This window comes from Natronoflexus pectinivorans, from assembly GCF_004345615.1.
In the GTDB taxonomy this organism is placed as follows: Bacteria; Bacteroidota; Bacteroidia; order Bacteroidales; family Marinilabiliaceae; genus Natronoflexus; species Natronoflexus pectinivorans.
In genome coordinates this window covers 1-57,671 of sequence record NZ_SLWK01000017.1, presented here as the reverse complement: position 1 = coordinate 57,671, position 57,671 = coordinate 1, and the positions used below count along the sequence as shown (strand labels likewise).

Here is a 57,671-nt window from a genome sequence, read left to right as displayed (position 1 = left end):
TCTGTTGCTGCAGCCCTTGCGCATCTTAAAACATTCTTCCAAAGTAGTTCATCGCTACCTATATGACCTATGCAACCATTGAGTTCGTTATTTAAATATACCGACACAAAAGCACCTGCATATATTTTCACCCCATCGGGTATTTCATTTTCAGGTAAGTTAGTTGATCGTGAATTAATGGCATCTTCAATGCCATTAAGAGCACACCGAATCAACCACTCCTGCTCGCTCTTCAATAATGCGAACTCATTTTGGCTTTCGGTTATAACAATGGAATGATAACCAACTACCCCAGCCTTGTCCCCGATTGGTGAATCCCCGGAGTTTTTGTATTGAACATGGGCATACTTAAGGTTGGTGTTGTGTTCTGTCATATTCATTAAAGTCAAAACAGAAGACCAACCACATAGAGATGTTGATAAACCAGGTGTATTCTCTTTATCATGTTTTTCCAAAGTTTTTAAAAGCAGTTCAGGATTGTTTTTTATGATGGCATTAGCTGTTTCTGTATCTAATTCAACGGCGTCATTATAATTGGGGTAATGGGAGAAATCAGTACTAATAATGAATAGATTATTTTGATTAAAATAGGGCTCTAAAACCGCAGCAATTTCTCCGCAAATCTCGAGGCTCCTTGTCCCAATCAGGATTGGGACAATATTAAAATTATATTGAAGATGGTATTGAAGCAAAGGCAACTGAACTTCAAGCGAGTGTTCTTTTATATGGGCATCAGAATTAAAGTTAAAACAGGGTGATTCTGAGGAAATAGTTTGAACCAGTTCATGATTCACAGGAATTGCTCCAAGTGGGGTGATAAAATAATCTCCTTGATATAAAGAGGCTCCATTAAAACTCATTCTGTGACTGGTTCCAATCAGGAAAATATTATCATATCTCGAATCGGGGTTTATTCGATTAATTCCGGTTGCAGCCACTTCTCCTGAGAATATGTAACCTGCATGAGGTAAAATCAGTGCTTTGACATGGTCTTTTCCAACTGGCACTTCTGTACCTGCAAATAAAGATTTGATCTGCTCAAGCAATAGAGCAGGGTTATCTTCATAGAACAACCCCGCAACAGCAGGTACTCGTTTAACTTCCATTGTTCTTATTTAGGTGCACAATATTTCTAAATTTAAGAAATATTGAATTGAAAGCAAAGTTTTTTTGAACTACAAAGGCTTATATTTATGAGTTTTATGATTGCGTTGAGGTTTTAGTAACGAAAAATAGCATTTTTTTTAGGTGGTTTTGTTGCGAGATTAAAATTAACACCCTATTTTTGCAACGCGTTTGAGAAAAATACACAGCGCACAAGGATGACTCAGTAGCTCAGTTGGTAGAGCACATCCCTTTTAAGGATGGGGTCCTGAGTTCGAGCCTCAGCTGAGTCACCAAATAGAAAAGAGAGATTATCGTTAAGATATTCTCTCTTTTTTTTTGTTCCAATTTTGGATTGATCCCTTATTACTACCATCTGGCATGATGGAATATTTTGAGGTTAATAGAGCTGAAAAAGAACCTGACTCATATAATATTCATTTATCAGACCTCACCCCACAAAAGACCAATACCATCAAAATTTTCGAGAGAGAAAATTGTCGCCAAAGGGCTTGATTATGCATTCAAGTAAAATATTGTTTTGTTCACCACATTTTCCTTTGTGATGAAAGGTTTTGATTTTCAGAGTAAGACAACGTTTTGATGCTTATCATACACCTGTTTTTGAACTTTTTTACAACGTTAAATGTTGTTTTTGAATGTAAATGATTATTTTTGTTGCTCGGTTCGAGTAAACAACTGGTGATCAGTGCTGTGCAAAGGGTGGTTGTGTAGAACAAATTGTTCGAAAAGGAAAATTAATCTCGTTTATGAGTAAAAGAATTATAGCAGAGAATCTTGCATTGTTTTATCGGGAAGCCGCCAGATTTTATGGTGATTTACCTGCTTTTGCAACCCGAAAAAGGGCTCTGGAGTGGCAACCTGTTTCATACAGCGAATTGTATGAGCAAGGAATGGATCTGGCAACAGGTTTGATTGAACTGGGTGTAAATGCAAGAGAACATATCGGATTATTTGGAGATAATCGATATGAATGGATGTTGGCCGACTACGCCGTTCAATTTTGCGGAGCTGCTGACGTTCCAAGGGGTACCGATGTTACAGATTCAGAACTAGTATACATCATCAATCACGCTGGTATCCGTTTTGCTTTTGTTGAAACTGTTGACCTTCAGAGGAGAGTATTGGAGTTACGTGATCAATTGCCATCGCTAAAAGAGATCATTCTTCTGGATCCCAATGGACATGCAGAAAGTGGCGTTAGGAAATTAATTGATGTGCTTAATCTGGGATCAAGGTTGAGAATCGATGGAGACAGACAGGCGGAAATTCGAATGGCGGACATCAAACCTGAAGATCTTTTTACATTGATTTATACTTCAGGAACAACAGGTACGCCTAAAGGCGTGATGTTGACGCATTCGAATATAATATCCCAGATTAAAACTTTACCTGGTATTCATAACTGTAACGATCGTGTTCTTTCTATCTTACCAATTTGGCATGTTTTTGAACGGGTAATTGAAATGTACACCATTAGTTTTGGCGGTTGCACTTACTACTCAAGTGTCAAGACCCTTGGAGAGGACTTGCGAAATGTGGAACCTACATTTATGGCATCAGCACCACGGGTTTGGGAAAAGCTGCATGAACGGATAATAAAAGGAGTAAAATCCTCCCATCCTGTCCGGCAAATTCTATTTCATATTGCATACTATTTATCAAAGCAGTTTAAGGCTTCTGAATATTTTATTACCAACAGATATTTAAAGTTGCAGCATCAACCTAGTTGGAAACATTGGTTTTTGCTGCCACTACACCTTTTGCGTTGGGTAATGGTATTACCTTGGTACGGATTTTTTAATGTGGCAGTTCTGGAAAGAATCAGACTTGGAGCGGGAGGAGCACTAAAAACGACGATTTCAGGTGGAGGTGCTTTGCCAGCTGAGATAGATCAATTCTTTAATAATGTGGGGATTCCGGTTCTCGAAGGATATGGAATGACAGAGACTTCTCCTGTAATTTCCGTAAGACCTTCAAATAATTTAGTTGTAGGAACTGTTGGTCCTCCTTTGCCAGAAACGAAGATCAAAATTGTTGATCCTATTTCTGGAGATACCTTATATCCAAATGAAGGTCTTCCATATACCGGACGAGGAATAAAAGGTGAAATTTGGATAAAAGGGCCTCAGGTTATGAAAGGATATTATAAAGAGCCTGAGTTGTCTGCTCAGACCATTAAAGATGGATGGCTGAAAACTGGTGATTTGGGCATGATAACCCATAACAATTGTCTGAAAATTTTGGGACGATGCAAGGCCACCATAGTTCTTTCAAATGGTGAAAATGTGGAGCCGGAACCAATTGAGATGAGGTTGCAACAAAGCCAATACATTGATCATTGTATGCTGGTTGGTCAGGATAAGAAATTCATTAGTGCTCTAATTGTGCCGGTTTTATCAGAGTTTCACCAAATTGGTATTCCTGTGAACTCAGGGAAAGAGCTTATAGTTAATCCTGAGGTTCAGAAAATTATCAGGGAGGAAATTAGGCGTATGACGTCGAATGGATCTGTAAGATATCAGCAAATTAAAGATTTCCGATTGTTACCGGACGGGTTTCAGGTTGGAGAGGAATTAACCAATCTGCACAAGCTTAAACGCCATGTTATACAAGAGAAGTATAACCATGTTATTGAGGAATTATTCGCATCGGACACAATAAAAGGATTTTAAAAAATGGAGTTCAATACACAGTTACTATACGCTCACGATCAGATTTTACTGGCATTAATGATTTTTGTTATAATGCTGGGGATGGGAGCCAGTCTTACCATCGATGATTTTAAAGCAGTAGCGAGAAGTCCGAGAGGCGTTTTTATCGGGTTCTTATCTCAATTTGGGTTAATGCCTTTAATAGCCTTTTCAATTGCTACAATTTTTAATTTCCATCCTGCATTTGCCATATCATTAATTTTAATTGGATGTTTACCTGGTGGAACAACCTCAAATATGTTCACTTATTTTGCCAGGGGCTCAGTAGCTCTGAGCATTTCCATGACCATTGCCTCTACGCTGTTGGCATTAATCATGATGCCAATTCTTCTTGGCTTCTATACTTCAGGATTTACTGCTCAAATCAATGCAGAGATGCAGGCCAGTGGAACCGGCACGTTTGTTATCCCTACCGGAAACATCGTCAGTTCTCTGGTTTTGGTTCTCATTCCGGTTCTTTTAGGAATGATCATTCGACGAAAATGGCCGGATTGGGCCAAAACGGCTGAAGATACTGCCGGTTTTGTTGGTATTATTGTCATCCTTTACCTGGTTTTTACCGCATTTACCCGGCATGGAAGTCTGTTTATGAAAACGCCTGTGGAAGTTTATATCGGCGCATTAGGCCTGGGTTTAATTGGCTTTTTCTTTGGCTATTGGTTTTCACGTGCTGTTGGCATGTACCCCTTATTTCAAAGAGCCATCTCTTTGGAAACAGGAATCCAGAACGGGCCTGTGGCATTTGCAGTGATTCTATTGAGTTTCCATGAGCCTGTTCAGAGTCAGATGCTCTGGCTTGCCATTCTCTATTCAACTTTTATTGTAATCACTTCTTCGGTCATTACGTTAGTATTCAGATCGAGAGGACAATTCGATTGGGATGTTTATAAAAACGTAACCATACACAACCGATTGTTTGGAAAAGACTATGTTACTTCATATCCTCAGGGTTTTCTAACCAAACGACTAATTAATGATCCAAGTCAGGGCACTTCACCGGCACAAAAAAGAGATGTAAAAGAATAGTCCTTTTTGTTTTGATATGGGGTGAATGATTTAAAAGAAAGCTACGTAAAGTGTACACTTTACGTAGCTTTTAAATATTTAACCATTTGTTAAAAAGAATCGTTGTCGCAATAACAGAGATTTTGTATCTTACCTTCACAATCAAAGAATCGTTTTACTTATCTCAAAAAACATTAAGCTTATGTCTGACGATAACATCGTAAAAATATTCACCGCAAGCGAGGTCACAGTCCTCCTTCTGAAAGGTCGTCTTGAGGAATTAGGTATTACTTCCATGATAAAGGATAATTTCAAATCCGGAGTAGCCGCAGGTTTCTATGGAGGACCACCTGAAACGGTTGATTTATTCATTCAGGAGAAAGATATGGATGCTGCAACTCCTGTAATAAATGAGTTTAAGGATAACCAGGTTAAGTAATCGAATTGGCTAGGTGCAAATGACAAAACATGAATTGGTTCGTGCACTTACGTTGAAAGATGCCGTGGGTGTAGGGTTAGGTGCAATTATTGGAGCAGGGATTTTTGTTGTAACAGGCGTGGCTGCCGGAGTTTCAGGAGCTGCATTTCTTGTAGGGTTGGTTGTAGCCGGGATTATTGCCACATTTAATGGTTTAAGTTCGGCTCAATTGGCAGCTGTCTATCCTCAATCGGGGGGAACTTATGAATATGGCTATCGTTTACTTTCACCAGCCATGGGGTTTTCAGCCGGATGGATGTTCCTGTTGAGTAAACTATCGGCTGCCGGAGTTGTTGCCATTGGCTTTGGGAGCTATTTTTACCAATTGGTGCCGGTGTTGTCACCAATGTTTTATTCTGTCTCAGCTGTTGTTCTTCTCACTCTTGCCAACTATTTTGGAATTCAGAAGGCCGGTAAATTAAATCTGATTATTGTGTCAGTAACGCTCCTGTCGTTAATATACCTTTTTGCGGGAGGTATTACATTTGTGCAAAAAGACAATTTTGTTCCTTTTGCGCCTTTTGGCTTGCCGGGAGTGGCCGAATCTGCTGCTTTGCTGTTTTTTGCATTTACCGGGTATGCACGCATCGCCACTTTGGCTGAGGAGGTTAAAGAGCCTGAAAAAACAATTCCACGTGCTGTTATCATCACCATTATCTCCGCCATCATTTTATACGCCGGCATTTCAGTTGTCGCAGTGGGTGTTATAGGTTATGAAAACATGGCCGGGAGTTCTTCTCCATTACAGGTTGTAGCTTCAAACTTATCGGCTCCGGGCATAAACATGGTGGTTACCATTGGAGCATCTACCGCCATGTTGGGAGTTTTGTTGAGTCAGATTTTGGGCATCAGCCGGATGTTATTAGCCATGGGGCGGAGGAATGATCTTCCTACCTTTTTTGAACAGATTCACAGCCGATACAAAGTACCCCATATTGGAATCATCTTTACCGGTTTTGTTATTTTGTTGTTAACATGGTTTGGCACTTTTGAATTCATTGTTCGTTCTGCTACTTTTACCATATTGCTTTACTACAGTATAGCAAATTTATCTGCCATTAAACAACCCAAACATGAACAACTATACGGAAAAGCAATTCCGATTCTAGGTCTCATTGGATGCCTGGCCATGTCGGTAGCTTTGCCATTGCAAGTAATCATTTCGGGAATAGCTTTGCTATTGGTCGGGTTTGGTGTCAGGTGGATAATAAGAAGAAGTTTATGATAATGGCCTGGAGGTGGTTTTAATTTAATAGCCGGACCTGACTGCTGCCATGCCTATTTTTATTTCCTCCATGGTGTATTTTCTGTTGAGGCCTTTAAATACACTGGTAACAGAATAAGTTTGATGTTTTTCAACCCATTGAGAGATGATGTCAATTTTATCTTTACTCAATACTGATTCGGCATCTATCTCTTTCATTCCTACGGCTTTTGCCAGATGGCCGTAAATGGTTGAAACAGCAAGGCCTTGTTTTTGTGCTATTTTAGCAGGCTGTACTCCTGTTTTAAACATTTCCAGAGTGGTTTCCCATGTGGGTTTTTTCTTCGTTTTTCCCGGAAGAGGAGTGAAATCCAATTCTGCCTCTCCGATGTTATGGTCTTTACGATATGTTTGAATCAGTTCCAGTATTTGCTTCCCAAATTGCTCGGTTTTTCGTTTCCCAAATCCTTTTATCTGATGTAGTTCTTTAATTGAAGAAGGCAACCTGTTGGCCAAATCTACCATGGTTTTAGTTTGTAAAATCATGTAATGGGGCAGGTTTAATTCTTCGGCCTGCTGGTTCCTCCAATCACGAAGCTGGTTGTATAAATCAGGCCGTTCAGATACCGACGAAGCTTGCGTCTGTTTAGAAGTCTGCTTCGCTTTTTTCAACTTCTTCTCAATGTTGCTAACGGACTTAGCTGCAAGGTAGGATGCAATGGAAAATCCCTCCCGGCATGCGTCCAGGCAGTGATGATGGGTGGTATAACTTTTCAGGATGTTCTCTATCTGGTCGTTTATGATCTTTCGAATCTCTTTATTGTCTGTTTCAAAATCGGGCTCATTCAAAATCGGACTAAACAGTACTTCCAATTGAGGCAGAAAATACTCTGCTGCTTTTTTAATGCGCTCCTGCAATTGTTGGTTTTCGTTTGCCGGAAGTTGAAGAGACAGCAGGTAATTGAGTTGTTGATTGAATTTCTCTGATATGGATTGAATTTTCTCTCTGAATTGCAGCAAAAGTTCATTCATTGCATCGGGAAAGTTCCCAAAAATCACCTTGTGATTTTGGGAAATCTCTTTATGAAGGCGGCTTAACCGACGGTTAAGCTGTGAAAAATCAAATAGTTCAAATATCAGCTCTCGTTCATATTCCAGCTGAAAACTTTTTATTGTTTCAGATGTGGGCGGATTGGAGGTGGATTTATGAATAAAATGGTTCACTGAACTACTGGAGATGATGCTCTTCTGGTCGATGGGGGAAGTAAGAACCATTCCTTCCAGTGTGCGGCAGCGACTCAGTGCCACGTAGGTTTGCCCATGCGCAAATGCCGCATTGGCATCAATAATGGCATGGTCGAAAGTAAGCCCTTGACTTTTATGAATGGTGATGGCCCATGCCAGACGCAAAGGATATTGAATGAATTTTCCAACCACTTCTTCTTCAATTTCATTGGTGGACTGGTTCAGCGTGTATTTGTAGTTTTGCCACTCCACGGGCTCAACCTCAAGAAGCATGTCAGGGTCAGAACATCTTACGTAAACTGTTTCCTCAACTATTCGTTCTATGGTTCCGATTTTCCCGTTAAAATAGAGTTTTTCGAAAGATGTGTCGTTTTTTGTAAACATTACTTGTGCCCCTGGTTTCAACTTCAGTTCATAGTCGTTGGGATAGCTGGTTTCCGGGAATTCGCCCTCTAACCGGGCTTTAAAAACCAATGGCGACCCTTTTATGGCATCAAGATTCTTTCGATTAATTTCATCGGCTTGCCTGTTGTGGGAGGTGAGCGTAATATATCCTTTTGGAGCTTTAAATTCGGGAATGTATCTTTTTTGAAGAATCTGCAGTCCTTTGGTAGATAGTTTATTTTCTCGAATTTCATTGAGTAAATCAATAAAGACTTCATCGTTTTGTCGGAAAATATGTGTCAGCTCGATGGTTTCAACAGGGTGGTGCTGCAAAACTTTGCTTTGGAAAAAGAATGGCCCGGGGTAATACTGTTCCAGCATGGCCCAATCTTCACGTTTTACAACGGGTGCCAGCTGTTGTAAATCACCTATCATTAAAAGTTGAACTCCGCCAAAGGGTTTGTTTCTATATCTGTATCGACGCAAAACGCCATCTATGGCATCCAGTAAATCGGCACGAACCATACTAATTTCATCAATTACCAATAGGTCAATGCTTCTTAAAATGTTGAGTTTTTCCCTGCTAAAACGAAATTTCGATTCAGGAGTTGGTTGCGTTTGCGGGAGGTAATGGTAGGGAATTTGTGGGCCAAACGGAAGTTGAAAAAGGGAATGGATGGTAACCCCTCCGGCATTAATGGCTGCTACTCCTGTGGGAGCTACAATGGCCATCCTTTTCGGGGAGTTTGCTTTTATTTGTCGTAGAAAGGTTGTTTTTCCCGTGCCGGCTTTGCCTGTTAAAAAGAGGTTTTTTCCTGTATTTTCTATGAATTGACGAGCCAGTTCAATATTGGGCGATGAGGTTATGGTGGTTGCTGTCATTTCTGGATTTTTTCTACATAAAGATAGATAATTTGTCTAAGTTTTCAAAAATGGTTGCAAACTACCTCTTTTTACCAAAAAACTCTTTTACCAACAAGCTACACTCTTCTGCCATTATTCCTGATACAACTTCCGTTTTTGGATGCAAAGGAGATGGCGTTAATCTGGAGAAGCCTCTTTTCTCATCCGGAGCTGCAAATACAATTCGGCCTATTTGTGACCAGCTTAAAGCTCCGGCACACATGGCACATGGCTCAAGGGTTACATAAAGCGTACAGTTATTTAGATATTTTCCGCCTAATGTTTCTGCAGCTGATGTAATGGCCAGCATTTCGGCGTGGGCTGTCACATCGTTTAGCGTTTCGGTGAGATTATGTGCACGGGCAATGATTTGTCCCTTGCTCACGATTACTGCTCCAACAGGGACTTCATCTTTACTAAAAGCTTCACGAGCTTCTTTGTATGCCTGTTGCATAAAATATCTGTCGGTAAAATCAATCTTATCCATAATCAATCTCTTTAATGTCGGGAATATTCGTTTATGAGATAAATCTCATAAACGATTGTGTGCGTTTCTTTTTTTTTCTTTCTATTTTCGCAAAGATATTTGAAAATGTAAAAAACGAAAGAAGTCGGAAGGGTTTTTCTCTTTCAACAGAATTATAAAATAACAGAAATCATGTATAGAACTCATACTTGCGGTGAACTCAGAATTGCAGATGTAAACAAAAACGTAACCCTGAGCGGATGGGTGCAGCGTGTTCGTAATCTTGGAGGCATGACCTTTATCGATTTGCGCGACCGTTATGGCATCACCCAGTTGGTTATTAATTCTGAATCAAAAAGCGGACTCTCTGCAAAAGCTGATGAGTTGGGTCGCGAGTTTGTGATTCAGATTACCGGGACAGTTGCCGAGCGAAGCAGCAAAAACAACAAAATACCTACCGGAGAAATCGAAATTATTCTTGATGAAATTGAGATTCTGAACCCATCGGAGTTGCCTCCTTTTACCATTGAAGATGATTCCGATGGCGGCGACGAACTCAGAATGAAATATCGTTATCTTGATTTGCGTCGCACTCCCGTGCGCCGCAACCTGGAGCTGCGCCATCAAATGGGCATTGAAATCCGAAATTACCTCAGCGAAAAAGGTTTTTTGGATGTTGAAACACCATTTCTAATCAAGTCCACTCCCGAAGGCGCACGCGATTTTGTTGTGCCATCCAGGGTTCATCCCGGACAGTTCTACGCGCTTCCGCAATCGCCACAGGTATTTAAGCAGTTATTGATGGTGGCCGGTTACGACCGCTATTTTCAAATTGTAAAGTGTTTCAGGGACGAGGATTTACGTGCCGACCGACAGCCTGAGTTTACACAGATTGACTGTGAAATGGCTTTTGTTGGCCGCGAGGAAGTCTTGTCCGCTTTCGAAGGACTTACGAAACATTTGTTTCGTAAAGTAAAAAACATTGATATTGAAGACGATTTTCCAAGAATGAGTTATGCCGACGCCATAGAGTTCTATGGTTCGGATAAACCTGATATTCGTTTCGGGATGACTTTCAAAAATCTGACAACTCAGGTTCAGGGCAAAGGGTTTAAGGTGTTTGACGATGCAGAATACATTGGTGGTATTTGCGCCGGTGGATGCGGCGATTACAGCAGAAAGGATCTGGATAAACTGACCGATTTTGTGAGAAAACCGCAAATAGGAGCGCAGGGATTGGTTTATGTGAAATATAATGAAGATGGTTCTTTGAAGTCTTCTGTCGATAAGTTTTTTGATGCTGAGCAGCTAAAGTCATGGGCTGATATCTTTGAGGCCAAACCCGGAGATTTGCTTTTGATTTTGGCTGGGCCAAAATCAAAAACACTCAATGCATTGAGTGAACTGCGTCTTGAAATGGGTAACAGGTTAGGCTTGCGCGACAAAAACGTTTTTGCCCCACTTTGGGTAGTCGATTTCCCATTGCTTGAATGGGATGAAGACTCCCAGCGTTTTTATGCCATGCATCACCCCTTCACATCGCCGGTTAAGACCGATTTGGAATTGCTCAACAGTGACCCCGGGAAGGTTCGTGCGGATGCTTATGACCTTGTTATCAACGGCGTGGAATTAGGCGGAGGTTCCATCCGGATTCACAATAGCGAATTGCAAAAGAGAATGTTCGAAGTTCTTGGATTCACCGATGAGGAAGCACGAAACCAGTTCGGATTCTTAATGAACGCATTTAAATATGGTGCACCACCTCACGGAGGAATTGCATTTGGTTTCGACCGCTGGGTTTCGCTTTTTGCAGGGCTGGATTCCATTCGCGATGTCATTGCATTCCCCAAAAACAACGCTGCCAGGGACGTAATGATCGACTCGCCTTCACCTATTCACCAAAATCAACTAGAGGAGCTATATATTCAATTAAAGTCTACAGAGTAGCATGGGATAATTATTTCAAATTTGTTTAAATTTGAAATATTCATGAGAAAGAAAACCACGTTTTTTTTGTGTGAAACTCATGGAGCTTACATAACAAAATAAGTTAAACAAAATCTGATTGATTTAAAAATGAGTTATGAACGCAATCCTGGACAATAAAAAATCTGACATAATTCGTTTATGTCAGCAGCTTAAAATCAAACGACTTTATGCGTTTGGGTCAGTCGTATCAGGTGATTCCCGAGAAGATAGTGACATCGACTTCCTTATCTCTTTTTTGGATAATATTTCTCATGAAGAATATGCCGATAATTATTTTACCCTTCATTATAAGCTTCGAGAGATTTTTAACCGGGAAATAGACATTGTTACAGAACGCTCACTTTCAAATCCATATTTTATTGAGAGTGTAAATGAAACAAAATCCCTGATTTATGAAGCGTGAAGTTAGAAAATACTTATACGATATAAAAACCTCAATTGATGAATACTTAGGCGGGCGAAGGGACTTCTTCGAGTACCAGAATAACAAACTGCTGCGCAGGGGGATTGAAAGAGAATTAGAGATTATTGGTGAGGCAATGAACCGTGCATTGAATTTATGTCCCGATTTGAACATAACAAATGCCAGGCAGATTGTAGATACCCGAAACTGGGTAATTCATGCTTACGACAAAGTAGATGATGTTGTTATCTGGGCAATTATTTCAAAACATCTACCTATTTTGAAAAAGGAAATTGGTAATTGTCTTGATTTATAATTGGTTAGTGTTTGGGTTAAAAAGTTTGTTATCAACGCTTGCAACTCTAAAATTAGACCACTCTAATAAAGCTTTTTTAGCAGTTCTCCAAAAAAAATCAAAAATGGAGTTTCGTTGAAGCAAATTGAATCTTCTGATAACTTTGACTTTTTATGATTGCTCCCAATTAAAATTGAACGAATTCTCTTATTGCATAATGCAAATAATCCCTTAGTTCATGACTGAAAAACAGTACGATGTCATAATAATTGGTGCCGGGGCTGCCGGGCTTATAGCAGCCGGACGTGCTGCGCATTTGGGTGCACGGGTACTGCTGGTTGAAAAAATGCGTCAGGCTGGGCGTAAACTTCTTATTACCGGTAAGGGGCGATGCAATATTACTCACGATGGAACAGAAGTGGAATATTTCAAAAATATATTTCCCAATGGCCGTTTTTTGAAGCATGCATTCAAGACTTTTTTTAAAGATGACATTCTGAAAATCCTGCACGATTTTGGTGTAGAAACTACCACCGAACGGGGTAATAGAGTGTTTCCGGTCAGCAACAAAGCCATAGATGTTCTAAAAGCCATTAAAGCATGGATGGGAGAGGAGAATATTGACATCGTTTATCGCACCCGTGTTGAATCCCTGATAATTGTTGATGGCCAATTAAAGGGAATCCGAACTGTTTCAGAAAGTGGGAATATGGATTATTTCGGGAGAAATGTCATCATTTGTACCGGTGGGAAATCTTATCCGGCCACAGGTTCTACCGGCGATGGCTATGAATTAGCCCGTCAGGCAGGACACTCCATAACCAATGTGAGACCGGCCTTGGTGCCACTGGTTACAGAGGGCGACGTGGCAGCGAAACTTCAAGGTCTTGGGCTTAAAAACGTGAAAGCCGTGGTATGGGTTAACGGGAAAAAAAGTACCGAGGAGTTTGGTGAGTTAATGTTTGCCCACTATGGATTAACAGGTCCCATCATTCTTACTTTGAGCCGGCATGTGGTGGATTCAATTACCGACGGTGGCAACGTTGAAATAGGAATTGATCTGAAGCCTGCATTGGATGATAAAAAGCTGGATGCACGTTTGTTACGTGATTTGAACGAACATGGCAAAAAACAGTTGGAAAACATCTTCAAACTTTGGTTACCCTCCAAGTTGATCCCTGTATTTTTGAGTTTATTGAAAATGGATGGTGAGAAACTCTGCAACCAGGTAAATGCAAAAGAGCGAAAGCGCATATTGATATTGATGAAGGATTTCAGGTTTACGGTAACAGGTCATCCCGGTTATAAAGAAGCCATTATTACTGCCGGCGGAGTGCCTGTTTTGGAGATAAACTCCAAAACCATGGAATCTAAACTTTTGAAAAATCTTTGGTTTGCCGGCGAAGTAATCGATCTTGACGCCAATACAGGGGGATTCAATCTCCAAATTGCATTCTCTACCGGCTATTTGGCAGGTGAAATGGCTGTCTCAAACTAAAATGTGTGAAATTCTGTTTGTTATAAGTTGGCTTCGACGTTGTATGAGCGCTGGTTAACTACAGGGTTGGCATACATTTCCAATAAGGAGTTGTATATGAAACCACGATCGGCACCTTTAGTTCTGCTGATATGATCTTCCAGATATTCTAAGAATTCCAGTTTTTCCTTGCCAGTATAGTTCTTGGCGTTTTCGTCACTTTTGTTTAGAATGTCAAGAGCAACATAATTTCCCGGCCATAATTTGTAATTCAAATGAACATGGCGATCAATCAAATCAGCAAGAGCAGAAAACTGGTCGTTTTTAACAGTCAATGTGTCAATCGAGTCCAACTCTTTGGTCAAAGGCTGACCAAAAGCAAAATGGACTCTTCCTTTCCTGCCTCGCAGCCCTGTTGCCATATGCATTAAATCATCTTCCTTTGTTTTCTGATAATCGGCATTGTCTCTTTTATTCAGAAACTCCATGGCCTTAAGATAGTCACATGGGTCAAATTCATAGGAGATGGAAACAGGGACAATCTTTAGTTCCTTGAAATTCTCTACCAAAGAGTTTTTGCCTGCTATATTAAGCATCTTTAAAAGGCTTATTTGTGTTCTGTCGTTGCCGTCTTTAGAGCGGCCTTCTCTTTGAGCAATCCAGATGCTGTGTTTTTTTTCTGAGAGGGTATAACGAATGTAGGATGATAAAACCCTTGAGCTTTCCATCATTTGCTTGATGGGCAGGTTTCTTTTAACTATAAAAGTACGGTTGAGTTTTACCAGGTCAGTAATCCAGGGATAGATCAATAAATTATCGCCTATGGCAATTTCAGTTGTATTGAATCCGTGTTCAAAAAGCAGTACATTTAAAATGGCGGGATCAAGAACTATATCCCTGTGATTTGATATGAACAGATAAGAATCTTTTTTATTGAGTTTCTTCAAACCGTCAACAGTAACACCTTTGGTGGTTTTTTTTATAACGTCCTTTACATAAGCTGAAATCACCTGCTCCTGAAATTGCCGAATGGATTTCAGATGCATCAGTTTATCCATAAATTGCTCCGGGGGCAATTGCGGATAAAGAAAACCCAGCAACCTGAGAAATGATTTTTCACTTTTTAGACGATTGAAAACTGATTGAATCTCCTGATCCTCGTATGGTCTTATCGATTCAAAGTCCAACAGATGTTCGTGCACCATTATTCTTTTTAGATGGTTTTGTGCAAAATTACACTAAACATTCAATATATGAAATTTATTGCAATAATAAAAGCCGGTATAAGGATGTTCCCGGGTAGATGCCTAAATCTCCTGATTTTCTGAGTTGTTGAGAAGATCCCAGTACTCCAAGGCTCTTCTGGTGTGTGGAATAACAATGGTTCCACCCACAATATTGGCTACAGAAAATATCTCCATAATCTCTTCTGTTGTCACTTTTTGTTCATAGCATTTTTCCAAATGGTACTTAATGCAGTCGTCGCATCTGAGAACCATTGAACTAACCAATCCAAGCATTTCCTTAATTCCGGTGCTTAATGCTCCCTCTGCGTAGGTGTTGGTGTCAAGGTTAAACAATCTTTTTAATACCAGATTATCGGAGGTTAATATGCGTTCATTCATCTTTGAACGGTATTCTCTGAATTCTTTTATCTGCTTATTCATAAGTCTATAATTTGTTTTTAAGTAACTACAATTTGTCTCGAGGCCTCGGGACAAGTTCCATGATCCCTTTTTGTAGAAAATAAAAATATAAAAAAGGTTTGCAAAAAAATATACTATTTGTCAGTGTTCGGATATATTTTCCGCATTGCGGAAAATATGATTGTTGAATAATTTTCAATATTAGATATAACCTTTCATTCTGAGTGTCGTAAAAATGAAAAATGCTTAGAAATTGTTAAATTGGGTTTTCGTTTATATATTCGTTTTTAAGTATTCTATGAAATACATCTTAGCCAATAATTTTTTAACCATAATTCGAGATTAAGTCAGTTAAATACCGATTGATTATTCGGTTTTGGCAGCTGTTATCCTTGAATTACTAATTTTTTATCCATGAAGCGCATTTTAGTTCCGGTTGATTTCTCTGAAGACTCCATTTTTGCTGTGGATATGGGTTTGGATATTGCAAACCTGATAAAGGCAAAACTACGAATGATGCACGTTAGAACCGGTTTGAAGTATCATCCGCAATTTGCCAAAAACAATCCGGATCTAGCTTTAAAAGATATGGATGTGGATTTTATGAGTTATTTGATGAAACGTGTGCGTGACAATTATGTGGTAGAGAATGGACAAATAGACTTTAAAATTCGCGAGGGAAATGTAGTTCGTGAAATTACCAATCAGGCTCATTATGATGATTCTGACCTTATCGTAATTGGTACCCACGGTGTTTCAGGTTTCGAAGATCGTTGGCTTGGTAGCAATGCATACAGGTTGGTAGCTAATGCTCCGTGTCCGGTTTTGGCAGTTCGAAAAGAGATGGTTTTTAAAGAGAACCAGAAGATTCTACTTCCAATTGATACAGAGAAAGTGAGCCGTAGAATAGTTCCTCAGGTTGCCCAGTTTGCAAGACTTTCCAATGCTTCTGTATTGGTCGCAGGAATCAATAAAAAATCCAGGTGGTTTATGTCCGGTAGGGTTAACACTTACATGCACCAGGTTGAAAAATATCTCAAAAAAGATCCTTTCCTGAATGTGGAAGCCATTCAGGTAGATGGTTCCGAAGGGCCAAAGGAAATGTTGAAATATGCACATGAGAAGGATGTAACCATTATAGCTCTTCCAGTTAGAAAAACAATGAATCCTTTTGATAGTATTTTTCACCCTTTTGCCAACGAGTTACTCAATCTTTCAGATTTGCCCCTTTTGGTCGTTCCCGAAAGAGAATAAATCAGTATCTTTGTCATGAAAAAAGTGGGATGGTACAATTCTTGATTAGGAGCTTTAGTTTTTAATCACCACTGTTGAATTATAACGTAATGATGAAGGTACTTCTTATCGCAATATTTAGTTTGTTGTGTCAAGTGGCATTTGGTCAGGAAGGGAGGTGGACAGCCGGAGATTCTCCTTTTGCACGAGTTGAAAGTCGGAGAATGGGCGAGGGGCGTATTGTTATCCGCCAGTCACCAGCGGTTGAGCAGATGATGGGACACTATGTTCGGAATAACCGAAACATGCCCGGTGTTGAAGGGTATCGTATTCAATTATATTCAGGTACTGGTGCGCAAGCCAGACAGGAGGCGCAGGAAGTCAGGACGAAACTGTTAAGTCAGTTTCCCGATGAGCGTGTATTAGTTGAGTACAACGCTCCATTTTGGAGAGTCAGGGTCGGCAGTTTCAGACACAAACATGAAGCATTACCTCTGTTGAAGAATGTCAGGGGTATTTTTCCAAACAGCTATGTGGTCAGAGAACCGGCCATCAGATTGGACGATTTTAACAGGAATTAATATAAGAAAAACCGCCGTATTACGGCGGTTTTTTGTTTAAAGGTATTTGGTTGGTGATTAAGTTTCCTGGTTTTAATAATGGAATTATAATTAAAAACAGAATAAATTTGCATTAATATTTTTGTGATAATTCAACATGAGCGATCAAGTTAAACATGAGTGTGGGGTGGTTCTAATCAGGTTGCTAAAACCTTTGGATTACTACCGGGAAAAGTATGGAACATGGCGTTACGGGCTGAATAAACTCTACCTGTTAATGCAGAAGCAGCACAACAGGGGACAGGACGGAGCCGGAGTTGTAAACCTGAAAATTGATCAGCCTGCAGGTAAAAAATATCTCTTTAGGGAGCGGTCTAATCTAAGTAATCCTATTCAGGATGTGTTCTCAAGAATATTTAAACATTTTCAATACGATGATGATCATAACCATGAGCAGTTTTGTGATTCCATTTGGGCAAAGGAGAACCTCCCATTTGCCGGTGAACTTTATCTGGGGCATTTAAGATATGGCACTTTTGGAAATGACTCGCTGGATTATGTTCACCCTGTTATGCGTGAGAACAACTGGAGATCGCGAAACCTTGTTTTGGCGGGTAATTTTAACCTCACCAATGTGGATGAAATCTACAATGCTTTGGTGGAATTAGGCCAACACCCAAAGGACTACACCGATACCGTTTCTATTCTCGAAAATGTAGGCCATTTTCTGGACGAGGAGAATCAGTTACTTTTCCGACAGTTTAAGAATGAAGGTTACAGCAATCGTGAAATATCCAGCTTCATTGAAAGGGATCTCGATGTACGTAAAATTCTCGAACGATCAAGTAAAAAGTGGGATGGAGGATATGTGCTTGCAGGTTTGCTGGGACATGGAGATGCTTTTGTAGCACGCGATCCATGGGGAATACGTCCTGCATCTTACTATTACAACGACGAAATTGTGGTAGTTGCTTCTGAGCGTCCGGTGATTCAGACTGCTTTAGACGTTAGAGCCAATGAAGTGCAGGAATTAAAACCCGGATATGCTCTAATTATTAAAAAGGATGGACAAATTAAAGAAGAGATGGTCAGTGTACCTCAAACTCGAAAATCATGTTCATTCGAAAGAATCTATTTCTCCCGGGGTAGTGATAAATCAATATATCTTGAGCGCAAAGAACTAGGAAGATTACTTGCTCCGCTTATACTGAAAAAGATTAACCATAACCTTGAAGATACTGTTTTCTCATACATTCCAAATACGGCTGAAACCGCATTTTATGGGATGATGGAAGGGGTGAGAGAATATCTGGTGAAATGGAGACTTGATGAGGTTCGTAAATTAGGCGTCAATCCTGATACAACCAAGATGGAAGAGATTCTTTCCCGTGAACCAAGAGTTGAGAAAATAGCCGTGAAAGACGTTAAGCTCCGCACATTTATTACAGCTGACTCTTCGAGAGACGACATGGTGGCTCACGTTTATGACGTGACCTATGGAATTGTTCGGAATAAAGTTGATACATTAGTGGTTATCGACGACTCTATAGTAAGAGGAACCACTCTCAAACAGAGTATCCTGAAAATTCTAGATCGTCTCCATCCCAAGAAAATAATCATTGTCTCGTCGGCTCCACAAATCAGATATCCGGATTGTTATGGTATTGATATGGCTCGTTTGGGTGACTTTTGTGCTTTTAGAGCAGCCATTGAGTTGTTAAAAGAAAACGGCTTAGAGAGTACCATAACAGAAGTTTATGAGAAGTGTAAATCACAGATGAACCTTCCCAAAGAGGAGATGATGAACTATGTAAAGGATATTTACAGACCCTTTACCGATGAACAAATTTCAGCCAAAGTGGCCGAAATGCTTCGTCCTGTTGATATAGATGCCGATGTTGAAGTGCTGTTTCAATCAGTTGTGAATTTAAATAAGGCTTGTCCCAATGACTTGGGCGACTGGTATTTTACGGGAAATTATCCAACTCCGGGTGGAAATAAAGTGGTGAATTCGGCTTTCATAAATTACGTTGAAGGAAATAATGCAAGGGCTTATCAGTCTTGTTGTTAAAACGAAGTTTTTTATTGGAACTATTGTGAATAGATTTGCTTATGCAAATCTATTCCTGTTTTCAACCAGATATATGCATCAATTGGGTGCTCTTCTATTCTTATTTCACTTCTTTCATGTCCCAACCGAACAATGATGGTGTTGATAGACGGTACAATGAAAATATACTGGCCTAAAATCCCTCTTGCATATGGAATTTTCTCTCCATTGTATTGCATAATCCACCATTGGTAGCCATAAAAATCCACGAGATTTCCATCCCGGTCTTTTAGGTGAGAGGCAGGAGTTATAGATTTCTGAATGTATTTTTCGGGAATGATTTGGTTGCCCTTCCAGTTTCCGTTATTCAAAATTAGTTGCCCGATTCTTGCAAAATCTCTGGCATTGCTGTTAAAACAGCAATATGCCTTTTCCATTCCGTGCTCTCTGTCAATAGACCATAGTGCAGGAGTCTCAGCTCCCATGGGTTGCCAAAGCTTTTGCGAAGCATATTGCGAAACAGTCATTCCGGTTACTCGCGTCAGAATAGTTGCAAGAAGCTGGGTGTCGCCACTCCTGTAATTGAAGGTGCTTCCCGGCGAATCAGTTACCGTTATTCTGTGCATGAGAGCGTTCAAATCATTACCATAATAGGCTTTTGTTGTAATGGAGAAAGCTGAGCTATATGCTTCATCCCAATCTGTTCCCGAACTCATGGTCAGTAAATGCTCCAGGGTTAGCCCTTGTCCGTGCAAATTGGTGTAATCAGGTAAAAGCTCTTCTATGGGTAGATGAAGATTTTTTATGTAACCATCGTCTATGGCTGCACCGATTAACAGGCCTATAATGCTTTTGGCGACAGAGAACGAGTTGGATATGCTGGTTTTGTCATCATCATCTGCATAATATTCAAATATTAGCGAGTCGTTACTTATCACTAAAAACGCGGTGGTTTTCATCAGTTCTACTGAATCTTTTTGTTCATCTGAAAAGATCGGTATGCCATATAATGATGATGCTGGCCATGGTTGGGGGGCGTTTGTTTCAATTGTTCTGTTTGGAAAAATTTCGTAATCGTATATTCCCGGGTGTTGATGGATAATAGCTCTTTTTAAATAATATGGCAGAATGAACCATGTTGAAAGTATCAACATGGTTGTAAAAACAATGAACATTGTTTTTTTTGCATTTCTGTTAAAGAAATTAATCATCACACTTTGTGTTTTCAACCGAAGTATAAACTTAATAGTTCGTTAATGTTTTTTATTTACCTGATCTTAAATATATACATGCTAGCAGGCATGATGTTCAATTAGTTGATAATAAGAAATATGCCTGGATCTAATAATATAATCTCGAATATCTCGGGACTAACGATCTATTGTTAATGGGTATTATCAAAATGCAGGTGGGCTCAGCTTTGATCCATTTGATCACTGGGTTTCCATTCCCTGATATAAATCTCATCAGGAAATGCCATGGGTTTATATATTGATCGTTTCCCAATTGTCCTGAGGCACTCTTGTATCCCTTCGGCTACGCTGGGGTGAGGGTAAAATATTTTCAGGACTTCGCCAAGACTGTCACCCTGATTTATGAGGTGCGCCACAGAAACAATGTATGATGAAGCTTGCGGGCCAGAGGCACGCATACCTAAAATTCGTTGTTCGTGGTCATCGCTTACAAGTATTTTAATAAAACCAGTGGTGCTTCGCATGGCAATGGCACGGTTTATTAGTTTGTTTGAGTAATAAGCCGCTTTATAAGCAATTCCAGCTTTTTGAAGCATCTTTTCATTGGCTCCTACGGCGGCCACTTCAGGCTTAAAAAACATCAGTGTACTCATGTGTGAGTAATCCAGTGGATAACCAACTTTCCCGGCCATTTTTTCAACCGCTTTGCGTCCCTGTAGTTCGGCCACACTATATAATTGAGAATGCCCTGTAACATCGCCGGCGGCATAAATATTGGAAGGCTGTCCGTTTATAATGACCTGACAATTGTCGTTTATTTCCAATATGCCTTTATCAGTAGGTGTTAATCCTGCGTTTTCAGGCTTTAAATATTTCAGGTTCGAAACCCTGCCTATTGATATGAGAGCCACATCAACTTCCAAAACTTTGCTGTGCCCGTTGTCGTAGTCGAGAATGACCTCCAGGTGTCCGGGGTGCTTGACGATGGTTCTCAACTGAGCCGTATGATGGATGGTTACGCCGTTGCCGGTCAAATTTTCTGCCACATAGTCACTTACGTCATCATCCTCATATGGAAGTACCCGATTGGCTCTGTCCACCAAATGCACTTCTGTCTGCTTGAAATTTGAAAAGATGGTGGCAAACTCACAACCGATGATTCCTGAGCCAATAATAAGTATTCTTTCAGGGAAGTGCTTTAAAGATAGAATGCCTTCTGAATTGATGATTCGTTCGCCATCTACTTCAAGGTCGGGATATTTTCTGGGTTGAGACCCCGTCGCGATCAGTATGTTTTCTCCTTTTATATTCTCTTCGCCACTTTCTGTTTTAACAGAAAGTGTATGCTGGTCAATAAAAGAGGCCATCCCATGAATCAGTGTTATAGAGCCTTGCATTTGCTTGTTCCTTGCAAATGTTTCGATCTGGCTCCTCATTTGATATTGTTTCTCCTTAGCGGCTTGAATCACCGTGTTTCTTACCTGTTTGTAATCAACCGTTAAGCCACTGGCTCTGTAGCCTCTGTCTACGCGTGCCGCAACAGAGTAATCAAGCGAAAGCTCATACATGGTTTTGGAGGTGAGTGCACCGTTCATTATACCAGCGCCCCCAAGATGCCCTCCTTCAATCAGACAAACTTTCATTCCAAAATCAACACCTCTTACTGCAGCTGAAAAACCTGCAGGCCCACTTCCAATAATGACGAGATCGTATTGTTTCATCTGTCTAAAACTTGTTTTTCAATGGTCACCGAATACTCGGGACTCGTTTCATGAATCGCTTAATTTTATTGGTAATTTAAATAAAAAAAAGAGAAAGGCCATACGGAAGTTAAACTTTTCCACATGACCTTTGGTTCATTTATTTTTTAGATAATTCTCGTTATTCGTGGGTGTCATTTGGATTATAGGATTCAACATGCCTGTTTACTTTGGCTTGATAAAGTTCCTTTATGGTAATGATGATTCCTGTCTCTTCCACGTATCCAAAACTTTCGTTTACAGCTGTACCGAAAGTCCTCATAGATGGTGAAAGGTTCATGTAGGCATTGATCAGAGGAGGAATGTTTTCTCCCAATTCGCGTACCTTTTTACTTAACACTTTATAATCATCGGCATAAGAGTCGCAGGTGAAAATCTCTTTTACCATATCATCGGTAATTGAGGTTTTTACAGGTACTTTCGGATAAACCAAATTGTTTTTATCTCTGAAATAAACGCCCATAAATGCGCGGATTAGATCTTTGGCTTCCTGGTTATAATGGGTGTACATGGTTACTTTTCCAAAAAAGTATTGCATGTGTGGATTGTTCACGATTAACGTTCCTAAACCGTCCCATAAATTATCCAGAGCAAAAAGGCTTTTTGCTCCCATTTTGCTGGATTGGTATTGCGGTTGAACAAATGATCGACCCAATTCAATGGTGTGTGGCAGATAATCCTTGATAAACTCATCAGAAAAATTGAACATTTTGGATGTAGCAATTTCAACTTCTCCTTTATCATTGGATTTTACCTGGTCGCCCATGATGTAGCGATAGCCTCCGAGAATCTCTTTTTCGTCGGGATCCCAAACTATTAATTGTCTGTAAGGAACTTCCGATGTATCATAATCATCCAGGTCAATTTCTTTACCTGTTCCGCCTCCTGCTGTTCTAAATGCCAATTCTCGGAGTCTTCCAATCTCTTTCAAAAGGTTTGGTGCCTGCTCTGCCGAGAAGTCATAAATTCTGTTATCCCCCTTGTTGGTCTTCCTGACAAATATATCTTTGGTCATCTCTTCTTCCAACAAGTGCCGTGGCACTGGAGGTATTACTGGTTTGATGGAATCCATTTATTTGATTGTATTTTAATTTGATGCAAAATTAGTTGATTTTTGGTAACTCATAGACCATTTCCTTTATTTTTTCAGCACTTTGTGTGGGATTCGCCTCATTTTTAATGCTTTCCCATTTTATAGGTGTGCCAAATCTGATGGTCAGATTTTCTCCTCGTTGCTTATAGAATTCATCGGCAAGATAGAGCATCTCAATATTGGCTTTTATGCCCAATCTTTTTCGAATATTAGCAAGTTTATAGAAGAAGTTTGTATTCCTGCCTGTTATGTGTACCGGAACTATATCTCGTTGATGCTGAATGGCCTTCCTGACGAAATTCTTTTTCCACTCCAGATCTCTTATAACCCCTTTTTGCTTGCGACTTACAAGTCCGGCAGGGAACATCAAGATCTGGGCTTCTGAAGAATATGCCTCTTCCAGTGCAATGGCTGCCTCTCTGGAATGCGCTCCGTGTTTATTTAATGGCAGGAAAATATTATCCAGCCCCTTAATATTCATCAGGATGTCGTTAACAGGAAACTTTAGATTGGGGAATTTTTCTCCAACTGCAGTCATGAAAGCAATTCCATCCATCCCACCAAGGGGGTGGTTGGAGGCAAAGAGATATCTTCCACCAGATGGAATTTGATCTAATCCTTGTGTGTTATATGCCACCCCGAAACCATCCAATATGGCTTTGGAAAATTCAAGCCCTTTTTTATTCCGGTTTGAGTGGATGAATTGATTGATTTCATCCTGATGAGTGATCCGCTTTAGATATCGGACGATGAAACCGGGAATAATCTTCAATAATGCAGGGTTTTTACTTGCAAATACCCTCTCAATGTCAATAAGCAGTTCTTTTTCTGAATCAGGATCCTGATTGTTTCTTTCCACAACTCGATTTTTTAGGTTGATCACTTATTGTTTTGCAAACGAACATTTTCAAAATACCCCCAAGTATACGAAAAAAAAGCGAAATGGTTTGGTTTCCGACACTCAGTTGGTTTGTTTTAGTTAGTATAGACTATATAAATACTGCGGAGCATCTGGGTTTTGAATGCTTTTTGATAAAAAAATAGAAATAAAGTGGGTTAAAGTGGTTGATTGTGGTGTAAAAAAGTTTTACCTTTACCATCTAAAGGATAAAAGTGTAATGGTCACATTTATAGGTGATTTTGAATGCAGAGCCGATGCAAAAGGGCGTATCGTGCTGCCTGCCGCTTTTAAAAAAGCGATGGGGCAGGGCGAAATGCGCTTTGTTGTGCGAAAAGATCTGTTTGAAAATTGCCTTGTGTTGTACCCTTATGATTATTGGGAGGAGGAGTTGGATCGTTTGCGTGAAAAACTGAATCCATACAACAGAAATCATAAACAGTTTTTACGTGATTTCTTTCGTGGATCAGCCGAGGTTGCACTGGATGGAAATGGACGGTTTTTGATTCCACGCCGTTTAATGGATCAGGCAGGCGCTGATCGTGATGTGGTGTTGGTTGGAGTGGATAGGCACATTGAACTTTGGGCATCGGATCTATATCACTCAATTGCCGAAGATCCGGAAAAATTGGGACAACTAGCGGAATCCATTTTAGGGAATTTAGACAATAGTACACAAAAAGATAATGAGTAGCGGGATGAATGCCACCTATCACATACCGGTTTTGTTGCAAAGCAGCATTGATGGTCTCAACATAAGACCCGACGGGACTTATGTTGATCTTACTTTTGGAGGAGGTGGGCATAGTCGTGCAATTCTCGAAAAGCTTGACAACGGCAGATTGATAGTGTTCGATCAGGACGAAGATGCCTGGGAAAATAGGATTGATGACAGTCGGGTTGAATTTGTCAGGCATAATTTCCGCTATATTTATCAGTTTCTGAAATACCTTGAGGCAATACCAGTGGATGGGATTCTTGCTGATTTAGGAGTTTCCTCGCATCATTTTGATGCAGCCGACAGGGGTTTCTCTTTTCGGTTTGATGCCGAACTGGATATGCGTATGAACAAGAATCAGGCATATACAGCTGCAGACATTCTTAATACATACAGCGAGAAGCAGTTGATAACTGTTTTTAAACTCTATGGAGAGATCTCATCTTCCCGTCGTCTGGTTTCAGAAATAATGAATTACCGGAATGTAAAGCCATTAAAAACCACTTGGGAATTGAAGGAATTGGCTTCAAAACTAGCACCCCGAAAGGATGCAGCCAGATTTTACGGCCAGGTATTTCAGGCTCTACGTATTGAGGTAAATGGAGAAATGGATGCACTGAAGGAGATGCTGGAAAGCTCATATAGTGTTTTGAAGCCTGGTGGCCGATTGGTTGTTATATCATATCATTCACTGGAAGACCGGATGGTTAAGAATTTTATGCGAACAGGAGATGTTGAAAAATCTCAACCTGAAACAGACCTCTTTGGACACGCCAACACGCCTTTTAAGGTGGTAACCCGAAAGGTAATTGTCCCCGAAGAGGAGGAAGTGAATCTCAATCCCAGAGCCAGAAGTGCCAAGCTGCGAATAGCAGAAAGAGTAGAAAATGCATGATAATATAATTAATCAGGAGTTATGGCAGAAGAGAAGCGTTCGATGAATGAATTTGATTCTGGTCGTGAAGCGATGCAGGATATAAAGGGGTACACCTTAAAGGACTTCCTAAATGGACAGGTTTTTAATAGTGCATCGGTTGCAAAACAAGGCCCCTTTCTGTTTTTTCTGGTTTTTTTGGCATTTATTTATATCAATAACCATTATAGTGTAGAAAAATTGCTGAAGGAGCAGGTGGCACTTACAAGAGAGGTTCAGCACTTAAAATATGAGGCAATCACAACATCTTCCGAACTCATGCAAATGAGTCGGCAGTCGGAGGTGGTTAGAAGGGTACAGCAAGCAGGGTTGGGGCTGGAAGTACTTAAAACACCCCCGAGGGTATTAAAAGTTGATAAAAAATAAGGAGGAGGGAGACACATGGCCATAAAAAGAAGCATCATCTTCAGGGTGGGGATTATATATCTCTTCTTCTTGGGACTCTCTTTTTGGCTTATTTTTGAACTGATTTCGTTAAAACTTTTTGAGGCCGATCAATGGAAAGCCATTTCTCACAGCGGGAATGACAGAAACATTGTAGATGCAAACCGTGGTGAAATTCTGGATGTAAACGGACGGAAACTGGCTTGTTCTGTTCCCAGCTACCGGTTGTATATGGATTTGCTGGCAGAAGGTTTGACCGACGAACTGTTTAATGCACACATTGATTCACTGGCCTGGCATCTTTCTAATTTTTTCAGAGATAAAAGTGCCGCAGCTTACAAAAGAGATTTGACGCTGGCACGTCAAAACGGGCGTCGCTATCATATGGTTCATCCCCGCAGGATTTCTTACACTGATTTGCAAAAGGTTAATAATTTTCCATTATTCCGGCTTGGACGCAACAGGGGAGGATTTATTCCCGAGCAATTTGACCGTCGTGAACTACCTTTTGGTTCACTGGCTGCAAGAACCATTGGAAAACTTTATGGCGAAAGTTCCAAAGGCGGTATGGTGGGATTGGAGCATGCCTATAATGATGTTTTAAGTGGAACACCTGGAAGCAGTGCAATGAAACGTGTTTCGGGAAGGTGGGTGCCGGAAGTGGTTGTTCCACCTGTTGATGGATTGGATATTGTTACCACCATTGATATTGCTATTCAGGATGTGGCCGAACATGCATTGAGAAACCAACTTGTGAGACACAATGCCAGCCATGGTGTTGCTATTTTAATGGAGGTTCAGACTGGAGCTATTAAAGCCATCGCCAATTTGCACAGGATCAGGCAAGGAGTTTATATTGAGGACTATTTTAATTATGCCATTGGTGCATCAACGGAACCGGGCTCAACATTTAAGTTGCCGGTTATAATGGCTGCACTTGAGGATCGTGCAATTCGTATTACTGACAGTATTGATACCGGGAATGGCGCGTTTCGATATTTTGATCAAGTGATGCGTGACAGTAATCCAAGTGGTTTTGGAAAGTTGAGTGTAAGCGAAATTTTTGAAAAATCTTCAAATATTGGGATATCCAGAATCATTTTTGATAGCTATAAAGATAATCCAAGGCGATTTGTAGATCGATTGTATAATATGGACCTCAACCAACCTTTGGGTGTTGAAATACACGGAGAGGGGCGACCTTTAATCAAATATCCCGGAGATAACTCATGGTCAGGTACCACGTTACCTTGGATGTCTATTGGCTACGAGGTAAAGTTAACGCCGCTGCAAACGCTTACTTTCTATAATGCGGTAGCCAACAAGGGACGAATGGTTAAGCCTAAGTTTGTAAAAGGATACAGCAGGCACGGCCGTATGGTTAAAAGATTTTCATCCGAAGTAATAAACCCTTCTATTGCTTCACGAGAGACCATCGAGACAGCTCACCAGCTTTTATTGGGTGTAGTTGAGAGAGGTACGGCCACCAACATCAGAAACCGTCAGTACACAATTGCAGGGAAAACGGGTACAGCACAGGTGGCACGTGGAGCAGAAGGTTACAGGGGAGGGGGAAATGTTGAATACCAGGCATCCTTTGTGGGATATTTTCCTGCTGATAATCCTCGATATTCTTGCATAGTGGTAGTAAGCGCCCCCTCAAACAATGTATATTACGGAAATGTGGTGGCAGGAACTGTTTTTAGAGAGATTTCCGACAGAGTTTATGCGACAACCATTCACGAGGCTTCTACGCCGGTAATTGTAGCACAGAACCCGAACGCTGTCTTACCTTTTTCAAAAGGGGGAACCCGTGATGAGTTAAATAAGATTTATAGCAGATTGGGATTGCCGGTGTATGATAAAAGTACCGAAACTGAATGGATATCCACAATGGCAACCGATTCGGCAATTGTAATGCGACCCAGAACCATCCCGCCGGGATTGGTTCCGTCTGTAATTGGTATGGGAGCAAAAGATGCCATCGCGGTGTTGGAAAATGCAGGACTTAATGTACACATACAGGGAGTTGGGCGTGTTGTGAGTCAGTCACTGGCAGCGGGAACTTCCTTCAGGCGTGGAAATACCATTTACATTCGACTGAATTAAAGAGTCAATAGAACGTTAGACTTTTAGATATAAGTAAGTTTCTTATTATCAGTAGATTGTATAATACTACGATGGATTCATAAACGCCTGATAATTAGGCAAATAAAAAAGATTAACGATCTATTAAAGAGTAAAAGTTATATAATATAGTCTATAGAGTTTTAATGGCTTTTTGTCATTTTGGTAGAGGTGGTTTTAACAGTTTAGTAATCAATTAATCAGTGTTTAAGTAAGGTCTAAAAATCTTGTTCCTAATATTCTAAGAATCTGTTGTATGAAGCAATTCATTGATTATATCGCATTTCTTGAAGAGAAGAAAGTTGTTGGGAATGGCAATCCTAAACTGGATGCCATCGTGTTTGATTCAAGAAAGGTAAATGCCACATCGCTGTTTGTTGCCATGAAGGGCACTGTAACCGATGGCCATAAATTTATTCCTGCGGTTTTTGAGTCGGGATGTCGTGCGGTGGTATGTCAGGAATTGCCTGAAGCAATTCCTGATGATGCGATGGTTGTTCAGGTTCGGGATTCTCACGAAGCCTTGGCAAAATTGGCTGCCTTTCATTTCGATTTTCCTTCTGATAAAATGAAGGTAGTGGGAGTGACCGGAACCAATGGAAAAACAACCGTAGCAACGCTTCTTTACAGATTGGCGCTTGAACTTGGATATAAAGTTGGTTTGTGTTCTACGGTTGCTAATTTTATCAACGATGTTAAACTGGATGCATCTCACACCACTCCTGATGCTGTGACTCTTCAGGGACTGATGCGCCAAATGGTGGATGAGGGTTGCGAATATTGTTTTATGGAGGTGAGTTCTCATGCCCTGGATCAAAAAAGGGTGGCTGGTATCAACTACAGAGGAGGTATATACACCAACCTTACACACGACCATCTCGATTATCATAAAACGTTTGATGCATATCTGAAGGCTAAAAAAACATTCTTCGACAATATGGACAAAGAGGCCTTTGCTTTGGTAAATTGTGATGACAAAAACGGAATGGTCATGCTCCAGAATTGTAAAGCAAGCCATAGCACTTTCTCCTTAAGGGAAATGGCCGATTTTCGTGGACGAATCATTGAGAGCCTTTTCGAAGGCATGCAGTTGGAGTTTAACGGAAAGGAGATGTGGACTCCTTTCATCGGACGTTTTAATGCCTCGAATCTTTTGGCTGTTTATGGTGCCGCAAGATTGTTGGGATGGGATGAGCAGGAGGTGTTGAGATCTTTAAGCAGCCTAAAGTCGGTAGATGGACGGTTTGAAACCATCCGATCGAAAACCGGGGTTACCGGTGTGGTTGATTACGCCCACACGCCCGATGCACTGATTAATGTGCTGGAAGCATTAAATCAAATTCGCAAACCCGAAAATGAATTAATAACGGTGGTGGGAGCCGGAGGCGACCGAGACGCCACCAAACGGCCAATTATGGCTGCCGAAGCTGTTAAAAGCAGCTCAAGGGTCATCTTAACTTCTGATAATCCGCGAAGCGAAAACCCGGAAACCATCATTGAGCAAATGATGGAAGGTGTTCTCTTTAGTGATCGCATAAAAGTGATTTGTATTACAAACCGCAAAGAAGCCATTAAAACAGCCTGCACATTGGCTAAGAAAGGCGATGTTATTCTGGTGGCAGGTAAGGGACACGAAACATATCAGGAAGTTAAAGGTGTTCGCTCCCATTTTGACGATAGAGAAATTATTCGTGAATATTTTGAACAACTTTGATGAGTCTGTTTTTAAAAATGTTTGAAACACAAATACATGATTAACCAAGTATCCCCTTAAATAAACAGAAATGCTTTTTTATCTATTTGAATATTTGCAATCCATCGATTTTCCCGGTTCCGGGATGTTTCAATACATCTCTTTCCGATCGGGAATGGCTGTCATTTTTTCCTTACTCATAGGCCTTTTTATTGGTAAATGGGTTATTCGAAAACTACAGAAACAGCAAATCGGTGAGGTGGTTCGCGATCTTGGACTGGAAGGACAGTACCAAAAGGTTGGAACGCCTACCATGGGGGGCATTATAATTATTATCTCCATCCTCATTCCGGTGCTTTTATTTGCGCGGCTCGACAATGTTTATGTGCTGCTGATGGTAGTTACAACAGTTTGGCTGGGGATCATCGGATTTCTTGACGATTACATCAAGGTTTTTAAGAAGAACAAAGAAGGCTTGGCCGGAAGATTTAAAATCATCGGACAGGTTGGTTTGGGGCTAATTGTGGGACTTACGCTCTATTTTAACCAGGATGTGGTGGCACGAATTAAAACGCCTGTGCCCGATATGTACGTTGAATCTGTGGAAGGCGAAAAAGTTCAGAAAATAAAGGTTGAAACCATTAAAGCCCCCGTAACAAATGTCCCATTCTTCAAAAACAACCGGATAAACTATACTTCTTTGGTTGAGTTTTTAGGCGATAAAGCCAAAGCATGGGGGTGGGTGGTATTTGTTCTGGTGGTAACATTTATAATAACCGCCGTTTCCAACGGCGCAAACATGACCGACGGGTTGGATGGCTTGGCAACGGGCGTCTCCTCCATAATAGGCGTCACACTCGGTATTTTTGCCTACGTCTCAGGCCATGTCATTTATGCCGATTATTTAAACATCATGTTTATTCCGCACTCGCAGGAGTTGGTGGTGTTTATGAGTGCATTTATAGGTGCTTGTATCGGTTTTTTGTGGTATAACTCATTTCCGGCGCAGGTTTTTATGGGGGATACAGGCAGCTTGACCATTGGAGGCATCATTGCTGTTTTTGCAATATTGGTCAGGATAGAGTTGTTGATACCAATTCTTTGCGGAGTTTTTCTGGTTGAGAATTTATCTGTGATGATTCAGATTGGGTATTTTAAATATACCAAACGAAAATATGGAGAGGGTCGTCGTGTGTTTAAAATGGCGCCTTTGCACCATCATTATCAAATGAAAGGATATACTGAATCCAAAATCGTTACGCGATTTTGGATTGTGAGCATCATTTTAGCAGTACTGACCATTGTTACATTAAAGATCAGGTAAAATGCAAAAGGAAATTGTTATTCTGGGTGCAGGTGAAAGCGGAACAGGTGCCGCTCTTTTAGCTAAAAGCAAAGGATTCAAGGTGTTTGTTTCCGATATGGGACAAATAGCTCCCGGCTTTCGCCGTGAACTGGAGGAAAACAATATCCTTTTCGAAGAAGGCCAGCACTCATTTGAGAAGTTTGCCGGAGTAAATGAAGTGATTAAAAGTCCGGGTATTCCTGATTCAGCTCCGATTGTGGTTAAGTTGAAATCCAATGGGGTTTCTATTATTTCTGATATTGAATTTGCCGGAAGATACAGCAAGGCTCATATCATTGGAATAACCGGAAGTAACGGAAAAACCACAACTACGTTGTGGTTGCATCACATCATGAAAATGGCCGGACTTGATGCTGTTTTGTCGGGTAATGTGGGAGTGAGTCCGTGCAGAACGCTGGTTAGTCGCGACCCTGACTATTTTGTAATGGAATTGAGCAGTTTTCAACTGGATGGGATTTTTTCCTTTCGGGTAAATACAGCGGTGATTACCAACATCACGCCCGACCATCTGGATCGATACGAATACAGGATGGATAATTATGTGGCATCCAAATTCCGAATCATCCAAAACCAACTCAGCGACGACTGCTTTATCTGGTGTCTGGATGATGATGTGATAAACCGAAATCTGAGAAATGGAATCACACCTGCTCATTTAATGCCTTTTTCACTTGATAAAGAGTGCGCCGCAAGGATTGAGAATATGGAGTTGAGAGCAGAAATTAACGAGCGAAAACTCATCTTGCCAATTAATGAAATTTCTCTCGCGGGGAAACATAATTTGTACAATGCCATGGCTGCATCGTTGGCTGCTATGCACGCCGGGGTTGAGATTGAAGCCATTAAAGAAGGTTTGAGAACGTTTGGTGGGGTTGAGCACCGCCTGGAAAAGGTTGGCGAGAAAAATGGGGTGCTGTTTATTAATGATTCAAAAGCAACCAATGTAAACTCCACATGGTATGCTCTGGACAGTATGAAAAAACCAGTTGTTTGGATAGCAGGTGGAACAGATAAGGGAAATGATTATTCGGAGTTGAACGGATTGGTTAAAGAGAAAGTAAAAGCCCTTGTTTGTATGGGGTTGGATAATGCTCCGCTTGTTAATGCTTTTGGCACCATGGTGCCAAAATTGGTGGAGACAAAAAGTATGGAAGAGGCCGTTAAAATTGCCAAGGAATTAGCAGAAGAAGGTGATGTGGTGCTTTTATCTCCGGCTTGTGCCAGTTTCGACCTGTTTAAAAACTATGAGCACCGAGGCAAATTATTTAAGGAAATGGTTGAAAAAACTCGATAGAGCATGGGAAATCTGGTGAAAAAATATCTAAAAGGAGACTCTATTATCTGGGTTATCATTGTGATTTTGTCCATCGTCTCCCTGTTGTCGGTGTATAGTGCGACCGGATTCTTGGCATACAAATATCAGGGAGGCAACACATCGCATTATATGTTTCGCCAGCTTTTTTCGTTGGGAGTTGGATTTGGGGTCATCGTTCTGGTGCATAACATTTCCTATAAGTGGTTTGCCCGTTTTAGTCTGGTTGGTTTGTATTTCTCCATTGCATTGTTGGTCATTACATTAATTGCCGGGGTAAATCTCAATATGGCCAGTCGCTGGTTAACCATTCCGGTTATTGGAATTACCTTTCAGCCATCCGAGATGGCAAAATTGGCGCTGATTGTTTTTGTGGCCAGAGTTTTGGCTCAGCATCAGAAAGAGGATGAACCAACCCGAGAGGCCTTTAAGCCCATCATGTTTTATGTGATGATAGTGGCAGGTCTTATTTTTAGTGAAAACCTTTCCACATCACTTCTAGTGCTTTCGGTGGCAATGGCGATGATGTTTGTTGGCCGTGTACCACTGAAATATCTGTTGGGAACCGGACTTGCAGGCGTTTTACTTATTGTTGTTGTGTTGTTATTGGCTCCAAAGGTCACATTTTTACCGCGAGCCCAAACCTGGTCTTCAAGGGTTGAGCAGTTTTTTAGTCCTGATAAGGCCGACCGTTCATCCATGTATCAGCTGGAGCAGAGTAAGATTGCTGTAGCTTCCGGCGGATTCTTCGGAAAAGGCCCGGGCAACAGCGTGCAGCGCAATTTTATTCCACACCCATATAGCGATTTTATTTTTGCCATCATTGCCGAAGAGTATGGTTTTCTTGGCCCCTTTGTGGTTTTGCTGTGTTATCTCTTCCTGTTGGCGCGGATTGGGGTGATTGTGCATGCCAGTACCAGGACTTTCCCAGCATTTTTATCGCTTGGTTTGGGGTTGATGCTTGTTTCTCAGGCATTTGTCAATATGGGAGTCGCCGTCGGTATTTTTCCGGTTACGGGTCAACCGCTGCCGCTTGTGAGTCTTGGAACCACCTCTGTTCTGTTTACCTGTGTGGCATTCGGGATGATTCTGAGCGTCAGCAGGCATAACATGGAAGAGAAGGAGAAGGCCAAAAAACAATCTGCCGTTTCAGTCAATGGTGAAATGGCATAAACATTAAAGCAAATCTGATGACACTAAAGCAACCACATATAATAATCAGCGGAGGAGGAACGGGAGGTCACATTTTTCCGGCCATTTCCATTGCCGATGCTATTAAAAAGCAAATGCCGGATTGTAAAATCCTCTTTGTGGGAGCCAAGGGACGCATGGAGATGGAGCGGGTTCCTGCTGCTGGTTATGAGATTGTTGGATTGCCAGTTGCCGGTTTTCAGCGTCGGTTGACTTGGAAAAATATCACTTTTTTCTACAAGCTTGCAGCAAGTATGTATCAGGCACGGAAAATTGTGAGGCAGTTCAAGCCTCAGGTGGTTGTGGGAGTGGGTGGTTATGCCAGCGGTCCGGTTCTGCGTGCAGCATCTTCGGCGGGGATTCCTACTCTTATTCAGGAGCAAAACAGTTTTCCCGGTGTTACCAACCGGATTCTTGCCAAAAAAGCCTCCGCCATTTGCGTTGCTTACCCCGGAATGGAACGGTTTTTCTCGGCAGATAAAATCATATTTACAGGTAATCCCATCCGAAAGCAACTTTTGGAAAGCGTGGATACCGATGCAGCATACGACCATTTTGGATTGAAAAAGGGGGTGAAAACCATTCTGGTTGTTGGAGGCAGCCTAGGTGCAGGCAGCATCAATAAGGGTGTTATGAAAAGAATTGAAGAGTTGCGTGAGCAACCTCTTCAATTGATTTGGCAAACCGGTAAATTCTATTTTGAAGAGATTGACGCTCAAATGAGTGGCAAAAATCTTCCCAATGTAAAAGCAATGGCTTTTGTTCAGAGAATGGACTATGCATACAGCATAGCCGATTTGGTTATTTCAAGAGCCGGAGCCGGAACCATCAGTGAATTGGCGTTACTTGGTAAGCCTTCGTTACTGGTGCCATCACCCAATGTGTCGGAAGACCATCAAACCAAAAATGCCATGGCGTTGGTGGAAAAAGATGGTGCATTTTTGGTTAAAGATTCTGAAACTGAATCGAATCTTCTGCCAACCGCCATCGAGTTGCTGAATAATCCATCAAAATTGGCAGAATTAAGTGGGAATATTAAACTTTTCGCCAAGCCCGATGCCGGAGAGGTCATCGCAGGAGAAGTGTTGAAATTGATAAAGTAAGAAAAGTATCCTTAATATATATGAGTTTAACAGACAACATAAAGCAGGTTTGGTTCATCGGAATCGGAGGCATCGGAATGAGTGCCATTGCCCGGTATTATCATCTTAAAGGGATGAGGGTAGCCGGTTACGACCGTACGCCATCAGTTATTACTGATGCCCTTGAATCAGAAGGCATGGAAGTCTGTTTTTCTGATGGTGTTGAACAAGTCGGTGATGATTTTCGTGATGTATCAACCACATTAGTGGTTTTTACACCTGCTGTTGAGGCATCTCACCGGCAGTTAAAGTGGTTTCGGGAGCATGGTTTTTCTGTGTTGAAGCGGTCGGAAGTATTGGGATTGATTACACAAAACAGCACCGCTGTTTGTGTGGCCGGTACGCACGGCAAAACCACTATTTCTACCATGGCTACGCACCTTTTCAGACAGAGTAGCGTTGGGTGTACTGCTTTTTTGGGGGGCATTTCCAGAAACTACAGAACCAATTTTCTGTGGGATGAGAAATCTCCATTCACCATTCTGGAGGCAGATGAGTTCGACCGTTCCTTTTTGAGGCTGACACCTCAAACGGCGCTTGTTTCGGCTGTTGATGCCGACCATCTGGACATATACGGCAATAAGGATGAGGTTGAAAAAGCTTTCGTGGAATTTGGAAACAGAATAGCTGAAAACGGAAATCTTTTGGTAAAAAAAGGCATTGACGTCAACTGGGAATTGAACAACGGTGTTCGGATGTTTACCTATTCACTGAATCAGACGGCTGATTTTTATGTAAAGGATGTGAAGCTTCAAAATGGCCGTTACTGTTTTAATATGGTCACACCTTTTGGCGAAATTGAAGGGTTAACTTGCGGAATTCCCGGTTTGGTCAATGTTGAAAACGCCATTGGCGCAATGGCGTTGGCATTGCTCAATGGAGTAGATGAAGAGGAAATAAAGGAGGCATTGCCAACATTTACCGGTATAGCAAGGCGTTTCGATGTTTTAATCAATCACCCACAATTGGTTTATATCGACGACTACGCCCATCATCCCGAAGAGATACGAGCCACATTGTCGAGTGTGAAAAATCTTTACCCGGGAGTGCCCGTAACCGGCATTTTTCAGCCTCATCTTTTTACTCGTACAAGGGATTTTGCAGCAGAGTTTGCCGCTTCGTTATCTGTGTTGGATGAGGTTTTATTGATGGATATTTATCCTGCTCGGGAAAACCCCATTGAAGGGGTGGATTCGCAGTTGATTGGTGAAAAAATAAAAAATATCCCTGTGATATATTGCAGCAGAACCGATGTTGTGGAAAAACTCAATATAACCACTCCACGAGTGGTTATATCCATGGGAGCCGGAGATATTGACAGGGAAGTGAATCGTTTTAAGGAGAAAATTGAACAGTTTATCAAAGAAAAATAATTGTTTATAAAACTCTTTGATTTGTTGATAAATAAACTGTTCGGGAGGAAGATTGAGAGTGTGAAAAAGTTTATATTTAAGCGAATTATAATGTTTTGGAAGTTCGGGATTTAATGAAACGAGCCATGAGCAACTATTTCTCACACAGGAGTATGACTGGTTTGGCGAGTTCCATGTGGCAACTGAATAACAAATTATAGACACATGAAAAGAGCGTTAAACATACTAAAATGGGTGTTTTTGGGGATTTATTTTCCCCTGATGCTTTCGTTTGTTTCAGTCAGCTCGCGTTCCACAATTTGTATTGACGTTAATGTGGTGGTTCGGGACAGCATGGAGGCAGGGTTTGTTTCTGCTGCTGACATACGTTCGACCATACTCGATAAATATCCTGATTTGCTTGGTTCGCCCATAAATAAGATTGATTTTTATAAGATGGAGAATTTTGTAAATGAGCATACTGCCATCAGTACCACCCAGGTTTATAATACAGCCCGCGGGGTTTTACAGGTGATGGTGAACCAGCATCAGCCAATTGTTCGGGTATTTGCCCCCGATGGAACTTATTACCTGGATTTAAATGGTCAGCGCATTCCCGTTTCCAACCGCTTTACAGCGAGGGTTTTGGTGGCAAATGGTCATATTCCGGCCGATAAAACAGATTTGGTAAATGTATCACGGATAATTGCTACCGACCCGTTTTGGAATGCTCAAATGGAACAAATCTACATTCGACGAAACAATGAATACATATTGGTGCCACGTGTCGGTGAACACTGGATTTTACTTGGTCAACCCGAAAGGGTTGAGCAAAAACTAGCCAAATTAAAAGCGCTTTATCAACATGGCCTCGACCAGTTGGAGTGGAATGAATATCAATTGATTAATCTAAAATACGAAAGTCAGGTCATCTGTTCCAGAAACAGAGATTTATAGAATATTGTGTTGTTCTGGAAGTTTTAGCTTCCAAATGAAAAATAGAAATATGATGAACCCCGAATCTAAATTAATCGCAGCTGTTGACATCGGAACCACGAAAGTGGTTGCCGTGGTTGGTCGTAAATTGCCCGATGGTGGCATTGAGGTACTTGGCATTGAAAAAACTCCATCAACGGGAGTTAAGCGCGGAGTTATTTCAAACATCAGCGAAACGGTAAATGCCATAAGAATGGCTGTGTCAAGTCTGGAGTCGCGTCTGGACATACACATCACGGATGTGTATGTTGGAATGACCGGATATGCCATGAAGAGCTTCTCGAACAGAACTTACAAGTTCATAGAACCCAATAGCGAAATTTCTTCATTTGATGTTGACCAGTTGCGCAACGACAGCTATAGAATATCTCTAGACCCGGGAGAAAAGGTGGTGCATGTCATTCCACAGGATTACACTGTTGACAACGAATCCGGGGAGAAAAATCCCGTAGGCATGTCGGGTCATCGGCTGGAAGGGTTCTTTCACGTGGTAATTGGCCGAATGCCAATTATTAAGGACATCGAAAAATGCATTCACCGTGCTGGATTAAATCTGGCCGGTATTGTGCTTGAATCATTGGCTTCATCGCACGGGGTATTAACAGATGAGGAGATGGAGGCTGGTGTTGTGATGATTGATATTGGCGGCGGAACCACTGATTTTGCCCTGTTTTACGATGGAATAATACGGCATACTGCCGTTATTCCTTTTGGAGGAAATACAGTTACAAATGATATAAAGGAGGGATGTTCCGTTTTGCATAAACAGGCAGAATCTCTTAAAAAGCAATTTGGTTCAGCCATCGGCAGCATGACTCGTGAGGATATGGTGGTTGCCATTCCGGGAATGCCTGGTTGGGAAGCCAAAGAGATTTCCTTCCAAAATCTGGCCTACATCATCCAGGCTCGTATGGAAGAGATTATTGAATACATCGCTTATCATATTGAAAAATCAGGGTATTACGATAAGCTTGGCGCAGGAATTGTTATTACCGGAGGAGGTGCTTTACTTAAAAATATTGCACACCTGGTAAAACTTAAAACAGGCCTTGATGTTCGAATTGGACAGCCCGACACTTATTTAAGTAAGGTTGTATTACCCGATGAAGACAACGCTACCTATTCAACAGCCATAGGATTATTGCTGAGCAGCAGTTTGTATACCACTCCTAAATTTGTGGAGCAGAAGCTGTTTGATACTTCTGTTGATGAAGATAGAGCGGAAAGCCCCAAACAGAAGAGAAACGCACGAACCAAATCTGTGAAATCCAAAATAAGTAAGGAAGCCGGTTATATAACCGGCGACCTGTTTGGGAACCTGAAAAAGAGCATAGCCGGAATCTTTGATGAAAAAGATGTGGAGATGTAATTTTTGTTTTATTTGAGAAGCTTGCAAATCAGTAGCATATGACAGATGATTTGATGAATTTTGAAATACCCAGTCACCGTTCTTCCATCATAAAAGTGATTGGAGTTGGGGGAGGAGGAAGTAATGCAGTAAATTACATGTACAACCTTGGCATTAAGGATGTCAATTTTGTTGTGTGTAATACCGATGCTCAGGCTTTGGTTAACAGCCCGGTTCCAATTAAGGTTCAATTGGGTGAATCGTTAACTGAAGGCCGGGGAGCCGGAAATAAACCTGACAGAGGACGGCAGGCTGCTATTGAGAGCATTGGTGACTTAACCCGCGTTTTGGGAGACAATACAAAAATGGTCTTCATTACAGCAGGTATGGGTGGAGGAACCGGAACCGGAGCAGCTCCCGTGGTCGCACAAACGGCTAAGGACATGGGTATTTTGACTGTTGGGATTGTGACCATTCCTTTTAAGTTTGAAGGAAAGGTCAGGATTTCTCAGGCCATTGATGGCATTGCTGAAATGGAAAAACATGTGGACTCTCTTTTGATCATTAATAATGAAAAATTGAGAGAGATGTACGGGGATTTGAAGCTGAGCAATGCGTTTTCCCGTGCCGATAATGTATTGGCAACTGCTGCCAAGGGAATTGCTGAAATCATCACGGTGCACGGATACATCAACGTGGACTTTGCCGATGTAGAAACCGTGATGAAAGACAGTGGTGTAGCCATCATGGGATCGGGAACCGGAATTGGTGAATTTCGCGCCATTGATGCCATTCAGGCAGCACTTGAATCGCCACTGTTGAATAACAACAAAATTGAAGGAGCAGGTAATATTCTTCTGAATATTACATCCGGCAAGGATGAAATAACCATGGACGAGGTTGGTCAGATTACCGATTACGTACAGGATGTAGTGGGTCATTCAGCCTCCATCATCTGGGGAACCGGAAATGAAGAGAGTCTGGATGATGAAGTGACTGTTACCATCATTGCCACCGGTTTTGCCTACAGCAATATGGTTGAGCCTACACCGGCCGTTCCTGAGAAAAAAGTAACTCGCCTCGAAATGGATTCTGAAGGCAACCTCTCTCCTGTGGGTGATGAATCTCCATCTTTTGTGGACTGTGAAGATGAGATTGAGATGGATGATTTACCTCCCAGGGTTGTTCAGTTTTCGGATGTGGATAAGGAGAGAGAGAAGAAGATTGAACTTCTATATGGAAAATCAGAAAAAGAGAAGCGAAAGACCAGCGATGAGGATGATATTTTTGCCGTGGATGATGACGTCGAGCCGCTCTTAATTGATAAGAGGTCTAATGATTCATCTGTTTCTGTAGATCCAGAGGATTTACTGGATGAAAAACGAATTGATGAAATTGAAAATGTTCCTGCGTATAAACGCAGGAATGTGCGACCGCAAAACCAATCTTCGTCAGTATCAGTTAAAGATGAGCCGCGTGTTTCCAGATTTTCCATAACCGACAATGGAGGTAAACCAAAAATCAGTCCGAACAACCGTTATTTACATGATAATGTAGATTAAAAGTAAAAGATTATGAGTTTGTTTGAAAAAGTAAATGAAGATATTAAGGCAGCCATGAAGGCTCGCGAAAAAGTGCGTTTAGACGCACTCAGATCCATCAAAAAAGAGTTGCTTGAGGCACGTACGGCCAAAAATGCGGGTGGTGAAGTTTCTGAGTCTGATGAGGTTCGCATTTTGCAGAAAATGGTGAAGCAAAGACGTGATTCTGCGGAGATTTATGCTACCCAAAATCGTCAGGAAATGGCCGATCAGGAGAATCAGGAGGCTGAAGTGATATCAGGATATCTTCCGGTTCAGTTAACCGCTGAAGAGCTTGAATCTGCTGTGAAAGAGATCATCGTAACTACGGGCGCTTCATCCATGAAAGAGATGGGTAAGGTGATGGGAGTTGCTTCTTCTATGCTTGCCGGTAAAGCAGATGGGAAGGATATTTCAGCCATGGTAAAGAAGTTGTTGAGCTAATAATAAATTAACTGAGGAGGGTATGATATAAAAACGGCTGCTTCTGTGAAGCAGCCGTTTTTTGTTATTTCTTATCTGAGCAGAAGATAATACTGCTCAGATCCCTGATTTTTTAATAAAACCTTAATCTTCTGTCAACTATTGAAGCTTCCTCTATCATGTTTTCAATCAGATGATGGTCGACTTTCATGGTCAGATTCTGATTGATTTCCCGCATGATGTTCTCAACAGAAGGTTCACGTTCTTCAATATTGGTTACCCGTACCACATAAACGCCATTGTTTCCTCTTACAGGAACAGAAATTTGGTTTAGTGGTGCATGAGCGGCCAACGAAACCAACGCAGGTTCAACGCCGGCGCCTGGAACCTGAAAAGATCCAAAAGTAACACCATTAGCTACCATTACTGTTTCACCAAGTGCTTCTGCGATGGCTTCCATGTCTAATCCGGTAGCTGCTTTATCCTGGAATCTTGCTTTCAAAATCTCCGCTTTTTTATCATTGCGTAATTGGCGCTCAATTTCACTTCTTACGTCAGCCAAAGGTCTTACTCCTTCTCTGTTAACAGTTGTGAGATGAGCCACTACAAATTGGTCGCCAAGTTCAAATGCAGGCGACATAGCTCCTTCTGATGCTTCATATGCCCATCTTACCACTTCTCTTGAATTTTGAAGAGCGCCAACCGATCTGTCATTCTCTCTGATGTTACGACCAAAACGTTTAGTTAATCCTTCCTCTTCAATTGCCTGATTAAATTTCTCAGGTGTATTATTTACAGCGGCAAAACGAGTTGCCCTAGTGTATACATCCTGATAAGTTCTTGAGCTGTAGTTGATGTTTCTTGCCAGTGTTGCAATCTGATATTTAGGTGTTGGTCTGCCTTGTTGTTGAATGTTGATGATATGCACACCAAATTGAGTTTCAACTTTTACAATGTCACCGGTGCTTCCCTGAAATGCAGCATCATTGAATGGCTGAACCATCATTCCTTCGCGGAACCAGCCCAAATCACCTCCATTAACGGCTGATCCGGGATCTGTTGAGTATTCACGAGCCAGAGTGGCAAAATTTGCACCGCCTATTATTAAATTCATTAAACTGTCTGCTACGGCATGGCTCTCTGCCGGTGTCATTTCCTGAATTAATATGTGACGTGCACGTACAGAATCAGGAATATTATTGACGGCAACCAGACGGGTTAATCTGTAGCTCTCATTTTCAAGATATGGTCCATGTACGTCACCAACTGAAGCATTGGTCACAAACTGCTCTAGTCTGGAACTTAATTCTGATGCACGATAGTTTCGACCTGTAAATGGCTCATCAGAGTTCAGATTAACAAATTGAGCAGCGTCAAGATCCTCAGCCGAGAAACGATCATACATATTGTTGATCCAATCCTCAGCAGCACGTCTGTCCTCCTCAGTTGGCTCAATTACAAAAGTTACATACTCTATGGCCCTTGAGGCCTCTTGTTTAAATCTGTTGCGGTTTCTGTTGTAATAATCTCTGATTTCGTTGTCGGTAACAATTACATCAGCATCGTCGATGGATGTAAACCTTGCAGTAACAAACTCAAAGTCAACAGCATGACTTCGCGAGCTTATTTCAGAATCTTTCCATATAGATGGTACAAACATCCCTCTTTTGATGGCGGTGGAAAATTTGTTGTAGGCTCTTTCATTCATGAGCTGCTCTTCCATCATCATCCAATAGAAATATGCAATGTGGTCACTGTTCTTCATCATCAGGAAGTTGACAACCTGTTGTTGGTCAAACGCTCCTGTTTGTGGGTTGGCAAATAAGGGATGCTGACGAATGGCCGGGTGAATGTTTCTTCCGGTTACCATGTCCATCAATTCTTCTGATGTAACCCTAATCCCAAGTTCTTCATATTGTTCTTCCAGCAGGATCTGATTGACCATTTGCATCCAGACCTCTTCTCTTAACCTGTGTACCTCTTCCTCTGAGAGGGAGGATACTCCACGGTTGAGTTTGTTGAACTCTTCCATCTCGGTTACTCTATTCTGGAATTCCTGGATGCTTACTGAGGTGCCGTTTATATTTGCGACTTCATCCTGAGATCCTGAAAATACAGAACCTCCAGACCCCATAAAATCCATCATGATAAATGCAAACAGGGCAAAGCCAATAAATATGGCTACAAGAAGACCTCCTTTTCTACGTAATGTTTCTAAAGTTGCCATTCGAAATACAGATTTAATATTTAGCTTTTTAAAACAGACTACGAATATACAAAAAAATGCTTTACATGATTCTAAACCTGATTAAATCATATATTTATATGTGAAGCACTATGTTGTGTTAATGCGATAAGTGGTTTGTATGTCAGGCTTTTATAGAGATTTGAACAAGTTCGACCTTGGATTTTGTCGCTTCAATTATCTGTATGTTGAAATGTTCAAAATCTAACTCTTCATTTGGCGCCGGAATGGCCTCGTTTTTAAATAAAATAAGACCTGCAAGCGTTTCATAATTGTCCGATACCGGGAGTTGCAAGGTAGGGTATTTGTCGTTTAGGTAGTCTATCTCAAAGCGACCACTGAATTGATAGGTGTATTCGTCAATCTGTTTCTCAATCAGATCGGAAGTGTCGTGTTCATCGTCTATTTCTCCGAATATCTCCTCTAGGATATCCTCCAGAGTTACAATTCCTGCTGTGCCACCAAACTCATCAACAACAAGTGCGATGCTTTTATGCTCTTTGGTAAAGGTTTCAAGGAGTTTGCTGGCTGCCATTGTTTCCGGTACTACCGACAAAGGACTGATGATGTTCCTTAATCGTTGTGGATTTCTAAACAGGGATGAAACATGCACGTACCCAATGATGTCGTCAATGTTTCCTTTGAAAATTAGGATCTTAGAATGTCCTGTTTCAATAAATTTTTGTCTGATATTATCCAGTGTTTCGTCAATATCACACGCCGCAATTTCTGTTCGGGGTATCAGACATTCTCTTACTTTTATGTTGGAAAAATCAAGTGCATTCTTAAAAAACTTCATCTCTTCCGGCATGGGTTCGTCTTCATCTGCTTTTTCCTGATGTTCGGTTATGAGATGACTCAAATCAACAGCACCAATAACTATGCTGCTATCTTTAGGGATGCCGGGAGCTTTCAATATTTTTCTAATGAAAAAATTGGAAAAACCTAATACGAGTTTTGAAAACGGGAAAAATATTGAGTAAAAGATGAAAAGGGGAATCGAAAGAAGGTTTAAGGTAAACCCGGGGTTTAACCTGAATAGGATTTTGGGGAGAAATTCAGCAACAACAAGTATGATGATGGTACTTATGATTGTTTGGATAAACAACACAGGAAAATCACTTTCGAAGAAGCGATTTATTTCAGGCTCTATCAGGTTGGCCATATATATACCATATACCACCAACGCGATGTTATTTCCTATTAATATGGTGGAAATGAATAGCCCCGGATTGGAATGAAACCGATCGGTTATTTTGCTCAAACGCGGTGTACGCTTTCGATTAAGCTCAATCAGAAGTTTGTTGGAGGAAAGAAAAGCCATCTCACTTCCTGAGAAGAATGCTGAAAGAATTAAAGTAAGCAGAATAACAGATGCCTGATCCATTGGTTGCGGTTTTCTTTCCTGAGTTTAAATGAGGTTTAAAGTTAGTAATTTCTTTAAAGATTAAAAACCGTATGGTTTTTAATCTTCCGAAATTGTTGGTCGTTGTTGATTCCTTTCGGGCGCGATAACTTCCGGCTCATCTTCTGAAGCAGTTCCGGTTTGTAAATCATCAACCTGCAAAATACCACTGATGTTTTTAATGATGTAGTTTTGCATTCTTTCATCTGACTCAAATCCGTATCCGGTAATGATTTCTGTGTCGGTGGTAATTTTTATAAACTGATCTGAATAGATGATCTCTTTTTGTGCATCCCAAAAAAGCAACTCAGTATTGATTACATCTCCGTCGGTATTAACTGCTTCAACATCGTTGCGCAGTTCCCATAAATCGTCGTCCTGATAATATATGGCTTCGTTACTTTTTATCTGCGCATCAACCTCTTGCTCGTTATTATAAACGAAAAGGTGAAGGCCTTTTGGGAATTCAATAGTTGGTTCCTTTCGTTGATCAAATTGAAGCATTTCGGGGGTTATAAACTGGTATTTAATTTTTCCCGAATCGGTAATGGTGGCTGTCAGATCATGAAGGATTAAACTGGGTAGTTCTTCCCGGTTGGTGAGCTCCTGTATCTCTTCCGGCCTGTTAGGCTTACAGGAGGAAACAGAAACCATTAAGGCAAGTAGTGTAAAAACGCTACCTGCCTTAATTAAATCAATGGTTTTTAGCCTGTATAATGGTGCTGTTTTCAAATGAGCACTATTATTATCTGGTTCGTACTGTGGTTCTCTCATTTATCCATCCACCTACGGTGTATGTAGCTCCGGCTTCAAGACCTCTAAAGAATATCTCTTCGGTGGCCGGGAAATGCTCGGAGAAAGCTCTGATTTGCGAATTTGCCTCTGATTCAAATGATGAGTCAACAGATTTTGCTCTCATAAATTTATCTACTGCTGCCCAGTATACGGCTTTCTTTTCAAAATCATCGTTTCCTACCTGATCAGCAGCTGCTGCATAGGCTCTGCCAATGGTCATAAACGGAGCGCCCCAATTGGGTCTTGCATCAATGGCACGAAGTGCATATCTTCTGGATGCAGGATAATTTCCTTTTGACAGGTGAATCTGAGCCAATTGGTGCAAATATTCTCCTCGTTGATTATCATCTTCGGTGAGTTCTATAGCTTCACCAAAATATTCAATGGCTCTGTCAAAGTTTCTGGCTTTCAGATGCATTCTGGCCAACCCGTATGCAGATGCTCCAGATGGTTCAATGTTGTGCTGATATTCAGAGACCTGATAAAGCAGTTCAGAGTCCTCACACAAACCTCTGGCTAGTAATTGGTTTACTCTTCTTAACCAGCTTAGGTCGTATTTATTCTCTTCCAGTTGAGGAGCATATAATTTTTCAATTACCTCACAATTGGCTGCGCCACTGTTTACAAACAAACTTTCTACACTCTCTTTTACAGTGTTAAGTGTTTCATGCTGGCTGGCAAAACTTTGATCTCTTAACTGAAAATCTACTATTTCGGAAACAGTGGTATAGTTTTTTACAAGATCTTCGGCAGTTAATTCACCCATTCGATAAAGTTGAACTGAACTGCTCATGTAGGTTGCCAATACAGGAACTTGCGAGCGCCGCTTTAATTCGTTTATCGACTCGTCAAGCAAAACGTACGCTTCACGAAGAACCTGATTGTCGTTCCTCTTATATCTAAGCATATCAAGTGCTTTGTTGCCTTTAATAATAGGGGTAGGAACCCTTGGATGATCTCCAAAGTGTTCCATCCGCTGGTCATACACTCGCATCAATAGCTGATAAAGTTCTTCAAATTTTGCAGGGTCTCTTGTTTCTCCCAGTCTCTGGCGCACCATGTTTATGCCGTCAATGTAAATATTAACGTGTGCTGCCGGACATTCGTCTAAAACTTGAATCCATGAATTCCATGCATCGTTGATGTTATTATTACGAAAATCTTCTGAATAGAGAGACAGATTACGGATACAACGAATACTGTCTTCGCCTATTCCGTACCTGGTGCCGGACTCTAGTCCTGTTTGTGCTAAAGTTTGGGTGAATGTGATGATCAACCCAATAGCAATTAGTTTTATTGCTTTCATGATCCTGTGGTTTTAAATTGCCTTTTCCCGAGTCCTTGAACAGAATGTTCTATTATGGACTCTAATTTGCTGTTATGTTTGTGTTTGTTGATTCTGATCTAATTTAATCAAACCTTCTTTGTCTGAACCAAAACTCCTGCATTGTAAAGTTTAAGGTAAACCTCGTATAAGTTTCCGATAAATCATTACTGTCAGATGTTCCTCTCATGCCATATTCAAATCCTAGATTAATTGACGTAAAAGTTCTTCCTACTGGTAAACCTAAACCAAATGTCATGCCAAAATCTGTAATTTGGTTGTTGTTGTATTTAAGATAGTCTTCGTAATAGCGCAGTCCTGCACGATACCTTACACGTTGAAAATACCTTGTGGCTGTTCTTTCATTTGGAACAAGTTCAGCACCCAATGAGAGCATATTAGTATTTACTGTTTGACTTATGTCGTCCGGAAAATTAGCACTGCTCCACCTTTGAGTAGAGTAGTCCATCGCTAGCAGAAATCGCTCATTAAATCTGTATGAGGCACCTACTCCCAGATTCATAGGCATTTCAAACTCGTTGTTGTTCCAACGTAATGTGCTGCTGGATATGGTATCGCTATTAAAAAACAGGCTACCATCGAGTTGATATTGTCTACCTGTAGCCAATGTGGTTGATGTTTTACCCCGCATCGGTGTTCTTGGACGGAATACAGCTCCAAGCGTTAAATGTTCATTTACATTATACTGTACTCCAAAATCAAATATAAATGAGTTAATCTGATGATGATTTTGTAGTCCGTGAACTCTTATGTTATCTCCAAGAAACTCACTAAATGAGGTGTGTTTGATGTTTCCAAACCAATACGATGCATGAACGCCCAGATTTAAATTGTCGCTAATTTTAATACCAACCCCTCCATATGCGGAAGAGATATTTCCTGTTCCAATGGCAGATTGAAGTACCGGATTATCTTGAGGTGATTGAATGATCTCAAATTGGTATCCTGCTTGTGAAACTGGTTTTACTCCAAATGAGGTTCTGACTCTTGGGCTGACTGGAAATCCAATCGCAAAATAATCAAAGTAAAGATCAGAGAATGTTTGAGACTGATGATTGTGCGACAAGGTATTACTGTTGCCTGAAACACCAACCTCAAAAAAGAAATTAAGGGAGTCTATGGCACTGTACGATGCCGGATTTAGGCTGTTTAAGTGCCGGGACGTTCGAACGCCGATACCTGTACCGCCCATGGCTTCATTTCGACCAAATCCACGATAGTTCATTTCGCCTATGCCATACCTGGAGGTAGGTGAATATGTTCTGGTTTGGGCTGTTGAGATGCCGACTGTTGATAATAAAATAATTGTTGTAAGCAGAAGCTTGATTTGTCTATGCATTGTTTTCCAGTATTCTATTTAGTCCTAGCAAAACTAAATTTTGATTTACAAAGATGGGCTTTTTTAACTTTCTGACAAAAAAATCTGAGTCTCCACCTGTAATAATTGTGTGTAGAGAACCCCAGTTTTTCATACAGAAGTCACGGTAGCCTTCTATTTCAAAAATCATTCCATTAATTACTCCTGATGCAATTGCCTGATTAGTTGTTTCTCCCGGAATGTTGCTGTCCTCATTTCTTGATATCAATGGTAATTTACCGGTAAACTGATTCAAGGCTTTAAATCTGGTTTCCATTCCCGGAGAAATACTTCCTCCTATGTATTTGTCATTCAGCAAAATGTCGTAAGTGATTGCGGTTCCTGCATCAATCACTAATATGTTGGTGGCAGGGAAGAGGCTCTGTGCACCGGCTACGGCAGCAATTCTGTCTTTCCCCAGGGTTTCGGGTGTTTTATAATGATTAAAAAAGGGGAGGAGCGTTTGATGATTTAATATAACAACCTTCCCTGCAATTTTATCGAAAACAGACATATTAAGTGTATCGGTAACACTGCAAATGATTGCTGATTGTGGTTTGTACTCTCCGATGATACTTTTCAGTTTCCCTTGGTCATTGTTTGGAATACTGTCAAAGTGAATTAATGTCTGTTGGTCAAAAACCCCAAATTTTATGGCACTGTTTCCCTGATCTATTGCTAACTTCAACATGTAAATCATGTTTAGTTTATAGAAAAATAGTCTGCAAATTTAATTGATTTATTGTACTTACACCATACCTGGGAATAATTTAAGCCATTTGTTTTATTATTCTCTTCTGTTTCGGTGTTTTTTTAATAAATATTAACCTGGTGACTTTTTTCGGATAGAAATTACCTGTCTGTAAGGATTGCTCGCCTATCCTTTTATACTATTGAAAGAGAATTATCATATGAGAAAAGTACTGATAGTTGAAGATGATAAGTTTTTAGCTGCTATATTTTCTTTGTTTATCAAGGATTTGGGTCATTTATTGGTAGGAAGGTGTCAAACCGGTGCTCAGGCTTTGGAAATGTGTCAGTCCGAGAAACCCGATGTTGTTCTTATGGATATTCATCTGGAAGGTGAAATAGATGGCATTGAAACGGCAGAAAGGATTCAACGGGATTTTGAAATACCGGTAATATTTGTTACCAGCGACACAAGCAGCCAGGTAGTGGAAAGAGCTATTGTGGCAAATTCATACGGATATCTTGTAAAGCCTGTTCAAAAAAACGAGTTGAGCATCACCATCGATCTGGCATATTACAAGCATAAGGCTGTAATTGATCAAAAAAGACGGGAACAGAGTTTTCGCCGGTATCTTGCTGAGGCGCCGGTGGCTGTAATAATTGTGCATGACGGACGTATTCAGTATCTTAATATGAATGCTCTGGATCTGTTTCATACTCATTATATCGAGGATATGATCGGACTACCTCTTGTCGATTTTGTTGATGACTGCTCAAAGGGTGCATTTAATGAGTTTATTAGCAATGATGCGGGGACAGGTAGGGTGGCTGAAAGGCACGATATTGTTTTTATGGGGCTGCATAAAAAACCATTGGATGTAGCCATTACCGGTTCCTGGATCGAATTTAACGGAAAACAGGCCTTACAAATCGTAATGATGGATATCACGCCTGAAAAATCAGCCATCAGAGATTGTGAGAAGTTGAGATATGCGCTTTTTATGGGTGGAAAAGGGGTTATGATTCTTGATCAAAGCTTAAAAGTCTCAGGGGTTACTCCCGGCTTCAAAAGTTTAATCAGATTAGAACAGGGGTCAGATATCAACGATCTTAATATGGATGAGAGGTTGTTAATGAGTTTGCTAAACGGAAATTCAGAAGAGCAGCACGAAACAACCATTTCATACATGAACAAAAGCTACAAGTGTATGGTGTTTGCCATAGGGCAAACACAAAAGAAGAACCGCGAACTTATAGTTAAGATTGTTGAGTAGTGCGAATATCCTCAATCAGCTGGTAAGCATCTGTTATTGATGCCACTTTGGAAACAATCAGCCATAGTTTGCCATTCTTTTCTTCCATCTTGGCTTTTTTGTGGTTGCTTTGCAACCATAAAAGTATTTGTCCGAATGTGCCTGACTGATAAAAAGGTGAGGATTGATTACTTACAAAATTGACTCTTACTGTATTATTTTTGTAAGATATCTTTTCCATTCCTAATGACTCAGCTAAAATGCGCATCTTAACCACCAAAAGAAGTCCTTCGGCTTCTTTTGGAAGCTCTCCGAAACGATCTTCTGTATTTTTCCTGAAAGCTTCAATTTTTTCAATCTCCTTAATATTATCCAGTTCCCTGTAGAGATTCATTCTTTCGGCAATGTTGCTAACGTACTCTTCTGGTAACCTGATGTCTGCATCGGTTTCAATCTGGCAATCTGTTACATATTTCATGTTTTTTTGAAGCGATTCAGATTGTTTCAGGGTCTCAGGGTATTCGGTTTCTCTGAGTTCCAGAAGGGCTTCTTCCAGAATGCGTTGATAGGTTTCATAACCTATGTCGGCAATAAAACCACTCTGCTCTCCTCCCAAAAGATTTCCTGCACCACGAATGTCTAAATCCTGCATGGCGATCTGGAAACCGCTGCCTAAATCTGAAAATTCTTCAAGAATTTTCAGCCTTCGCCTTGCATCATTGGTCAGTGTTGTCACAGGCGGTGCCAACAAGTAGCAAAACGCTTTTTTGTTGGATCTGCCAACTCGTCCTCGTAACTGGTGGAGCTCGCTCAAACCAAACTGGTGTGCGTTATTTATTATGATGGTGTTTGCATTTGGAATGTCCAGTCCGGATTCAATGATGGTCGTAGCAATTAAAACATCATGTTCGCCGTCGATAAATTCCAGCATGATTTTTTCCAATTTGCTCCCTTCCATTTGTCCGTGTGCAACAACGGTCTTTATATTTGGGAGTAGCCGGTTCACAAAATGCTCAATTTCATGGATGTTCTGAACCCTGTTGTTGATAAAAAATACCTGTCCGTTTCGTTCTACTTCATGCTGAATGGCCTCTTTTATGATGTCAGCATCAAATGTATGCAATTCAGTGAAGATGGGATGGCGATTGGCCGGTGGGGTGTTGAGTATGGACAAATCTCTTGCTCCCATCAAAGAGAATTGCAAGGTACGTGGTATGGGAGTGGCGGTAAGCGTGAGGGTGTCAACATTTGTTTTGAGCCGTTTCAGTTTTTCTTTTACCGATACGCCAAATCGCTGTTCCTCATCGATAATGAGTAACCCCAAATCCTTAAAGTTTATATCTTTACCAACCAGTCTGTGGGTTCCAATTAAAATATCTACTTTTCCCTCTGATGTATCTTTTATGATGCTCTTTGTTTCAGATGCTTTTCTTAATCTGCTGATATATTCTACCCGGCATGGAAAATCTTTTAGCCTGTCACGAAAAGTATGATAGTGCTGGAAGGCCAAAATGGTAGTTGGCACCAACACTGCCACTTGCTTGTTGTCGGCTACAGCTTTTAAAGCCGCACGTATGGCCACTTCTGTTTTCCCAAAACCTACATCCCCGCAAACCAACCTGTCCATGGGATTGTGCTCTTCCATATCCTGCTTTACAGCCTGGGTCGCTTTAATCTGGTCGGGTGTGTCTTCATAAATAAATGAAGCTTCCAGCTCATTCTGCATAAATGAGTCGGCCGAAAACCCGTAACCGGGTTCAGATTTTCTTCTGGCATAAAGGGCTATCAATTCACGGGCAATGTCTTTAACCTTTTTCTTGGTCTTCTCCTTCATCTTTGACCAGGCCGCTGTACCTAGTTTGTTAACCCTTGGAGGTTCTCCTTCCTGTCCTTTATATTTGCTGATGCGGTGCAGGGAGTGTATGTTGACCAAAAGCACATCGTTGTCACGATATATCAGTTGGATGGCTTCTTGTTTTTTCCCATTTTCCTGCATGGTCACCAAACCTCCAAACTTCCCAATGCCATGATCCACATGAACAACATAATCGCCGGGATTCAGCCGGGTTAGCTCTTTTAATGTGATTGACTGGCGGGCAGCCCTGGTTTTGTCGGTCTTGAGGGTGAATTTGTGATAGCGGTCAAAAATCTGGTGATCGGTATATATGCATAGTTTTAAATCATGGTCAATAAACCCTTCATGAAGCGCGTGATGCATCTCTTCATACTCCAGATTACTTCCTCGGTCGCTGAAGATTTGCGTTAATCGCTCAAACTGTCTTTTATTGTCTGAGAGCACCATGATGCGATACCCGTCTTCAATCATGGTTCTCATATTCTCTTCAATCAAGGAGAACTTTTTATGGAAGAGAGGTTGAGGTGAGGTGTTGAATTGAATGGTGCTGACAGTTGGAGTCTTTTGAGGGTTTCCCCAGATGATAAAAGGTCTGCCGGTAAGCTGTTCCATGAACAGCTTGCCATTGATTAAATCTTTCTCTCCGGGTAAATAACGATTCTCCTCGTGGTTTTCATCCTTATAAGATGCAGATTTAACTTTCTGATATATCTCGTCCATCTTATTATAAATGAGAGATGGGGAGTTCATCCAAAATTTAACAGCCTGCGGAATGTATTCATTTATGCTGATGAATTGATCTGAAGCCGCCGAAGATAATTTGGGTACTATGGTAATTTCCTCGAAGGTGGTTTTTGAAAGCTGATTTTCAATGTCAAATGAGCGTATGCTCTCAATTTCATCGCCAAAAAAATCAATTCGGTATGGTTCTTCATGCGAATAGCTAAAAACATCAAGAATGGAGCCTCTTACAGAATAATACCCCGGCTCATACACAAAATCTGTACGTTGAAATCCCAATTCGTTTAAAAAGTCAACCACGAAGAAAAGGTCTGTGTTTTCACCTTTCTTTACGGTAATGGTTTGGTTGCTGATGGTCTCAGAATCGGGAACTTTCTCCATCAATGCTTCAGGATAAGTCACGAAGAATTGACCTGCTGATTGATTTCTCAGATTTTGAAGAGCTTCTGTACGAAGAATAATCTGGCTGCTTTCGGGCTGTCCGTATTCCGGCGATCGCTTGTAAGATGATGGCAGAAAAAAGACAGGAGTTTCACCCAACAACTGTGTGAGATCGTGATAGAGATAAGCGGCACTTTCCTTATCATCGGCAACTATAATGTGCGAAGCATTGTCTTTTAAAGTGGCGGCAATTAAAGATACCGAACTTCCGGTTAATCCTTTTAAGTAAAGATTTCCGTTAGGTGTTTTCAACCATTCCTTAATCGTTGAAATGGATGTGTGATGAAGATATTTTTGTATCGGAGCACTGGATGGGCTCATCTTTTTTTTGGCAAAAATAATGAAATATGTAAAAATGAATCCTTAATGGTCGGGGTTTTATGGATATTTATGATTATAAATTCTGAGGATGTATTATTTTTGACTTGACACTTCATTCAAGTTGTACTTTGTGTAACATCTAAAATTCTAATATCTAACAATCTTTTTTCCATGAGAGTATATAAATTTGGCGGAGCATCAGTAAAAGATGCCGGGGGAGTTCGTAATGTTACTTCAATTGTTAAAGGTGCTGAAACACCTTTAGTGGTGGTGATTTCGGCCATGGGTAAGATGACAAATGCTTTTGAAGAGTTGGTTTCTGCATATTTTAGGAAGAAGAAGGAGGTGATGGATGAATGTTTGAAATTTGTGCATGATTATCATGCACAAATCATTCACGATTTGTTTGGGAAGGATAATGCATCAAAAAGGTATAATGAACAAATGCATCAATTGGAAACACGTTTGAAGCAATCTCCATCCATGCATTTTGACTTTGAATATGACCAGATTGTCAGTTTTGGGGAACTTTTATCTACTTCTATTGTCGCAGATTTCTGGGAGCAGGGTGGGGTTAAAAGCAGTTGGACAGATGTCCGCACCATTCTTAAAACCGATGATTTGTATCGTGATTCTAACGTTGATTGGCCTTTGACGAATCAGCTAATGATGCAGACTTTTAATTTTGCTGATGCTGAAGTTTATTTGACTCAGGGTTTTTTGGGTGGAACCATCAGCAATCTTACAACCACATTGGGGCGTGAAGGTTCTGATTATACAGCTGCAATTATTGGGCATGTCATGAATGCCTCAGATGTGACCATTTGGAAGGATGTTCCCGGTGTTTTGAATGCTGACCCCAGGTGGTATCACGGCGCCGTAAAAATTGAGGAGCTCTCTTACATGGAGGCCATTGAACTTTCTTATTACGGCGCACAGGTTATTCATCCAAAGACCCTTAAACCGTTACAAAATAAGAACATTCCCTTGAAAGTGAGATCTTTTGTAGATAAGGAGGAAAAAGGAACTATTATTTTGGAAAGAACCGGAATTAGTGAGCAGGTACCTGTCTTTATTCTGAAGACCAATCAGATTTTTGTTACCATTTCCCCTCTCGATTTTTCCTTCATCATGGAAGATAAATTGATCGAAATCATCTCAATTTTCAAAAAGTTTCGTGTGAAAATGAATTTAATGCAGAATTCTGCATTAAATTTTTCTGCAAGTTTCGACAGAATCAGGGAAATGGATGAGTTATTAAGTGAATTAAAGAATAATTTCTCAGTACGTTATAACGAGAATGTGCAATTAATTACCATTCGGCAGTACACCACTGCTGCCATTGAGGAGATGACCAGCGGAAAGGAGATTCTGGATTCCCAGATTACCAGAAAAGTTGCCCGGTTTGTAATCAGAGGTTAGTCATTTTTATTTACCGAAACTCTGAACGCCGGTTTTCGGCCAAGGTAGGTTCCTTCATCGGAATATATACCATAAGCCAGAACCATGGATAGAATTTGTTTATGAAAAGTCTGGTTGTATTTATTAAATAGCCAGATCTCTTCAAATTGTATCTCTTCAATGTTCTCTCTTGAAAACTCCGGATCTTTCTCCAGAGCTTCAACATCAGAAATCGCTAATTGCTGTTCTGTAAAATAATCAAAGGCAGTTGTTTTGCCAGCGTACACATTTTCAAAAATGGAATTGATGAGTTTTTGATGTTGAACATTCCTTAAACGATATTCCGCCCACTCATCCATTGGGTCGGTGTTAATGATTTCAACACTGTAAATAATGGTGTCGGCTATGATGTGTTCCAAATCGTAAGCCAGGTCTGATATTATTACTCGGTTGGTTTCTTTTACAACCTTAGTGCAGCCTGCAAAAATCATTAAAACAATAAAAATTACCGATAAAGTTCTCATATTTCCACGATTTATTTTCTTCCAGAAAAGAAACGGGACGATTAATAATCGAAGAGCAATCTGCTCCCTTTTTTTTGTTCGTCTATTACTCCATTATCGAAAACAAGATGCCCGTTTACCCATGTACGAGCTACGGCGTGTTTTAGTTTCGTATTGTTGAAGGGAGTCCACTTGCATTTATATAACACATCGTCGTCGGTAATTGTCTGGTTAGCATTGGGATCTACCAGTGCCAAATCGGCAAAGTATCCTTCTCTGATGTATCCTCGTTTGATTACGCGGAACAAAATTGCCGGCGCGTGACACATTTTTTCCACCACCAACTCTTTGCTAAGAATTCCCTGGTCTGCCAGTTCCAGCATCACCGGCAATGAATGCTGAACCAAGGGTCCTCCCGATGGAGCAGAGAAATAACTGTTCTGTTTCTCTTGCAAAGTATGGGGAGCATGGTCGGTAGCAACCACATCCAGCAGATTGTTTACAAGACCTTCCCGCAGAGCATCGCGATCGGTGACAGATTTAATGGCCGGGTTCCATTTAATTCTTGAGCCCAACAGGTCATAATCTCTATCATCAAACCATAAGTGGTGAACACAAACCTCTCCGGTAATTCTTTTTTCTGTTAGTGGGATGGTATTATTTAGTAGAGATAGCTCCTTTTTGGTGGAAAGATGCAGAATGTGTAACCTGCTGTTGTGTTTCGTGGCAAGTTCTACTGCTTTTGACGATGAAATATAACATGCCTCATCATTACGGATGGCTGCATGGTATCGGAAAGGCATATCGTTCCCGTAAAGGGAACGATATTTTTCACTTCTTTCTTTAATGGTCGTTTCATCCTCACAATGCGTGGTAATCAGCATGGGTATCTCCTTAAATATATGATTGAGTGTTTCCATGTTATCCACAAGCATATTACCTGTGGATGAACCCATGAACACCTTAACACCACATACTTTCGATGGATCAACCTTTAATACCTCCTCTAAATTATCGTTGGTGGCACCCATGTAGAATGAGTAGTTGGCCATTGAAACAACCGATGCTCTGCTGTATTTTGCCTCCAAAGCTTCAATGGTGGTGGTTTGTGGCGATGTGTTTGGCATTTCCATGAATGAGGTTACACCACCGGCAACGGCAGCTCTTGATTCGGAACTGATGTCGCCTTTGTGAATAAGTCCGGGTTCACGAAAGTGAACCTGGTCATCTATCACACCGGGAACAAGGTACATGCCTGATGCATCTATCTCCTTTTCTGCCTTCGGTAAATCCGTTGAATCTTTATAAATCTTTTTTATCAGTGCACCATCAATCAAAACAGAACCCGTAAAAGATTCTCCCTCATTTATAATGATGGCATTTTTTATTAATGTTGTACTCATAAGGTCTCCGTTGTTATCTTTTTCTTATTCGGATATTTTTTGAACCAGCTGCCTGCTTTCATCTTTATTACTCCCCATACTGCTTCATTAAATATCCCTCCGCTCATTTTTGATGCTCCTTGTTTTCTGTCAGTAAAAACGATTGGAACCTCCATGATGTCGAAGCCAAGTTTCCATGCAGTGAATTTCATCTCAATCTGAAAAGCATAGCCTTTAAATTTTATGGCGTCAAGATTTATTGCTTCCAAAACTTCCCTTTTGTAGCATTTAAATCCGGCGGTTGTATCCATTATTTTCATGCCGGTTATAATCCTCACATAAACAGATGCAAAATATGACATCAGAACTCTTCCCATTGGCCAATTAACTACATTTACTCCCGATTTGTATCTGGAACCAATGGCCATATCAGCATGTTGAACGCTGCAAGCTTCATATAACTTGTTTAAATCCTCAGGATTATGTGAAAAGTCGGCATCCATCTCAAATATATAGTCATACTCTTTATCAATAGCCCATTTAAATCCGGTAATGTAAGCAGTACCGAGTCCCAATTTTCCAGATCGTTCAAGAAGGTACAAGAGATCAGGGAATTCTTTCTGTAGTTTTGAAACAATAGAAGCTGTGCCATCCGGCGAATTGTCATCAATAATCAGAACATGAAATTGATATGGTTGGTCAAATACAGCACGTATAATTGCTTCAATATTTTCTCGTTCATTATAGGTCGGAATCAGCACTATTTTTTTACTCACGATGTAGGTTTTATATTATACGAATCTATAGTGTTGCGAAGATACAATTTAATTAGTTGCATAGTTTATTTTTTTCTTGGTTTTTCTTTGATGTTATTCGGGGAATGTTGTATCTTTATAGTTCCGCCTTTTCTCAAATAGATGGAGTATAGATGGAGTTTTGTTTTTTTCTTATTCATTTATTGGTGTTTATGAATTTCGTGCAAAAATAATTGGTTCAACATTTGGAAACCCCAATAAGAACCTCTACTTTTGCAGCCGCTTCTTAAGAAGGTTAAGAGGTGCCGGAATCTGAGATATTGAGATAAAGGAATTAACTTTTTTACTGTTTGTAGGGTTATTTGAAAACTGATCACATTTTATTTGATTGGTTTTCAGTGTTACTGAAAAAAACTTGAAAAAAGTTGAATAATATTTTGGAAAAGGGAAATAAAAGTGTTTATCTTTGCAGCCGCTTTCCGACAAGGGGAGTGG

Annotated in this window: 46 protein-coding genes and 1 tRNA gene (1 of these 47 running past the window's edge); 28 read left to right on the top strand and 19 right to left on the bottom strand. The window is 40.8% G+C overall.

Annotated elements, in window-relative coordinates:
* On the bottom strand, positions 1–1,106 hold the 5' portion of the coding sequence (amrB, locus tag EV194_RS15495; RefSeq protein WP_132435221.1) for an AmmeMemoRadiSam system protein B. 307 nt of this gene lie to the left of the window's left edge; the window shows 1,106 of its 1,413 coding nt (coding positions 1–1,106); it begins with the start codon at positions 1,104–1,106; the stop codon falls past the left edge of the window.
* A 218-nt stretch (positions 1,107–1,324) separates the two neighbouring features.
* On the opposite strand from amrB, the gene EV194_RS15490 reads away from it, so the two are divergent.
* The 5 genes from EV194_RS15490 (at position 1,325) to EV194_RS15470 (ending at position 6,547) form a co-directional block, all read left to right on the top strand.
* Positions 1,325–1,400: transfer RNA gene (locus EV194_RS15490), tRNA-Lys, on the top strand.
* A 474-nt stretch (positions 1,401–1,874) separates the two neighbouring features.
* Positions 1,875–3,800 carry an AMP-dependent synthetase/ligase gene (locus tag EV194_RS15485; RefSeq protein WP_132435219.1) on the top strand — a complete coding sequence of 642 codons (1,926 nt, stop codon included), beginning with the start codon at positions 1,875–1,877 and terminating at the stop codon, positions 3,798–3,800.
* A gap of 3 nt (positions 3,801–3,803) precedes the next feature.
* Complete coding sequence (locus tag EV194_RS15480; RefSeq protein ID WP_132435217.1) at positions 3,804–4,865, top strand: bile acid:sodium symporter family protein; 1,062 nt, start codon at positions 3,804–3,806, stop codon at positions 4,863–4,865.
* 181 nt (positions 4,866–5,046) lie between these two features.
* Complete coding sequence (locus tag EV194_RS15475) at positions 5,047–5,283, top strand: putative signal transducing protein (protein WP_132435215.1); 237 nt, start codon at positions 5,047–5,049, stop codon at positions 5,281–5,283.
* 19 nt (positions 5,284–5,302) lie between these two features.
* Positions 5,303–6,547, top strand: a complete 1,245-nt coding sequence (locus EV194_RS15470; RefSeq protein WP_132435213.1) for an APC family permease — start codon at positions 5,303–5,305, stop codon at positions 6,545–6,547.
* 24 nt (positions 6,548–6,571) lie between these two features.
* On the opposite strand, the gene EV194_RS15465 is transcribed toward EV194_RS15470, so the two are convergent.
* Together EV194_RS15465 and EV194_RS15460 are read right to left on the bottom strand one after the other, a co-directional pair.
* Positions 6,572–9,037, bottom strand: coding sequence for an HRDC domain-containing protein (locus EV194_RS15465; RefSeq protein WP_132435211.1), 2,466 nt, complete (start codon positions 9,035–9,037; stop codon positions 6,572–6,574).
* Positions 9,038–9,098: 61 nt separating this feature from the next.
* Positions 9,099–9,545: a nucleoside deaminase gene (locus EV194_RS15460; protein WP_132435209.1), complete on the bottom strand. Its 447-nt coding sequence runs from the start codon at positions 9,543–9,545 to the stop codon at positions 9,099–9,101.
* A 171-nt stretch (positions 9,546–9,716) separates the two neighbouring features.
* Between EV194_RS15460 and aspS the strand changes: the two genes are divergently transcribed.
* From aspS to EV194_RS15440, 4 genes are all read left to right on the top strand, one after another.
* The gene (gene aspS / locus EV194_RS15455) at positions 9,717–11,471 is read left to right on the top strand and encodes an aspartate--tRNA ligase (protein WP_132435207.1); all 1,755 of its coding nucleotides are present in this window, start codon (positions 9,717–9,719) and stop codon (positions 11,469–11,471) included.
* Positions 11,472–11,607: 136 nt separating this feature from the next.
* Positions 11,608–11,916 (top strand): nucleotidyltransferase family protein, encoded by a 309-nt coding sequence (locus EV194_RS15450; protein WP_132435205.1) that lies wholly within the window; start codon positions 11,608–11,610, stop codon positions 11,914–11,916.
* On the top strand, positions 11,906–12,232 hold the full coding sequence (locus tag EV194_RS15445; RefSeq protein ID WP_132435203.1) for a HepT-like ribonuclease domain-containing protein: 327 nt from the start codon (positions 11,906–11,908) through the stop codon (positions 12,230–12,232). The genes EV194_RS15450 and EV194_RS15445 overlap by 11 nt, the downstream gene beginning before the upstream one ends.
* Positions 12,233–12,449: 217 nt before the next feature.
* Entirely contained in the window at positions 12,450–13,709 is a 1,260-nt protein-coding gene (locus tag EV194_RS15440; RefSeq protein ID WP_132435201.1) for a BaiN/RdsA family NAD(P)/FAD-dependent oxidoreductase, read from the top strand.
* 20 nt (positions 13,710–13,729) lie between these two features.
* Here the strand turns inward: EV194_RS15440 and EV194_RS15435 are convergent, their stop codons facing one another.
* Positions 13,730–14,893, bottom strand: coding sequence for a 1-acyl-sn-glycerol-3-phosphate acyltransferase (locus EV194_RS15435; protein ID WP_132435199.1), 1,164 nt, complete (start codon positions 14,891–14,893; stop codon positions 13,730–13,732).
* 102 nt (positions 14,894–14,995) lie between these two features.
* Positions 14,996–15,355, bottom strand: coding sequence for a carboxymuconolactone decarboxylase family protein (locus tag EV194_RS15430; protein ID WP_132435197.1), 360 nt, complete (start codon positions 15,353–15,355; stop codon positions 14,996–14,998).
* A 393-nt stretch (positions 15,356–15,748) separates the two neighbouring features.
* Between EV194_RS15430 and EV194_RS15425 the strand changes: the two genes are divergently transcribed.
* The 3 genes from EV194_RS15425 (at position 15,749) to EV194_RS15415 (ending at position 19,198) form a co-directional block, all read left to right on the top strand.
* Entirely contained in the window at positions 15,749–16,588 is an 840-nt protein-coding gene (locus tag EV194_RS15425; protein WP_132435195.1) for a universal stress protein, read from the top strand.
* Positions 16,589–16,677: 89 nt separating this feature from the next.
* Positions 16,678–17,148: an SPOR domain-containing protein gene (locus tag EV194_RS15420; RefSeq protein ID WP_132435193.1), complete on the top strand. Its 471-nt coding sequence runs from the start codon at positions 16,678–16,680 to the stop codon at positions 17,146–17,148.
* A gap of 136 nt (positions 17,149–17,284) precedes the next feature.
* Positions 17,285–19,198 (top strand): amidophosphoribosyltransferase, encoded by a 1,914-nt coding sequence (locus EV194_RS15415; RefSeq protein WP_132435191.1) that lies wholly within the window; start codon positions 17,285–17,287, stop codon positions 19,196–19,198.
* Positions 19,199–19,218: 20 nt separating this feature from the next.
* On the opposite strand, the gene EV194_RS15410 is transcribed toward EV194_RS15415, so the two are convergent.
* From EV194_RS15410 to EV194_RS15395, 4 genes are all read right to left on the bottom strand, one after another.
* Positions 19,219–20,352: a serine hydrolase domain-containing protein gene (locus tag EV194_RS15410; protein ID WP_243699432.1), complete on the bottom strand. Its 1,134-nt coding sequence runs from the start codon at positions 20,350–20,352 to the stop codon at positions 19,219–19,221.
* Positions 20,353–20,591: 239 nt separating this feature from the next.
* Entirely contained in the window at positions 20,592–22,091 is a 1,500-nt protein-coding gene (locus EV194_RS15405) for a dihydrolipoyl dehydrogenase family protein (protein ID WP_132435187.1), read from the bottom strand.
* A gap of 160 nt (positions 22,092–22,251) precedes the next feature.
* On the bottom strand, positions 22,252–23,202 hold the full coding sequence (locus tag EV194_RS15400) for a GNAT family N-acetyltransferase (protein ID WP_132435185.1): 951 nt from the start codon (positions 23,200–23,202) through the stop codon (positions 22,252–22,254).
* 31 nt (positions 23,203–23,233) lie between these two features.
* Positions 23,234–24,082 carry a 1-acyl-sn-glycerol-3-phosphate acyltransferase gene (locus EV194_RS15395; RefSeq protein WP_132435183.1) on the bottom strand — a complete coding sequence of 283 codons (849 nt, stop codon included), beginning with the start codon at positions 24,080–24,082 and terminating at the stop codon, positions 23,234–23,236.
* A gap of 163 nt (positions 24,083–24,245) precedes the next feature.
* On the opposite strand from EV194_RS15395, the gene EV194_RS15390 reads away from it, so the two are divergent.
* The 14 genes from EV194_RS15390 to EV194_RS15325 all read left to right on the top strand — a co-directional run bounded on the left by EV194_RS15390 (position 24,246) and on the right by EV194_RS15325 (position 40,708).
* Complete coding sequence (locus tag EV194_RS15390; protein WP_243699431.1) at positions 24,246–24,815, top strand: division/cell wall cluster transcriptional repressor MraZ; 570 nt, start codon at positions 24,246–24,248, stop codon at positions 24,813–24,815.
* Complete coding sequence (gene rsmH / locus EV194_RS15385; protein WP_243699430.1) at positions 24,808–25,734, top strand: 16S rRNA (cytosine(1402)-N(4))-methyltransferase RsmH; 927 nt, start codon at positions 24,808–24,810, stop codon at positions 25,732–25,734. Before EV194_RS15390 ends, rsmH begins: the two co-directional genes overlap by 8 nt.
* Before the next feature lie 21 nt (positions 25,735–25,755).
* Complete coding sequence (locus EV194_RS15380) at positions 25,756–26,139, top strand: FtsL-like putative cell division protein (RefSeq protein ID WP_132435181.1); 384 nt, start codon at positions 25,756–25,758, stop codon at positions 26,137–26,139.
* A 15-nt stretch (positions 26,140–26,154) separates the two neighbouring features.
* A complete protein-coding gene (locus tag EV194_RS15375; protein WP_132435179.1) occupies positions 26,155–28,266 on the top strand; it encodes a penicillin-binding protein in 2,112 nt (703 codons plus the stop codon).
* 274 nt (positions 28,267–28,540) lie between these two features.
* The gene (locus tag EV194_RS15370; RefSeq protein ID WP_132435177.1) at positions 28,541–29,998 is read left to right on the top strand and encodes a UDP-N-acetylmuramoyl-L-alanyl-D-glutamate--2,6-diaminopimelate ligase; all 1,458 of its coding nucleotides are present in this window, start codon (positions 28,541–28,543) and stop codon (positions 29,996–29,998) included.
* Positions 29,999–30,068: 70 nt separating this feature from the next.
* Positions 30,069–31,301 carry a phospho-N-acetylmuramoyl-pentapeptide-transferase gene (gene mraY, locus EV194_RS15365; RefSeq protein WP_132435175.1) on the top strand — a complete coding sequence of 411 codons (1,233 nt, stop codon included), beginning with the start codon at positions 30,069–30,071 and terminating at the stop codon, positions 31,299–31,301.
* 1 nt (position 31,302) lies between these two features.
* Positions 31,303–32,637 carry a UDP-N-acetylmuramoyl-L-alanine--D-glutamate ligase gene (murD, locus tag EV194_RS15360; protein WP_132435173.1) on the top strand — a complete coding sequence of 445 codons (1,335 nt, stop codon included), beginning with the start codon at positions 31,303–31,305 and terminating at the stop codon, positions 32,635–32,637.
* A gap of 3 nt (positions 32,638–32,640) precedes the next feature.
* Complete coding sequence (locus EV194_RS15355) at positions 32,641–33,828, top strand: FtsW/RodA/SpoVE family cell cycle protein (RefSeq protein WP_132435171.1); 1,188 nt, start codon at positions 32,641–32,643, stop codon at positions 33,826–33,828.
* Positions 33,829–33,845: 17 nt separating this feature from the next.
* On the top strand, positions 33,846–34,949 hold the full coding sequence (gene murG / locus EV194_RS15350; RefSeq protein WP_132435169.1) for an undecaprenyldiphospho-muramoylpentapeptide beta-N-acetylglucosaminyltransferase: 1,104 nt from the start codon (positions 33,846–33,848) through the stop codon (positions 34,947–34,949).
* Between the two features lie 20 nt (positions 34,950–34,969).
* Complete coding sequence (gene murC / locus EV194_RS15345) at positions 34,970–36,361, top strand: UDP-N-acetylmuramate--L-alanine ligase (RefSeq protein ID WP_132435167.1); 1,392 nt, start codon at positions 34,970–34,972, stop codon at positions 36,359–36,361.
* A 204-nt stretch (positions 36,362–36,565) separates the two neighbouring features.
* Positions 36,566–37,297: a cell division protein FtsQ/DivIB gene (locus EV194_RS15340; protein ID WP_132435165.1), complete on the top strand. Its 732-nt coding sequence runs from the start codon at positions 36,566–36,568 to the stop codon at positions 37,295–37,297.
* Positions 37,298–37,346: 49 nt separating this feature from the next.
* Positions 37,347–38,705, top strand: coding sequence for a cell division protein FtsA (gene ftsA / locus EV194_RS15335; protein ID WP_243699429.1), 1,359 nt, complete (start codon positions 37,347–37,349; stop codon positions 38,703–38,705).
* Positions 38,706–38,743: 38 nt separating this feature from the next.
* Positions 38,744–40,246: a cell division protein FtsZ gene (ftsZ, locus tag EV194_RS15330; RefSeq protein WP_132435163.1), complete on the top strand. Its 1,503-nt coding sequence runs from the start codon at positions 38,744–38,746 to the stop codon at positions 40,244–40,246.
* 12 nt (positions 40,247–40,258) lie between these two features.
* Positions 40,259–40,708, top strand: coding sequence for a GatB/YqeY domain-containing protein (locus EV194_RS15325; protein ID WP_132435161.1), 450 nt, complete (start codon positions 40,259–40,261; stop codon positions 40,706–40,708).
* Positions 40,709–40,820: 112 nt separating this feature from the next.
* On the opposite strand, the gene EV194_RS15320 is transcribed toward EV194_RS15325, so the two are convergent.
* The 6 genes from EV194_RS15320 to EV194_RS15295 all read right to left on the bottom strand — a co-directional run bounded on the left by EV194_RS15320 (position 40,821) and on the right by EV194_RS15295 (position 48,525).
* Positions 40,821–42,914 carry a peptidylprolyl isomerase gene (locus EV194_RS15320; protein WP_132435159.1) on the bottom strand — a complete coding sequence of 698 codons (2,094 nt, stop codon included), beginning with the start codon at positions 42,912–42,914 and terminating at the stop codon, positions 40,821–40,823.
* Positions 42,915–43,056: 142 nt separating this feature from the next.
* On the bottom strand, positions 43,057–44,319 hold the full coding sequence (locus EV194_RS15315) for a hemolysin family protein (RefSeq protein ID WP_132435157.1): 1,263 nt from the start codon (positions 44,317–44,319) through the stop codon (positions 43,057–43,059).
* A gap of 78 nt (positions 44,320–44,397) precedes the next feature.
* Positions 44,398–45,111, bottom strand: a complete 714-nt coding sequence (gene lptC, locus EV194_RS15310) for an LPS export ABC transporter periplasmic protein LptC (protein ID WP_132435155.1) — start codon at positions 45,109–45,111, stop codon at positions 44,398–44,400.
* On the bottom strand, positions 45,083–46,438 hold the full coding sequence (locus tag EV194_RS15305; protein ID WP_132435153.1) for a tetratricopeptide repeat protein: 1,356 nt from the start codon (positions 46,436–46,438) through the stop codon (positions 45,083–45,085). The genes lptC and EV194_RS15305 overlap by 29 nt, the downstream gene beginning before the upstream one ends.
* Positions 46,439–46,541: 103 nt before the next feature.
* Positions 46,542–47,816 carry a PorV/PorQ family protein gene (locus tag EV194_RS15300; protein WP_132435151.1) on the bottom strand — a complete coding sequence of 425 codons (1,275 nt, stop codon included), beginning with the start codon at positions 47,814–47,816 and terminating at the stop codon, positions 46,542–46,544.
* Positions 47,809–48,525, bottom strand: coding sequence for a type III pantothenate kinase (locus EV194_RS15295; RefSeq protein WP_243699428.1), 717 nt, complete (start codon positions 48,523–48,525; stop codon positions 47,809–47,811). Before EV194_RS15295 ends, EV194_RS15300 begins: the two co-directional genes overlap by 8 nt.
* Positions 48,526–48,745: 220 nt before the next feature.
* Here EV194_RS15295 and EV194_RS15290 point away from each other — a divergent pair, with 220 nt between their 5' ends.
* Positions 48,746–49,798, top strand: coding sequence for an ATP-binding response regulator (locus EV194_RS15290; protein WP_132435147.1), 1,053 nt, complete (start codon positions 48,746–48,748; stop codon positions 49,796–49,798).
* Here EV194_RS15290 and mfd read toward each other — a convergent pair.
* Entirely contained in the window at positions 49,782–53,135 is a 3,354-nt protein-coding gene (gene mfd / locus EV194_RS15285) for a transcription-repair coupling factor (protein ID WP_132435145.1), read from the bottom strand. The two genes, EV194_RS15290 and mfd, sit on opposite strands and share 17 nt — an antisense overlap.
* 171 nt (positions 53,136–53,306) lie before the next feature.
* Between mfd and EV194_RS15280 the strand changes: the two genes are divergently transcribed.
* Positions 53,307–54,557, top strand: coding sequence for an aspartate kinase (locus tag EV194_RS15280; RefSeq protein ID WP_132435143.1), 1,251 nt, complete (start codon positions 53,307–53,309; stop codon positions 54,555–54,557).
* Here the strand turns inward: EV194_RS15280 and EV194_RS15275 are convergent.
* The 3 genes from EV194_RS15275 to EV194_RS15265 are packed head-to-tail and all read right to left on the bottom strand — an operon-like array spanning position 54,554 to position 57,197.
* On the bottom strand, positions 54,554–55,060 hold the full coding sequence (locus tag EV194_RS15275) for a hypothetical protein (RefSeq protein ID WP_132435141.1): 507 nt from the start codon (positions 55,058–55,060) through the stop codon (positions 54,554–54,556). The genes EV194_RS15280 and EV194_RS15275 overlap by 4 nt on opposite strands.
* A 41-nt stretch (positions 55,061–55,101) precedes the next feature.
* Entirely contained in the window at positions 55,102–56,442 is a 1,341-nt protein-coding gene (locus tag EV194_RS15270) for a dihydroorotase (protein WP_132435139.1), read from the bottom strand.
* Complete coding sequence (locus tag EV194_RS15265) at positions 56,439–57,197, bottom strand: polyprenol monophosphomannose synthase (protein ID WP_132435137.1); 759 nt, start codon at positions 57,195–57,197, stop codon at positions 56,439–56,441. Before EV194_RS15265 ends, EV194_RS15270 begins: the two co-directional genes overlap by 4 nt.
* Positions 57,198–57,671: the final 474 nt, after the last annotated feature.

Coding starts and splice junctions, on each gene's coding strand:
- EV194_RS15485 (WP_132435219.1), top strand. CDS start 1,875: ATGAGTAAAAGAATTATAGCAGAGAATCTTGCATTGTTTTATCGGGAA.
- EV194_RS15480 (WP_132435217.1), top strand. CDS start 3,804: ATGGAGTTCAATACACAGTTACTATACGCTCACGATCAGATTTTACTG.
- EV194_RS15475 (WP_132435215.1), top strand. CDS start 5,047: ATGTCTGACGATAACATCGTAAAAATATTCACCGCAAGCGAGGTCACA.
- EV194_RS15470 (WP_132435213.1), top strand. CDS start 5,303: ATGACAAAACATGAATTGGTTCGTGCACTTACGTTGAAAGATGCCGTG.
- EV194_RS15465 (WP_132435211.1), bottom strand. CDS start 9,037: ATGACAGCAACCACCATAACCTCATCGCCCAATATTGAACTGGCTCGT.
- EV194_RS15460 (WP_132435209.1), bottom strand. CDS start 9,545: ATGGATAAGATTGATTTTACCGACAGATATTTTATGCAACAGGCATAC.
- aspS (WP_132435207.1), top strand. CDS start 9,717: ATGTATAGAACTCATACTTGCGGTGAACTCAGAATTGCAGATGTAAAC.
- EV194_RS15450 (WP_132435205.1), top strand. CDS start 11,608: ATGAACGCAATCCTGGACAATAAAAAATCTGACATAATTCGTTTATGT.
- EV194_RS15445 (WP_132435203.1), top strand. CDS start 11,906: ATGAAGCGTGAAGTTAGAAAATACTTATACGATATAAAAACCTCAATT.
- EV194_RS15440 (WP_132435201.1), top strand. CDS start 12,450: ATGACTGAAAAACAGTACGATGTCATAATAATTGGTGCCGGGGCTGCC.
- EV194_RS15435 (WP_132435199.1), bottom strand. CDS start 14,893: ATGGTGCACGAACATCTGTTGGACTTTGAATCGATAAGACCATACGAG.
- EV194_RS15430 (WP_132435197.1), bottom strand. CDS start 15,355: ATGAATAAGCAGATAAAAGAATTCAGAGAATACCGTTCAAAGATGAAT.
- EV194_RS15425 (WP_132435195.1), top strand. CDS start 15,749: ATGAAGCGCATTTTAGTTCCGGTTGATTTCTCTGAAGACTCCATTTTT.
- EV194_RS15420 (WP_132435193.1), top strand. CDS start 16,678: ATGATGAAGGTACTTCTTATCGCAATATTTAGTTTGTTGTGTCAAGTG.
- EV194_RS15415 (WP_132435191.1), top strand. CDS start 17,285: ATGAGCGATCAAGTTAAACATGAGTGTGGGGTGGTTCTAATCAGGTTG.
- EV194_RS15410 (WP_243699432.1), bottom strand. CDS start 20,352: ATGTTCATTGTTTTTACAACCATGTTGATACTTTCAACATGGTTCATT.
- EV194_RS15405 (WP_132435187.1), bottom strand. CDS start 22,091: ATGAAACAATACGATCTCGTCATTATTGGAAGTGGGCCTGCAGGTTTT.
- EV194_RS15400 (WP_132435185.1), bottom strand. CDS start 23,202: ATGGATTCCATCAAACCAGTAATACCTCCAGTGCCACGGCACTTGTTG.
- EV194_RS15390 (WP_243699431.1), top strand. CDS start 24,246: ATGCTTTTTGATAAAAAAATAGAAATAAAGTGGGTTAAAGTGGTTGAT.
- rsmH (WP_243699430.1), top strand. CDS start 24,808: ATGAGTAGCGGGATGAATGCCACCTATCACATACCGGTTTTGTTGCAA.
- EV194_RS15380 (WP_132435181.1), top strand. CDS start 25,756: ATGGCAGAAGAGAAGCGTTCGATGAATGAATTTGATTCTGGTCGTGAA.
- EV194_RS15375 (WP_132435179.1), top strand. CDS start 26,155: ATGGCCATAAAAAGAAGCATCATCTTCAGGGTGGGGATTATATATCTC.
- EV194_RS15370 (WP_132435177.1), top strand. CDS start 28,541: ATGAAGCAATTCATTGATTATATCGCATTTCTTGAAGAGAAGAAAGTT.
- mraY (WP_132435175.1), top strand. CDS start 30,069: ATGCTTTTTTATCTATTTGAATATTTGCAATCCATCGATTTTCCCGGT.
- murD (WP_132435173.1), top strand. CDS start 31,303: ATGCAAAAGGAAATTGTTATTCTGGGTGCAGGTGAAAGCGGAACAGGT.
- EV194_RS15355 (WP_132435171.1), top strand. CDS start 32,641: ATGGGAAATCTGGTGAAAAAATATCTAAAAGGAGACTCTATTATCTGG.
- murG (WP_132435169.1), top strand. CDS start 33,846: ATGACACTAAAGCAACCACATATAATAATCAGCGGAGGAGGAACGGGA.
- murC (WP_132435167.1), top strand. CDS start 34,970: ATGAGTTTAACAGACAACATAAAGCAGGTTTGGTTCATCGGAATCGGA.
- EV194_RS15340 (WP_132435165.1), top strand. CDS start 36,566: ATGAAAAGAGCGTTAAACATACTAAAATGGGTGTTTTTGGGGATTTAT.
- ftsA (WP_243699429.1), top strand. CDS start 37,347: ATGATGAACCCCGAATCTAAATTAATCGCAGCTGTTGACATCGGAACC.
- ftsZ (WP_132435163.1), top strand. CDS start 38,744: ATGACAGATGATTTGATGAATTTTGAAATACCCAGTCACCGTTCTTCC.
- EV194_RS15325 (WP_132435161.1), top strand. CDS start 40,259: ATGAGTTTGTTTGAAAAAGTAAATGAAGATATTAAGGCAGCCATGAAG.
- EV194_RS15320 (WP_132435159.1), bottom strand. CDS start 42,914: ATGGCAACTTTAGAAACATTACGTAGAAAAGGAGGTCTTCTTGTAGCC.
- EV194_RS15315 (WP_132435157.1), bottom strand. CDS start 44,319: ATGGATCAGGCATCTGTTATTCTGCTTACTTTAATTCTTTCAGCATTC.
- lptC (WP_132435155.1), bottom strand. CDS start 45,111: ATGAGAGAACCACAGTACGAACCAGATAATAATAGTGCTCATTTGAAA.
- EV194_RS15305 (WP_132435153.1), bottom strand. CDS start 46,438: ATGAAAGCAATAAAACTAATTGCTATTGGGTTGATCATCACATTCACC.
- EV194_RS15300 (WP_132435151.1), bottom strand. CDS start 47,816: ATGCATAGACAAATCAAGCTTCTGCTTACAACAATTATTTTATTATCA.
- EV194_RS15295 (WP_243699428.1), bottom strand. CDS start 48,525: ATGTTGAAGTTAGCAATAGATCAGGGAAACAGTGCCATAAAATTTGGG.
- EV194_RS15290 (WP_132435147.1), top strand. CDS start 48,746: ATGAGAAAAGTACTGATAGTTGAAGATGATAAGTTTTTAGCTGCTATA.
- mfd (WP_132435145.1), bottom strand. CDS start 53,135: ATGAGCCCATCCAGTGCTCCGATACAAAAATATCTTCATCACACATCC.
- EV194_RS15280 (WP_132435143.1), top strand. CDS start 53,307: ATGAGAGTATATAAATTTGGCGGAGCATCAGTAAAAGATGCCGGGGGA.
- EV194_RS15275 (WP_132435141.1), bottom strand. CDS start 55,060: ATGAGAACTTTATCGGTAATTTTTATTGTTTTAATGATTTTTGCAGGC.
- EV194_RS15270 (WP_132435139.1), bottom strand. CDS start 56,442: ATGAGTACAACATTAATAAAAAATGCCATCATTATAAATGAGGGAGAA.